The organism is Barnesiella sp. WM24 (assembly GCF_004570975.1).
Classification (GTDB): Bacteria; Bacteroidota; Bacteroidia; order Bacteroidales; family Muribaculaceae; genus Muribaculum.
Map to the genome: position 1 here is coordinate 1 of NZ_SPPC01000004.1, position 57,671 is coordinate 57,671.

Genomic DNA, 57,671 nt, shown 5'->3' on the forward strand with positions numbered 1-57,671 from the left:
CACGCCTTATTCCATGCCTGCGGAGGGTGTTCAGCCCCTCGGTGCTTATATAAAGTTACGAAAATTTCTCGGCAATTACAAACAGCGAGAAAAAATTGAAGCGAAAATCCGATGCTTTATGCCGGATTTGGAGAAGCAATGACTGGCTATGGAGAAGAAATTTCACCATAAAATGTTAAATTTTCGTCCAAAATTTTGGACATAGCCGGACATACAAGGACATAATCGAACAAACATCTAATCCATAGTAAATTGGCTGATTTTTCGATTTGACAATTTGTAAAATTATTTGTTTATTTGGGTAGAGATTGGTTCTTAAGTTCGCCTTCAAGGAAGTCAAACCATTTGCTACATTACACACTGTCCATGTGAACTGCAAGCCTACAAACCAATCTACCGAGAATATTCCCGACCATCAGGTTTCATAATTAGATAACAGTCTGCTCAGTGTCCTTCCGAACAATCTAAAATGTTGATTTAGTAGAGAGATTCGTTCCTGAATGACAATATCACGACCCAGCTATATAAATATGAAACCTTTTGGGAAAGAATATGACAAGTAAGCTACCTACCTGTGGCTCTATGGCTCTATGACCCTATGGCTGAAGCCGAAGGCCGCCATTATTTCCATCCCAATTAGGAATTGGCATGACTGACAAATACATCCGTTCCAGACTCGTGTGGTCGATGCCGAAAGCGAGTATCGGCAGAAATATATATCGAACCTCGCGTATATGCGCTCTAAACTGCGTTTTCTGATGGTCAAAAGATAATATTAATTTTAGCGACTGGAAATATAAGTATAGATAGTTGTGGACATGTATCTATCATAGGCTATACTATAATTGAAAGCATCTTACATTTTCTTTGTGTAGCTGATTTATGGAATGCCAATGATTAGATCTTTTAGTGGGACATTATGGCTGAATTTAACGCAACCACAGTAAGTTGCTTGTATCGTAAGCATCAATTTAGCAATAGTGCGATGTAAAATAATATTAGGGTAATGTACGTTCTCTATATATTACTTCATATTTGAGTGTTATAATAAGGCAAGACGGATAGACATTAGAAATCTCAATCATAAAATATGAATTTTGAACTAATAATGATTGGTACCGGAAGCGCGTTCCCCAAACATTCATACAATAGCTGCTATGTCATTAAGAGTCATGGTGGACTTATGCTTGTGGATGCCGGAGGTGGTAATGGTATATTCAATACCATTAATGAATCGGGTATCAAATTATCTGAGATACATCATATTTTCATTACTCATACACATACAGACCATATTCTTGGAGCTGTATGGCTTATCAGGGGTATTATCAATATGAGTAAAGATGGAGAAAGCTGTGGGAGCTTACATATATATGGGAATAGTTCCGTCTGCAATGCGTTGCGGCTTATATGTCAGTTGACTTTTCTTGCTTTAGATTATGAACTTTTTACAAAAAACGTCGAATTAGTGGAAATTTCTGATGAATCTTCATTGGCTATAAACGACACTCTTATAGAATGTTTCGATGTCTGTTCCAAAAATGTCGTTCAGACCGGATTTAGGATGACTTTTGGCTGCGGAGAAAAACTGGTTTGTTTGGGTGATGAATCTTTGACCGAGGATAATCTCAGAAAAATTCAAGGTTGTGACACCCTAATCTGCGGCGCTTTCTGCCGGTATGAAGATAAGGATACATACAAGCCATACGAGAAACATCATCATACGGTGCGTGATGTGGCTATTTTAGCAGAAAAGGCAAAGGTGAAAAATTTGGTTCTGGTACATTCCGAGGATGATAATTTGGAAAAACGACAAGGGCTTTACAAGACTGAGGCTTCAAAATATTATAGTGGTAATGTTTTCATCCCTGTTGATGGCGAAAGGTTAGTTTTCTGAAATTATTGTTTATTTCCTTTGGCAAGATTGGCTCTTATTCGGCTCAGGCTTACTTGTGTTATACCCAAATATGAGGCAATACACCCCAAAGGCAGTCGCTGTAATAGTTCCGACTGGGTATCCACAAAGTCTTGATAACGCTCTGTCGCAGTTGCAAGTAACAGGGTTATAACTCGAATTTCAGCATCAAGAAGTTCAGTCTCGGCAAATCTGCGTCCCCAATTGGCAATGTTTATATCCTCCAGGTAAAGTTTTGACAACACATCCCTTTTGATGACATAAAGGGTGGAGTCCTCCATCAGTTCCATAGTCTCATAGCCTGGTTCATTCCTCACATACCCCATCATTGATACAATAGTTGCACCCTCCTTGCCAACCCAAAATGTCACTTCCTTGCCGTCAACAAGTGTGAATGCCCGCACTATGCCTTTGGCTATAAAGTAAACATCCCGCTCGATCTTACCTATTTCAAGGACATGATGGCCTTTGGGATAATGAACAAGTTCCATTGACCGACAAAGAAGAGCCAATGATTCATCGGGGAGTATATGTCTGCGGTCAATAATTTCTTTTATATCCATACTGACTGCAAAGTTAACAATAATCCTATAAGCAGACATTATTTATCAAATGTAAAATTTTAGATAATCCCAAGTTAGTAACTTTGCACTCAAAATATTGAGTTATGATGACACGATTGATAAATATCTTACTTCCTGATTCAGCCGGGAACCGAAGATTTGACATTTCCTTGCTTTTGTCGAGGCTCTTATTCGGGTTGCTTTTTATTATGCACGGACTGACCAAGATTAACGATTTCGGGCAAATGGCACTGGCATTTCCTGATCCATTGGATGTCGGCAGCGAAATCTCCTTAATACTTGCAATATTTGGTGAAGTGTTTTGTTCGGTCTTGTTGATATTTGGATTACTGACACGTCTGGCGCTCATCCCTATGATATTCACGATGTGCATTGCATTTTTTGTGATTCATGCCGGAGACCCGTTTTCAGCAAAAGAGCTGTCTTTTATTTATTTGGCAACATTTATCATAATATGGGTATCCGGTGCCGGAAAATATTCGTTGGACTATATGATAAGGGTCAAACTGATAAAATCTTTAAACCAAAATAAAAAATGAATTGGATATTGCTGTTTCTTGCCGGATTGTTTGAGGTTAGCCTCGCATTCTGTCTTGGAAAAACCAAGGCAACAACCGGAACAGAGTTTTATTTATGGGGTACTGGTTTTCTTTTGTCCACAGTGCTTAGCATGTACCTACTTGCGAAGGCCATTCAAACCTTGCCGATAGGTACGGCATACGCGGTATGGACAGGAATCGGTGCAGTCGGTACGGTAATTATAGGCATCTTGGTTTTCAAAGAGCCGGCCACCCCTTTGCGGTTGTTTTTTATCTTTACTCTTATTGCATCAATTATCGGACTAAAGCTCGTGACAAACTAAGAAAAGATGCCTTGTGTTTTGAAAGAAAATGAAGGAATACCAAAACTCCTTCTTATTATTATGGCATTGGCTACTGGCTTCTCGGTAGCCAATTGTTATTACAACCAATCGCTATTGGGCAGTATTGTTTCCGACTTCCACGCTTCTGAGTATGATGGAAGCATAATCAGCGCGCTTACTCAATTCGGATACGTCGTAGGATTATGTATAGTCATTCCTCTTGGCAATACTCTATCAAAAAAGCGTATCATAACAATTGATTATTTTTGCTGTTCTATGGCTCTTCTATCAGTCGCTATAACGAAAGACTTGTTTATCATAAAATTATCATCTTTCATAATAGGGATCAGTTCTGTAATGCCTCAATTTTTTATACCGATGGCGGCTCTTTATTCCGAGCCTAAAAACAAGGCTCTGAACATAGGTATAATTCAGTCTTGTTTATTGATTGGCATTTTAGGCTCCCGATTTCTAAGCGGAATCATATCAGAAGCCATTTCCTGGCGTTACGTTTATTTCTTTGCATCCGTTGTGATGCTTTTATGCCTGATAGCAATAGCGATAACTTTACCCGGCGATAAGACGTTGCCAACGTCCAACTACAGAGGGACTCTAAAATCAATGATCAGTCTATTGCGGCATAACAAAACGCTGCATACTTCAGCAGCAAGATCTGCAACCGCCTACGCATCTTTCTTCGCCCTGTGGAGTTGTATATCATATCGGATGAAAGCCTCCCCGTTTTTTGCCTCAGATGATGTAATCGGCAGTCTTGGGCTCTGCGGTATAGCAGGTGCTTCATGTGTGATAATACTAAGCAAGCACACCCAAACTTGGGGAAGTAGGAGATGTTCGATTGCCGGTGCGTTATCAATGTTATTCGCTTGGTTTACAGCACTTGCATTTGATGGATATTTCGTAAGCATAGTTATCACAGTCCTGATTATTGATGCCGGTATGCAATGCATACATCTCTCCAATCAGACAAAAGTAGTAACAAGCAGCAATGTCAATGCAAATTTCCTAAACACATTGTATATGATACTATATTTCGTCGGGGGAACCATAGGAACACTTATAGCGGGCATATTGTGGACAAAATATCAATGGATTGGGACTATTATTATTGGAATATTATTTACACTGATTTCATTATTCATAAGCATATTAACTACCGATTGAATTATAATGACACTATAATCAACGTAACATGAACAGGATCCTCATTGTAGATGCCTCCGAATCAGACCGTCGGCTTATGGCGGGCTTGCTTGTCAAGTCCGGCTATGAGCCGATTGCCGTCGAGGCAATCGAGGCTGCAAAGGACGAGGTGGCGTTATCGCCTTGGCGCTCTCAGCGAAGCGTAGAGAGAAACTGCCACCGGGCGCAGTTATCGTTGCGGCGATGACATTCGTCCGTGGCACAGCACAGGAGTTAATCAACTGGCAGAAGACTGAGGGCTACGGATTTCCCGTAGCCGCCATAACACTCATTCAAAAAGGGATTATTTTGCAAACTCATATATAATAATTAACTTTGTGGAACAAATCGAAAATACAGCACAGTTCAACAATATGAAATGGCAGTTGTGCATATAGCTACGCTCAACGAATAGCACTCTCAACTAATGCTATTCAGCAATAGGTAGGCTTATCGAAGCCTGCCCTTTATTGCTTTGCCATATATTCCCATTTTACAATTTCATTTTACATTAAGCAGCGTTACACCGCATTATGTGGTGTGGCTTACTGTATCTTATCATATTGATTTGAACAAGTGAATTATAGCTATAAACAAATATGGCTCATCGCATATCCTGTGATGATGAGCTTTCTTATTGAACAGCTGATAAATATAACCGATGCCTTGTTCTTGGGGCATGTCGGTGAAATCGAACTTGGCGCATCCGCACTTGCCGGAATATGGTTTTTGGCAATCTATATGCTTGGCTTAGGATTCAGTGTAGGGCTGCAAGTTGTAATTGCACGACGCAACGGAGAACAAAAATACGAAGAAACTGGAAAAACGTTTTTTCAAGGCTTGTGTTTCTTACTGATACTTGCGTCATTACTTTGTCTGTTATCAAAGTTCTTTTCTCCACAACTATTAAAGTATCTGATTACCTCTGCCGAAGTTTATAATGCAGTTGTCAAGTATCTGGATTGGCGTATAATAGGATTGCTCTTCTCTTTCCCGTTTCTTGCCATCCGCTCATTTTTAGTCGGCATTACAGAAACAAGACCTCTGAATTTAGCTGCTTTAACTGCCGTATTGATGAACATTCCTCTCAATTGGCTTTTGATTTTCAGATATGATATGGGTATATCAGGAGCCGCTATCGGCTCTTCATTTGCAGAGTTGTGCTCATTGTTGATATTGGTAGCTTATATGTTTCTTTGCGTAAGAAAACACAAGTATGGTTTATCTTGGCGTATAGACATAAAAATACTAAGAGAGGTGTTTTCTGTCTCTGTCTGGAGTATGCTCCAGTTTTTTACAAGCGTAGCCATCTGGTTCTTGTTTTTTATCGCTATTGAGAGATTGGGAGAAATCGAATTGGCGGTATCTAATATTGTAAGAAGTGTTTCCGCTTTATTCTCTGTTATAGTAACTGCATTGGCGGCTGTCACAAGCTCTTTGGTAAGCAATTCAATTGGCGCAGGTGAGAGAAATACTGTTTTTCCGCTTTGTCATAAGGTAATCCGATTGGGGCTTTATATCGGTACCCCATTGATTATTATTGCGTTGTCACTTCATCCATTAATTATCGGGGCATATACTGAAAATCCGGTTGTTAAGCAAATCGCATGGCAACCATATGTGGTTATGCTTCTGAATTACTTCTTCGCACTGCCGGGTTATATTTATCTTAATGCGGTGACAGGTACCGGTGCGACAAAGACCGTATTCTTTTTTCAAGTAATCACTACTATCGCCTATTTATTCTGTTTATGGGGATTGAGTAATCTCAATGTCCGATTGGCAACTTATTGGAGCGTAGAATATCTATATGTGATAATGCTCGGTATTCAATCTTTTATTTATCTGAAATTATACAATTCAAAAAACAATAGGATATGATGAATAAAATATATCCCCGTAAGGGTGACACACAAACCGTTTATCTGAACGCAGTGGTTAAAGACCCGTCGATTGAGGTAGGTGATTACACGATTTACAATGATTTTATCTCAGACCCTCGTCAGTTCGAGCAGAATAATGTGCTGTATCATTACCCTATTAATCATGAGCGACTGATAATTGGCAAGTTTTGTTCCATTGACTGTGGTGTAAAGTTTCTGTTTAACTGTGCCAACCATACACTAAAATCTTTGTCAACCTATACATTCCCTCTGTTTTATGAAGATTGGGAATTGGAAAAGTCAAATGTAGCCTCTGCTTGGGACAACAAAGGTGACATCGTGATAGGCAATGATGTATGGATTGGTTTTGAGGCAGTTATTCTTGCTTGTGTAAAGGTCGGAGATGGTGCCATCATAGGAACAAGAGCAGTCGTAACTAATCTCGTAATCATAGAAAAACATTCTCGAATGCACGAAAGAGTATATCAAAAGCTATATCCTCTAAACTCCTTATCTCCATGATTTTGATAGCTTTCAATCAGAGTTTCGCCTGATATACCTTCGTACTCTCACCCCAGGGATGATGGCAATCGCCAATGTAAGAGAATCCAAACTTTTCGTAATAACCTACATGGTCGGTACACAGATTCAGCGTTTTAAACCCCATCTGCCGGGCATCATTTTTAGCCTTGTCAATAAAAAGATGTCCAAGATTACTGCCTCGGTAGGATTCTTCTATATACAATGCCGCCAGCCACGGATATAAATCCATACGCGAATTGAAATCATTAGTAATCAATCCCGCACAACCTACTATTTCTTCGCCATCAAGCAAAAGATACCATTGAGGCAATGGATTGTCGGCAACAATACATTTGCGCAAACAATCGTCATAAACCATCATTGACTCAGGAGTCGCCCATTTGTCCTGAAAATAGCGGATTGCCCGTTCAAGATAGTTCAGGTTGCGTCCTGATTGAAATAATTCCTAATGAATGTCTCATACCGCAAATTTAACGATTTTCCATGGGATTTCAGTGCGATTATGCAGCTGTATATTTTCACCATGCCTCCCCTACTGCTGCCTGACGGCTGACACATTAGCCAATCGAAGCTGCCGCCACGAAGTGCAGGACAACCAAACAAAAGCCAACAACTAACAAAAGGACAGCGCAATTTCCCTTTATTAATTTAGTCGCTCCAGTTGGTAATATCCTCTTCGAGGATTTTGAATAATTAGTCAATCATATCCAAACAGACAGTCAACTTATCATATTAGTTTTACGATTCTCGGGTTTTCGGGATAAAATTTACAACTTATATGTCAGCACCAGGTGAAAGCCGAGTTGTTTGCTGCATACAATAGGGCTGCTTATTGTAGTATTACCCGCGTGGATTGTCATAGCTGTATATTCTGTTCTTCTTGAATAGTAGTCAATACCACCGGTGAGGTAAAGCCGTTTCCACAATCGGTAATTGACCGATGCTTCAAGATGATTGAATGATGAATGTGATGCGTCTCCTTGAACATCCACAGGCTTTCCTTCGGGGGTCAAGGACCAGTCATAATTGGCGTCATAGCCATTCCATGTATATATTTTATAAAACTGATTTGCGAGTCTGACGGATAACCTGTCGTTTGATAAAGCCCAGTTTACCCCTGCCTTAACAGAAAATCCCGAGCCCCAATTATAATTACGATGATAATCACGATAGAAGTCGGTCAGCACTCCTGCAAGGATAATGCCATTAAGATGCACATAGCCGTCTAATGACATCAATTTTGAGGGAGTGTATTTTATCATGACCCCGCCTCCGACTGAAGCCGGCGTTCCCATTTTATATGGTACAGAACAAGGGAAATACATGGCATTTCGTTCCGGTCTTATAGTGTCCGAGTCGAAATAATCAAAATGTTGATATAGCCCTACATTAAGATTGACATTCTTTCTTTCAAGAATTTCTTTTGACAGAAGTCGTCCGGTAATCTCCACCCTGCTTAACAGTGGCTGTGACTTGATGCCTTGCAGTTCCATAAGAAACGAGAAGTAATCGTAAGGAGCTTTCGTTGTTTCCGCAAATCTGTCGCCATATTCGATATTGATTTCAGCGACCGCCCCACCCCGGCTTCCTTCATCGTTTTCAATAAGAGACAGGAATCTGCCGCCTAACGACAGTTCTACACTGATCGGCGGTATTCCAAATCTGCGACCTGGTGTCGTTCGTTTTTTCCACGCTGCCCCGGTAACTATTCGGTTTATCCCTTTCATTGGGTCAACAAGAAAAGCGGCAAGCTCACGTCCGAAACGTTCACCACCTGTACTTCGGTCGTCAAGGATGAGGTCGGAAGTACGGTAAAGCACCTCGCCGAGTGCCGCACCACCTATCGGAGTGGCAATAATGTCATTGGTAGAAGGATATTCCCTTTCCATAAACATTTCCCACATGGCACTTCCGCCGATTGCGAAAAGTTCGGATTGCCAGAAATTGAAACCATTGGAACGCCCGGCATTGAAAAATATCGATCCATTGTAAGGGTGGTCAAACATATTGGTGTGCAGATGATCATCGTCCCATTCAAAACCATGTCTGAAATTCTCCTTGATTGTATTCCATGAAATGTAGGCATAAGGTCCTTTCAACACATATCTGTCAAAAGCCCAGAGACCGATATTAAACCCCACAGTCTCCGCACCCGCCCGCCAAAATGCTTTATGCCCGTGGAGACAAACATCTGCACTGTCAGGCAAAACCGGAGTCGAAACGATATGTCGATACGGTGCATATTTATGTGTACATTCAGTTCTATTTTCTTCGGAAATGATATTGCCGTAAACAGGATTTTTACTATCCGTCACAACCGACATTTGCGAATAAGCTGATAATGCCGATAATGTAACCATAATTATTGATAGTATAATCTTGATATTTTGTATCATGGAATAATCTGTTATATGACTTTTTGTCAACCGGTTTAGCAGGCTAAATTAATGCAAAGCAAGCAACAGAAAAAGGAAAAGAGCATAACAATTGTTAAATTCAAAAAATAATATCGGGAAACGCCCGCAGAGGATGTCACGATACCTTGACCTTGTGTTTTCTGACGGACTTATTGAGATTACCGTTTTGCAGACAGCCGAGGATTTCTACAACGAGGGCGAGGCAATGCACCACTGCTTTTATACAAACGCCTATTATGCAAAAGACAACTCACTTGTGATGTCAGCGCACATCGGTGAAAAGCGTATCGAAACAGTTGAGATAGACCTTCAACACATGAGCATATCGCAGGCGCACGGCTCTCACAACAAAAACTCCGAGTATCACGACCGGATAGTGTCACTTGTACAAAGAAACCTCCCCGCGATTGCAAGGACACCAAGCCAGAAATCCAAGAACGCTGATGTAATATCGGCATAAAGTCTAACCCGACCACCGCCTGAAATATGGCGGTGGCCACAAATTCCAAACAAGATGAACGTGACATTTGAACATCCGACTATCATTTTTGATGATAGGATTGCCGAAATCATCATAGAATTTGTGAACCACATTCTATATGCCGACAGCGAGGAAACCCTGCGGCAGATAGTAGCCGATTTTGCCGACAAGTACGACCTTGACCGATACTTCGTAGTGGGCTATGGCGGCCACCATATGTGGGTTAAACAAAGAAAGATAACCAACCCCGATATAACTTTTGATATCGGATACTGATTGTAGAATACTAAAACGCAGAACTATGGCAACAAAACTCACCGCCCACGGAGTAAGCACTACCACCACTCCCGGCACAGAACAATTCGAGGTGTTTTACACAGGCCACCGTAAAGGACGTAAAAAATATTACCAATACGATTACCGCCACACAGATGGAACATTGTTCTCATGTGTATGTTCCACACTCAAGGAGTGCAGACAACGTCGTGACGGGTGGCTCGACAAAAAATAACAACATTAGCCAAGTCGTAATATAGACAGAGCGAAGCGACCTCGTGATGAAGCCGCTTCGCTTGATTTTTTGAGAATTTCGGCCGCCACAGGCGGCAAGAATCATCATCGTCATTATCGCTATGTGGCGGAGCTGTTTATCCATTTCAGTATGTAAAAGATTAAGAATCCTCCTGATGTCCCGCTTGTCAGAAATGCCATTATCACAATGTAAAAAGGATAGAAGTAATATTTTCGTCGGGGATAGCGGCGAAAATATGCCTGCTCCCGTTCCGGTGTGAAACGGTGTTTTTTTAATAACCATTTTGAATACAAGACAATCGCAAGCGCACAGGCGGCTAAAATGGCTGTTCTGAGTAGAGCTGTGTTGACTGTTTGCTCTCCGACCATTACAATCATGCAAAGCGACAGTAATACAAGTGGCGTTAAGATGAAAAAGCCCTCGATGTAAAACCACAGACCCCATTGTGGCGGACCACCTTTGCCTGTATAATACAGGTAATCCAGCCAGTTGAACTTATATTTACGCTGAAATGCCATTGCTTAGAGTGTTTAATTTTAGCCGTCGCCTTATCTCAACAAATATATCAGAAACCATAATATCGCAATGTTGCCCAGCAATATTGTGATAGGACGCCAAGGCATCACTTTCAGACTAAGCTGCCTCCTTTGTGGATAGCGGCGGAAATATGCCTGCTCCCGTTCCGGTGTGAAACGGTATTTTCCCAGTGGCCACTGATAAAACAGAATAGCGGCAATCCAAAAGGTCATACAAATGATTTTCTGCTCATCGCTTTTAGCCCAGAATATGATACAAAACATCAACGGCCACAGAAGTATCGAGAATATCACCATATAGAAGGGCGTAAGCAACGTCCATTTATATGGCAATTTATCACAGCCATGGCGGCCCGACAGTTGAAAGCCGACACAAGACTTCGCACCGTGGATGCTATCAGCTCTCCTACTGTTGAAGGGCAGCAGTCCAGTTCGATGGCAACCGGCTCGATGCCTGCCGCCTTTCTGCCGGGCTTCTTCTGTTCGAATAGTATCTTCATGGCGTATGGTGTATAAAACTTGGTTAATCTGAAGAACTATATTGCTTTGTCACTTTTCATTACTCTGTGTCGACCGAAGAAGAGTCGGCTTCTGTCAGTCGGGTCAGTCCGGCGTGTTGTCTGAAGTCCGACAGATAAAACGAGAGTTTCGGGTATTGCGCCAATAATGGTTTTACTACATGGATAAAAGTAATGAGATCATATACTATCAGGTCGATATAGCTGTTATGTGTTCCGGTAGCACCGCCTATGACTTGACCGAGATTCATCGGTTCAAGTATCTTGTCGGATATTATGTCTTCGATGTCATGGCGAAGATTCAGGATATCATTGCCATCAGTGTCATCAGGATTCGGGAAAGCGATAAACACGACCTGCGCTCCAAAGCTGTTTACATGGTCGAAAATATCTGTTGAATCATTATAGTAGTCGGCGACAATGGAATCAATACAGGTAGAGCCGATTATTACGTCGTAGCGCAGTTGGTCGCTTTCCTGCGGATTCAACTTGTAGGTGCTGTAAATATCTTTGGGATTGTCAAAGAACTTGCGGTCATGCGCCTCTAAAGTCTCCTTGATGTGTTTACGTAGTTCTGGCAACGGAATCATGCCGTCCTTCGGCTTGGCTGCCGGCTCGATACTGTCGATATACTTGAACGAAACGCCCTCGCCGAGAGTGTTCTCCAGTATAACCCACATTGCACCATCGCTTTCATTCACAGGCAGTGCATTGAGACCCTTTTCGTGGTAAGAAATCTGGAAGCTTCCGGTTTTCTCGATATAAGAAGCCCGCACCTTTATCTTGGCTGTATCTATGTCGGTGCCATACATTCTGAAACCGAAGGCTGCGTCAGTACCCCGGTTGAAGGGGTTGAATTTCCATTTCGCTTTCAGACTCTCGGGCATATGCGAGATGATATAGGGATAAAGGATGAAAAGATCCGGCCAACCCTCTACCGAAAAAGTGAACTCGTAGTCACCTCCTAAATTATAATTCATGTTCTCCGATATCAGAGCGGTACCTTCGTGAATAAATTCCATGAACTCATCGGCATCTTCCTGCGTCTTCGGATGGATCATTTCCGACAACTTTGCCTCATTGTCCACAAACCAATTCCAGAATCTTTCGACGCGTCCGGCAAGCGGTACATAGATATTACATTGGCGGATAAAGTACAGCGTATCTTCATCTTCAGGATTAAGCTCATAGGCTTTGTTGAAGTATCTGAGAGCTTCTGTGTTGTTGTCAAGATAGTATAGCGAATAGCCCATCCTGAAATTCCAGAGGGCATCCTCTTCGCCTTCCTCCCTTATGGATTCAAGCAGCTCTGCTGCTTTGGCACATCCGCCGTCAATATTGTTGTAGGCTCTTGCCAGAATGCCGATGGTATCATAGTCACGCTCTGCTACAGGAATCCGCTCCAATACATCAATGATTTCCTGATGATTGCCTGACTCGTGCCATTCCTCTATCTGTTTCTTTATATCTTCATTCATATTCTCAATCTATATTGTTGTGGTGTTATTCTTCGGGATAAGCAATTTTCAATGACTCTCCGCTAAGAGCGATACCCTTGCCGAGGGTGATAGGCAGTTTCTGGTCTTCAGAGAAACCTATTGTTTCTCCGTCATTTAATGTAACATTGTACTCAAGTATATAGGCTACTATATCCAATACAAAATCCCTGATATCTCCAAGTGGTGCAGTGGCATAAACCTCGATTTCCTCTTTGCCGAATTTTCGCAGACCGTAGGTGTAAATTCCGGGAAGATCGCCGTTACGGTAAATGCCGAACCATACCCAATCAAGAATCGGCAATTCATCATCACGGAGGCTCTGCGCAACCATGTGGTAGAATTGTGGCTCATACACCGCTCCGTCTGCGTAGACTGCAACGGCGTTTTTTTGCTTCAGGCAGGCGTCTATGATTTTTGTTGTAACCTTAGCCTTTTCAATCAAATTGTTATCAGAGCCTATTACTGCAACAAGTATCTGTGCCTTATGGGATTTCGTCACAGATTCCGCTTCTGGCCACATATAATTTGCGCCGGCATAGTCTTCGGCCTCTCCGTTAGGAATAGGGGCAGGTATGAATGACACCGCGAGAAATCCTTCGCCAAACTTTTCTACTAATGTGTCTGTTGAATCTGCATCCTCTTCTGTCGAAAAGTCGAGATTCCATTCATCCTTCAGGTCTTTTACAAACTGGTGGGAATCCCAGATTGGCTCTGACAGAAGAACGAATGATACAAAATTGCCGAGTTCTTTATTCTTTTCGCTCATATCCTGTGGTGTGAAATTTTACTTTGACTGGTTTTCCCACGCATATCTGCCCCAAGGCGATTCGGCCTTTGCAAGCAAATCCTGAGCAAGTCCGCTCATATTGCAGTCCCCGTTCCATAGAGTACGTCCCAACATATAGCTGTTGGCAAAGTCTTTCCATGAATTGAATCCTGCCGACTGAGCCATAGCATAGGCATGGTTAACACATTCAAGACATTCTTCATCTGATATATATCCTTTCTGAAGGGATGCTCTGGCCACTAAATTAAGCCTTCCGGCATCCCATGCAATGACACCAAGGTCTCTTATATCTTCATCAGATGATATGATCCCATCACTCACTAGTTCCTTAATCTGTCCTTTAAGATTGTCTGACTGGGTTCTGACTTTTTCAGCAATACTTCGGAATGCTTCCTCCGCATCCTCATATTGACTGGCGTAATCCATAATCATCTTTGACACCTCGTCCTTGTCTGACGTTTTATACGCAGCATATACAAATGGGAGTATCTGTTGTGTCGGAGCGTTGCATAGATAGTTCAAAGTCTCAATGGCGTCTTCGCGGCTATCTATTCCCCACCATTTTGTCAGCAATGTGTTCAGCCGTGATTCTTCAATATCCGGATACATCACATCTGTGTATCCACCCTGTTGGTAGGCATATAAAGCACCGACAGCTATGGCGCGAACCGAATCTGCTGACAAAGATGCATCCTCCTTTGTGCGTACGCCAAGCCTGATATGTCTAATTGCCTTAACTGATTTCCTGACAATGCGTACAACGAGGCATATAACATATACCACGATTACAATCGGGACAATAAAAGTCATGACCCTCACATATACCGGTAATTGTGTCGGGTCCATTCCAAATAGCCGGGTGAAATAATCGAAAAACTCCATGTTGAGGCTATGTTTACGTTGATTCGCAAATATAATAAAATCTCGGCAGAAATGGCACGGGATGAAGAGGTTTTCTTGCGCATAATCGCCCGATTGTCAGCGAAAATCGCTAAATTAGCTTCTGGTTTGTTTATTGACACACGATGACATCTCTCAGTTTTGAGATTGCTAATATTCTTTTTTCGCCATAGCCTTATTATACCATGTAGTCACCAAAAACTCATATCTCAGGTTAAGTCATAATACTATTGATATGAGCCATCCGCCCTATTAATGCTCTCTTTAACTCTAACTCATCTTCATTTTTAGGATTAATGTTTGCCATATACTCAATCACGGAGGAAAGCTCTATAAAACTATCATTCGGTAGCCGAGGCAGAAGATGCTTTACATCTTAGTTACACCGGAGGCTGTGTCAGAAACTATAATTCCGACACAGTCTCCGGTGTTTTACGGCGACATGGGGGCGGAGTGGATGTGATTTTGGCGGTAATTGCTCGGCATAACGGGATTATTTTGTAACTTTGCAGAATTAAACAGCAATCAACTGACATGAAATTTCATAGCAAGCTAAATATCTTACCTTTAGGCGTTGCTTTGCTGGCGGCGTCAGCCAATGCGGCAAATTTACCCACCCGCATGGTAAACGGTCAGGAGTGTTACTATTATGAAGTGCAGCCCAAGGAAACAGTCTATGGACTGTGCAAAGAGTTTGGCATAACAAAATCTCAGCTCGTTTTACACAACCCATCCGTAGCCGATGGATTACGCGCCGGAGCGATATTGTATTTTCCGGTAGCTGAATTCCCCGGACTTGGTGCTTCTGACAATACCGTTGATAAGACCTCTACCGCCGATAAGAAATCAAAAGTATATATCGCGTCGGAAAACACATCAGAACGCTCTTTCCGGAAAGCCGCCGTACATCATGTGGCTAAGGGAGAGACGGTATATGGCATATGCAAGCGTTACGGAATCTCCGAGGCTCAACTGCTTGAGCTGAATCCATCGCTAAGCGCCGGTCTTAAACACGGCACCCTCATTATGCTGCCCGATTCATGTCAGGAGCCTGAGGCTGAGACTGTAATCGCACCTGTCGTAACGGAAAAGGATGAGCCGGCAAGCCACAAACCGTCGGAGCCGGCAACACCCGTTATTGCACCCGCTGTGCCGGAGCTTGCCCCGGAATCTATGTCTACGACCGGTGGCGATGATTACATGACTGACAGCGACTCAATTGTGACAACGGCTGAAAATGGCACTACTAACATTGCTGTAATTCTGCCATTTATGCTTCAAAATGCCAATCAGGACAAGCAGACTCAGCTTTACACCGAGTTTTACAAGGGAATGTTGCTTGCAGCCGACTCTCTCCGCCACAGCGACCGGAAAATCGTGATCCGCGCCTACGACTCGGCAGGTAGCCTTGACTCTGTGGTAAATATTCTTGGTAATCCTGAGCTTGAGGATGTAAATGTCATAATCACTCCTGATGACAATGATCAGCTTGACGCTATCTCACGGTTTGCCCGCGAGCGTAATGCAGCCGTATTCAACATTTTCGCTGTCAAAAATACAGAATACCTCAAAAATCCCGACATACTTCAGGCAAACATCACCCACTCTGCCGTATATCCCAAGGCAATCAATGAGTTTATAAGGCTATATCCACAATACACGCCCGTATTCCTCAGCTCACGCGACGGTAAGACTGATAAAAAGGACTTTACATCACAGCTTCGCGAGGAACTCACACATCGTGGACGGGATTATGTAGACATATCCTATATCAGCTATCTTAAAGAAAGCGACCTCGCGTCGTTGAATCATGACGGGTCATACATGTTTATACCTGAATCAGGCACTTCGTCAGAGTTCAGCCACATAGCCGGCGCCTTGAAAACCCTCAGAGAGAACAGTAGCGACCAGAATCGAATAAGGGTATTCGGTTATCCGGAATGGATTACTTTCCGAGGTAACTCGCTTGAAAATCTGCACTTCCTTGACGCAACTGTCTATTCCCGTTTCTTCAACGACGACAACAGCTACCGCAGCAAGGATATAGCCAACAGATATAAAGACTGGTATGGCACATCCATGATACAGGCTGTGCCCGTACAGGGAATCCTCGGATTTGACGCAGGATTCTACCTTATCAAGTCAATCAACGAGACCGGAGGAAACATTCTTGACTCCAAATATTACTACGACGGAGTGCAAAGCGGATTCCATTTCACCGGCAGCGGAGAAGGGTCAGGCAAAGTCAATGACACCCTCTACTTCATAGAGTTCCGCCCGTCAGGACTTATTGACAAACACTCGGTGGAATGAAAGCAATCAAGTCGTTAATCGCGGCATTTTGCATGCTTGCCGCAGTTCCATATGCCCACTCCCAGGCTCACTATGTCTCGAAGGTGTCAATCGGCGCCAAAGGGGGCATCACCATGTCAAAGATGTCATTTACACCGAGTACAAAACAGTCGCTTGTACTTGGAAAGACGGCAGGTGTAACGTTCAAATACTGGGAGGAGCGAAATTTCGGTTTGATAGCCGAGATTAATTACGAACAACGAGGATGGAAAGAAAATTTTGAAGACGCGCCCTATGAGTACGAGCGTCATCTTGACTACATCCAGATACCATTGCTGACAAGTATATTTTTCGGCAACAACACGGTAAAAGGATTTGTCAACCTCGGTCCCGAAGTGGGATATATGATCGGCTCAAGCTACACAGCCAACTTTGACGTAACAAACATAGGGGCATATCCCGATTTCCCGCAATTGCGCATGACCGACCAGCTATGGATGGAGCCTACCAAGAAATTTGACTATGGTATATCGGGCGGTGCCGGAATCGAATTTATCATCAAGCGCCGCAACATAATCAACCTTGAGGCGCGTTATTATTTCGGTATCGGCAATATATTCCCTGATGACCGCCGCGACACATTCTCCGCATCTCGTGGCATGTCCATAATGGTTACCGTTGGCTACTCCTATCGACTTCGCTAACGACCGGACTAAATCTTGCCCGGGGCGGTCAGAATGTGAAACACAAGGTCATTAAGTATGTCATAGGGATCCATGCGTGAATCCACGCCCTTGCTTTTAGCGTCGGCAACTCTAATGGCACGTATTATCTCTATAAGCTTCCAGGCATTGTAGTTACGCATACCCTCCTTATAGTCGGCAGGTAGCCACGTCCCCTTTCTTCCCAATGCGGCACAAAGCCCCGCGTCACTCTTGTCCTTCGTATATAGCAGGACGAGCAGACTTGAGAAATAATTCCATATACTGCCGATTGTGACAACAAAAGGATTACGCTTCGGGTCACGCCTGAAATGATTGATTATCGTGAACGCGCGTTTCGAGTTTTTAGTGGCAAGAGCGCTAATAAGCTCAAAGTTATTATAATCCTTGCTGATGCCTATAAGATTTTCTATGACCTCCGGTGTCACTGTCGCCCCCGACGGCAAAGCCACTGCAAGTTTATCAATCTCTTTATGTAGCCGCGAGAGGTCAGTGCCCACGTAGTCACGCAACATGCCGAGACCCTTAGCCTCGATATTAAGTCCCTTTTTCTTTATATACGCGCTTATCGTCCTGCCGACCTCGGCATCCTTCAGCGACTGCGATTCAAAGACAACTCCCCCGTGGGCTCCTGCCTCGGCAAGAAGCTCCTTGGACTTGCACTTGTCACCACGACACGCGACCACGAGCACGGTAGACGGCGAAGGCTGTGATGCATACAGATGCAGCCGGTCAAGTTGTGTTGACTTTATCGACTGTGCCTCCTTCAGAATTACCACCTGCACGTCAGACATCATCGGATAGCGGCGACACACGTCCATCACCGTGTCCATCTCAACCTCCGGCGCATACATCGTATACAGGTTAAAATCACGGTCACTTTCCGGGACAATCGCCTCAAATCGCTTGAGTAGCTCATCGATATAATATCCTTCAGTGCCATGCAGTATATAGACCGGCGCATAGTTGCGCGCATTAATCTGCATGACTATCTCGTCAAATGTCATCGACTTGGGTGCAGCCGCCATAGTTTAAAGTCAGTTTACAGTCATCCTTTTTATAAGTAACCGTCTTTTACAGGTCACTTACAGTTTTATTTTTGTAAATTTACAGAAATTTTCCGTCTCCGACAAATTTAAGCATCGATGAAACTAAACCTGCCCCACTACGACTACAAATTACGCCGCGACAGCGACGGCGTGAAAATTTTCGACCGTCTGCGCATGAAATATGTGGCTGTCACCCCCGAAGAGTGGGTAAGACAACATTTCATCGAGTATCTTATCACAGCCAAAGGCTATCCCGCCTCCCTGATGGCAAACGAAGTAGGCATCACCCTCAACGGCACGCGCCGCCGCTGCGACAGCATTGTCGTGGACCATTCAGGCAAAGTGATTATGATAATTGAATACAAATCACCGGAGGTCACCGTTTCACAATCGACATTTGACCAGATTGTACGCTATAACATGGTGCTTCGCGCGCGTTATCTCATTGTCTCAAACGGTCTCACCCACTATTGTTGTGTCATAGACTATGACAACGGCACTTATCGGTTCATACCCGACATTCCGGCATATGATACCATATAAAAAGAGCCGCGACAAAGGCGGCTCCGGTATATGATAATGATGGATGATGTCAGAAAAGATACACTACACGCACGTTAAGTGTACGGTTTTTTGCGCTGAAATCGTCAAGAAGCTTTGTCTTTTCCGCATATACTATACCCCAGGTATAACTGCACTGAACCTGCCAGTTGCGGAACAGTTCCAGACCACCGCCGACAGTCATGCCCACATCGCCTCCGGCATATTCCAATGCCTTGACACTGCTGTGTCCCATAAGAATGCTAAACGATGGACCACCGAACACAAACGGAGCTATATAGTCTTCAAGACCATTCATTCTCGTCCACTTAAAGCGCAGATGCAGGGGAATCTCAAGATAATGTAAATAAGACCTCTCTCTGCCATAGCCTTGTGATGCCCACACTTCCCTCTGACCGAGATTCAAAGTGGCACCACGCTGCTCGTAAAAGAGTCCGGCATCGACACCGAAACCGATTCCCGGAAACATCAATTCAGTTGCCACACCGGCAGAAAAGCCGACACTTTTATCAACCGAAATAAGATCCTGTTTAAATTTGAGGTCGGTTACAGTCAACCCGACCATAGGACCATAACGGAACTGAGCCGAGGCTCTAAAACCCGAAAGAGCCGCAGCAGCAAGTGCAAGGCATATTATAAATTTTCGCATCAATTAGTAAGTAACGATTAATATTACGAAGCAAAGGTAATAAATGTTTGTCACCTATGCAAACAGCCTTTCGATGTCGCCCGTAGTAATCACACTCAGCACAAGTTTTCCATCAGGAGTATAGTTGGGCGACGTAAGCTTGAAAAGATCGCTCAGCATGTGATCCATCTCAGCCGTGGCAAGCTGCTGTCCCGGCTTTACCGCCGCCGACTTTGCCATTGACAGAGCTATACGGTCACGCATGCTGTCGCCTATCGATTCACCGGTGTCCATCACCGTCTCCAGTATCGACATCATTAGCTCACGCGGATTTACATCATCAAGCACCGAGGGCAGACCATTGACCGTCCAGCTGTTGTCACCAAGATATGACAGGTCAAATCCAAGTTGCGACAACTCGTCGACCAGTCCTTCAAGAAACACTGACTGGGAGGGAGACAGTTCGAGCACCTCGGGAAATATCACCCGCTGCGAGCTAAGCGCCTGTAACTGCGCGAGGTCTATATACCGGTCATATAGAATCTTGACATGGGCACGATGCTGGTCCACCACTATCAAGCCCGATTTTGAAGGAGAAAGTATATATCTGCCTTTCAACTGCATGACAGCCGGGGAGCCCGGGTCAAGATCAACAGGAAAATCTATATCCGGCACCTCTTCCTCCACTATATCATCAAGCGACAGAGAGTTTAACGCGCTTGCCTTGACTCCTGCCAATTCCTCGTCACGCTTGCGTTCAAAATCCCTGTACAACTGATCCCAATCCTGGTTCATGGTCACAGCCGACTGCCTGCACACAGTGGACCCCCCCCCCACATCCCTTTTCGGAGCCGATGAGGCAAAAGGATTGTAAGACGTATCAAGGTCAAGCCCGTGAGATGCCGCAGCATCAGGCTTAAACACAGGAATCTCAGGAGCATCGTCAAGGTCAAAATCAATGGACGGAACAGCATTGAAACGACCGAGACCCTCCTTTATCGCAGCCACGAGTATCTGCCATATAGGCTGCTCGTTTTCAAAGCGTATTTCACTCTTGGTAGGATGTATATTCACGTCAATCGTGTCAGGATCGACTGTAAAATTAATGAAGTAGCACGGCTGCTCATCGGCAGGTATCAGCTGCTCATAACAGTGCATCACCGCCTTATGAAAGTAAGGATGACGCATGTTTCTTCCGTTTACCATCAGGTATTGCAGTGCCCCGCGTTTACGGGCATTTTCCGGACGGCTCACAAATCCGTTGATCTTAACGAGCGAAGTCACCGTGTCGACAGGCACAAGCTGCTTGTCTATCGACTTACCGAAAAGGTCCACTATCCTCTGCTTGAACGAGCTGCCGAGAAGCTGATGAAGCACAGCGTCATTATGTACAAGCTGAAACTCGATATTAGGATTGACAAGAGCCATGCGTTCAAACTCACGCATGATATGATTCATCTCTACATGGTCGCTCTTTAGAAATTTCCTGCGGACAGGCACGTTATAAAACAGATTCTTCACCATGAAATTGCACCCCGGAGCGCATACCTCAGGCTCCTGGCTGACAACATTAGACCCCTCGATGATAACACACGTGCCAACAGAGTCCTCCTTGCGCGTTGTACGCAGCTCCACTTGGGCTATGGCGCATATTGTGGCAAGAGCCTCGCCACGGAATCCCATTGTATGAAGGTCATACAAGTCAGCGGCATTGCTGATTTTAGAGGTAGCATGACGCTCGAAGGCAAGACGCGCGTCAGTGGGCGACATGCCACAACCGTTGTCGACCACCTGAATCAGTGTACGTCCGGCATCCTTTATAATTATCTTTATGATTGTGGCGCCGGCATCGACAGCATTCTCAACAAGTTCCTTGACCACTGCGGCGGGGCGCTCTATCACCTCTCCTGCAGCAATCTGGTTGGCAACCGAGTCCGGCAACAATCTAATTACATCACTCATAGTATCATTGCAATTATAATCAACACAAAGTTACTATAACCTCACGTTTTATCCTAATCAGCTATCAACAACTTATCGATAATGATATGTTGATAACTTTTACCACAGTTACACATACCCCGCCACAACCTCTTCACGACGGGCATAACAACCACAACAGCGACATGTTAAACAATGCAAAAAGCGGTGACAGCTATAAAAAACCGTCACCGCATCATCTTTAAACTATTTATAGCGTATCAGAAAAGACTCCATGACACAGTCAAGCCTGCCATCACGATGGCAACCATCGACATCAGCTTGATAAGAATATTAAGGCTGGGGCCGGAAGTGTCCTTGAATGGGTCACCCACAGTGTCACCTACCACAGTCGCCTTATGGACCGCGCCACCCTTGCCTCCGAAGTTGCCTTCCTCAACATATTTTTTCGCATTGTCCCACGCTCCGCCTGAATTTGCCATGAATATCGCAAGCACAAAACCTGCCGAAAGACCACCAACAAGCAGACCTATCACACCCGGGACTCCAAAAACAAGACCTGTGACAATAGGAGTCACAATAGCCAGCAATGAAGGAAACACCATCTCTTTCTGGGCTCCCTTTGTGGAAATCTGCACACAACGCGCATAATCAGGCTCTGCATCACCTGTAAGGATACCTTTTATCTCACGGAACTGCCTGCGCACTTCCTCGACCATATGAGCCGCCGCACGACCTACCGCGTTCATCGTCAGCCCACAGAAAAGAAATGCCATCATGCTACCGATAAACATGCCCGACAGCACCTTGGGATTCATCAATGTCACATCATAATAAGTCATGAAATCGGTAAACGAAGCCTCATGCACCGGCTTGGTCATGTCTCCGAGATTTATAGCCGTAGTGCCGAGACGCGACAGACCTATACGTATCTCCTCTATATAAGATGCAAGCAAGGCGAGCCCGGTAAGCGCGGCTGAGCCGATAGCAAAACCCTTTCCGGTCGCCGCAGTCGTGTTGCCGAGTGAGTCAAGGGCGTCAGTGCGTTTGCGCACCTCTTCGCCAAGACCGCTCATCTCCGCATTTCCACCGGCGTTATCTGCTATAGGTCCGTAAGCGTCAGTGGCAAGCGTGATGCCAAGAGTCGACAGCATACCGACTGCGGCAATACCGATACCATATAGTCCCATTCCGACATTAGCAAAGTCAAAACCGGAGGCAAGCCAGTAAGAGAGGATTATGCCGACTACAACAGCGATTACAGGAACAGCGGTAGACACCATTCCGAGACCTATTCCCGAGATAATCACAGTGGCGGGACCGGTCGTGCCGCTTTCGGCAAGCTTGCGTGTAGGTCGGTAAGACTGTGAGGTATAATACTCTGTCGAACGCCCGATAACCACGCCCACAAGCAATCCAATCACGACAGCAAACGATATATTGACCCAATTATTAAGGTTAAGCAACCACAGGATAAGGAATGTGGCTCCGATAATCAGCACAGAGCTTAGGTTAGTGCCGAATGAAAGAGAGTTCAACAGGTCCTTCATTCCGGCGTCCTCCTTTGTGCGCACCGAGAAAATACCAATAATCGACAGCACGATGCCTACTGCGGCTATGAGCATAGGCGCGATTACCGCCTTAAACTGCATTGTGACATCACCGCTTGTCATATAGGCAGCCGCACCAAGAGCTGCTGTCGCAAGTATAGAGCCGCAGTAAGACTCATAAAGGTCAGCGCCCATTCCTGCGACGTCGCCTACATTATCACCTACATTATCAGCTATTGTGGCAGGATTGCGAGGGTCATCCTCCGGGATACCCGCCTCCACTTTTCCGACAAGGTCAGCGCCGACATCGGCGGCCTTGGTGTAGATACCTCCGCCTACACGGGCAAAAAGCGCCTGTGTACTTGCTCCCATTCCGAAAGTCAGCATCGTAGTGGTAATCATACACAGTTTAGCCGTAGGAGTAACCGGGTCATCGGGGACAAACCAGTCAAGTATAAGATACCAGAATGAAATGTCAAGCAATCCGAGTCCGACAACGACAAGCCCCATCACCGCGCCACTACGGAAAGCCACGCGCAGGCCTCCATTCAACGACTTGCGTGCCGCATTGGCAGTGCGCGCCGAAGCATGTGTGGCTGTCTTCATGCCGAGATAGCCTGACAATCCGGAGAAAAAGCCGCCTGTGAGGAATGCCACAGGAACCCACGGATTCTGCAAATCAAAACCATATGCCATTATAGAAAACAACACGACAAGAGCCAAAAATACAATGCTTACTATTTTGTATTGCTGCTTCAGGTAAGACATCGCGCCCTTGCGCACATACAAGGCGATTTTCTGCATCACAGGAGTGCCCTCGCTCTCCTTCATCATCTGGCGGTAGAAATACCATGCAAGCAGCAGTGCGAGCAAAGCCGCCACAGGCACTCCCCAAAAAAGTAATTTTTCCATTTAGTAAAATTTGAGGTTAAGAATTATGATTATGGTAAATAGTGTCCAATTTATCATCAAAGCGTTATCTTGTCATTCAGTCTTATATCGGTTGACGACGCCCCTACCCTTATCAGCGCCTCCGAGCCCTTACCTACTGAATAATCGCGTGTTGTCTCATTCCAGTCGCCAATTTCGGAAAGCGGCATGGAAAATGTAATCTTCCTACATTCACCGGCAGCGACAGCCACACGACAAAACGACTTCAACTTAAACGTGGCGCCATTGTCAAGCGACAGGTAAAGCTGCGGCACCTCCTCTCCGTCTCTGCCGCCGGTGTTGGTTATCTGAAATTCCACTACAAGATTTCCATCTGACTTCCTTGTCAAAATGCCGGCATAAGAAAAATCAGTATAGCTGAGTCCGTGACCAAAACTATACAACGGCTCCTTTTTATTATAAATATATGTGTGACCGTTGCGTATGTCATAATCCATCATAGGCGGAAGGTCAAGAATATCCTTTACCCATGTCTGGGTGGTGCGTCCCGCAGGATTCACGTCACCGAAAATCACATCAGCCACACCGTTGCCTTGCTCCTGTGAACAGTGAGTGACATGCAATATAGCCGGAATATTGTCGTTGCTCCAGTTTATAGCATAAGGGAAACTGCTGACTAACAGAAGGGCCGTGTTGGGATTTACAGCATATATCTGACGCAGCATATCCTCGTCGGGAAGCATAAGCGAGCGGCGGTCAACCGCCTCTCTGCCATCGGAAGGGACAGGGCAGAAAAACCAGTCACGCTTTGTTCCGTAAGGATGATTTCCCACACAGACAATCACTATGTCAGCTTCCGCCGCAAGTTTTTGGGCAATATCCATACGATTGTCGGGGGCATATGACACCTCGACGCCCAGCCCCTCGACAGCCCGGCTTATTCCATCCAATACAGTGACCTCATAGGGAGGTATGCCACTGTACCAATCCTGCACGATATTGTCGGCATAGGGTCCGACAACCGCTATTTTCTTTACCGCCGTCCTGTCAACGGGCAGCAACGGAGCACCGCCAACGGAATCAGAATTTTTCAGCAACACGACCGACTTAGCAACAGCCTCTCGTGCGAGAGCCTTAGCATAATCAGTCAAAAACGGAGGCACAGTGTCGACTACTCTGCCTATTGAAAGATACGGATTGGCTGAGCCGTCACCATCAAGAAGTCCAAGCTTCAGAGCCACTTTAAGATTACCACGTATAGCCTTGTCTATATCTTGTTCGGTAATGATTCCGGAAGCAATGGCTTCACGTATATCGTCTTCATACCGGTCAAGAAACTGACCGGTGGTAGCCTTGACAATAGCAGCCGCACCTTCGGCACGCGTAGGAAATGTCTTATGAGCCGACACGAGCAAGCCGAGCGCACCACCGTCGGTGCATATTATGCCATCATTGCCCCATTCACGGCGGGTGATGCTGTCAAGACAGGGATGCATAGCCATTGGAATACCGTTCCAGCTATTGTAGGCAGCCATAAATGCTCGCGACCCGCCATCGGTCACTCCTTTATAAAACGGATAGGCATAGTAATCACGAAACAGAGAGCTGTCAAAGTCAGACGACGTGCTGTCACGGCCAAACTCATTACTGTTGGCAAGAAAATGCTTCATAAGAGCCGCCGTCATCCAATAACGCGGGTGGTCGCCCTGAAGCCCCTTGATTTTTGCGACAGTCATAGCCGCAGTCAGGCAGGGATCCTCCCCAAAGCTCTCTTCAGTTCGCCCCCAGCGAGGGTCACGGGCGAGATCGGCATTGGGAGCCCGAATTACAAGTATGTTTCTTGAATCGGAATCACGCTGCGAGTAATACCGCGTCTCATATGCCACTTGCGAGGCGATGCGGCGGATAAGATCCGTGTCCCATGTTTCGCCAAGCCCGTATGCCTGAGGAAAAATCGTTGTCGGAAGCGTGTCACGGTTCTCCTTTCCGGGACCGCTCAGCGACAGCCCGTGGAGACCCTCGACCTGCCAGCAATGCGGGATTCCAAGTCTCGGCACCCCAAGATCGGTTGACAACAACGACACTTTTTCATCGAGAGTCAACTCTTTCATAAGCATTGACACCCTCTCGTCGTCGGAGAGCGTCGTGTCTTGAAAAGCAAAATCGGCGGCTGCAATCCCGGAAGCGGCAAATGCAGCCGACAGCAATGTGAAGAATTTCTTAATGTGCATAATCATGGATATTATCTACAAATATACGGTTTATTTGAGAAAAGTGATTATCTTTGCACTGAAATTTGGAAAAGTAATTTTACATTTCATTCAACAAGTAATTAAAAATTCGATATAATCATTTATGGCAACAACTGCAGATTTTAAAAACGGAATGTGCCTCGATATTGACGGCAACTACTTTTTTATCGTAGAGTTTCTTCATGTAAAACCGGGTAAGGGTCCGGCTTTCGTAAGAACAAAACTTAAAAACGTAAAGACAGGTCGTATACTCGACAAGACCTGGAACTCAGGTGTAAAGGTGGAAGAAGTGCGTATCGAGCGTCGTCCCTACCAGTATCTTTACAAGGATGACATGGGCTACAACTTCATGCATACCGAAACATTTGAGCAGGTTGCAATTCCCGGTGAAAGCATCGACGGCGTGCAGTTCCTCAAGGAAGGCGACATCTGCGAAGCGATGGTACACGCAGCGTCTGACACAATCCTTACCTGCGAGATGCCTACAAGCGTTGTGCTTGAAATCACCTATACCGAGCCCGGCATCAAAGGTGACACCGCTACCAACACCCTCAAGCCCGCAACCGTTGAAACAGGTGCTGAAGTACGTGTTCCCCTTTTCTGCGAGACCGGCGACAAGGTACGTATCGACACCCGCGACGGTTCTTATGTAGAACGTGTTGAACGCGCCAAATCCTGATTTTCCTAAAGGAATCAAAACTTATAGCCGTTTCCTCCCATTTCGGAAACGGCTTTTTTTAGTTATCACTCCACTGAACATTCATATATTAAAAGTGATTATATAATTATTATTGTCAGAATTATGAATATAAAAGAAATAGTCGAGGGCATATACTATGTAGGAGTAAACGACCGCAAGACCCACCGTTTTGAAGCCTTATGGCCTATACCTCACGGAGTCAGCTACAATTCTTATATAGTAAAAGGAGAAAACAAGACAGCCCTCATTGATGGCGTAGAGATTGGTGAATGTGACAAACTGCGCGAAAACATAGAATCAATACTCGGACAAGGCACCGCCCCAGACTATCTTGTCATAAACCACATGGAGCCCGATCACTCAGGCTCTATCAAAGTGTTAAGAAGCTTCTTCCCCGACATGATTATTGTCGGCAATGCCAAGACCCTTGAAATGGTAAAAGGCTTTTACGGCGTTGACGACAACATCATGAAAATCGCCGACGGAGACACACTCGACCTCGGTGGAATGAGCCTTTCATTCAAGCTTACCCCTATGGTCCACTGGCCTGAGACAATGATGACCTATGTGGAAGAGAAGGCGGTACTGTTTTCAGGTGACGCATTTGGATGTTTTGGCGCGCTCAACGGAGGCATCATTGACACAGAGACCGATATAGAGCCCTTTATTCCGGAAATGTACCGATACTATTCCAACATAGTGGGCAAATATGGAATCTTCGTGCAAAAAGCCATTGCCAAACTGTCGCCATTGAACATAAAATACATATGCAGCACCCATGGTCCCGTATGGCATGAGCACAGGGGCAAAGTAGGCGCTATATACGACAGCCTGAGCAAGTATGAAGGAGAGCGCGGAGTCACAATTGTCTACGGCTCGATGTATGGCAACACGGAAGAGATGGCAGAGGCAATAGCGTCACGACTTGCCGAGCGTGGCATCAAAACGATAAAGATGCACAATGTCACCAAGTCACATCTCTCCTATATAATAAGTGACATATTCCGCTACAAAGGGCTTATAATTGGTGCGCCTACCTACTCAAACACCCTTTTCCCTCCTGTCGAAACTGTGTTGAACGCCATCAAGACCCGTGAGCTGAAGAACCGTGTCACAGCCACGTTCGGCTCCTACACATGGGCACCACAGGCGGTAAAGCGCATAAACCAGCTTCTTGAAGACGCAAAATTATACAATGCCGATATTGCCTCGGTCGAGACAAAGCAGGCTCCCACAGCGACTACACTCTCCGACTGCCGCGCACTTGCCGACGCTGTAGCCGACCAACTATAAGACTATGATTCCCCTCGAGTATCATCCATTTGAGCCGTATGTTCCGGCTAATGCAAAAATCCTGATTATGGGCACATTCCCGCCGAAACGGGAAAGGTGGTCAATGGACTTCTACTACCCTAACCGCATAAATGACTTCTGGCGGATTATGGGCGTAATATTTTATGGAGACAAGGATTACCTGTATGATGCCGGCAAACGCACATTCAAGCTCCCCCTTATAAAAGCGTTGCTTGATGAAAAAGGTATAGCGCTGAACGATACGGGACACGCGGTAAGGCGCCTTAAAGACAATGCGTCTGACAAATTTCTCGAAATCGTAGAGCCTATACCGCTCATGGATGTGTTGTCAAAGGCGCCGTCATGTCACGCCCTTGCGACAACCGGAGAAAAAGCGGGCGAGACTCTTGCCGCAATCACCGGCACGACCGTCCCCAAAATAGGAGAATCCGTTTCAGCGACACTCAGTGACAGAAGGCATGTCGACATATTCAGGATGCCGTCGACATCGCGCGCCTACCCTCTCCCGCTGGAAAAGAAAGTGAGATATTATGCTGAAATGTTGCAACAAATAGGGATATTTTAGGGTTTTCTTGATAAAAAAATTGTTTTTTAAGAGTTTAATTATTAATTTTGACTAATAAAAATTTTGCCGTAAAAAGCATATGTTTGACTTGATTACACTCGCGATATTTGATCCCGCCGGTATAATGGAACAATTCCTGAATGCCAACGGAACAACCGTGTATCTTCTCGTATTCGCATTTATGATAATCGAGAGTTCGTTTATACCCTTCCCTTCCGAAGTAATTGTTCCCCCCGCTGCCTACCTTGCTTACACAAAGGGCGATGTAAATATCGTGGCTGTCGTGCTTATTGCCACAGCCGGAGCCATTGTTGGCGCCCTCATAAACTATTATCTTTCAGTATGGATAGGTCGTCCTGTAGTATATAAGTTCGCCAACAGCCGTTTCGGGCACGCCTGCCTTATTGACGAGGCAAAGGTAAGGAACGCCGAAGAGTATTTTGACCGTCACGGTGCAATCTCCACGTTTATCGGGCGGTTGATTCCTGCGGTAAGACAGCTTATATCCATACCTGCCGGCCTTGCAAAGATGAACGTTGGCAAATTCATAGTCTTCACCGGGCTTGGCGCAATGGTGTGGAACTGTGTGCTTGCCGGTCTCGGCTACTGGCTCGGAAAGGCAGTACCGCAAGAACAGCTTTTTGCAAAGGTAGAAGAATACAACGATTATCTCACATACATAGGGCTTGGCATAGGACTATTGTGCCTGTTGTACATACTATACAACTTTTTCAAGCCTAAAAAGAACGAGAATCCATTAATTTAATAACCAATCCACACATTATACCATCATGCTCGTAGCACCATCACTTCTTTCGTCCGACTTCGGAAACCTTCAGAATGAGATTGAAATGCTCAATTCAAGTGACGCAGATTATCTGCATCTTGATGTAATGGACGGTGTTTTCGTCCCCAACATCACTTTTGGTTTTCCTGTCATAAAGGCTATCAACGCAGTGTCGACAATTCCAATCGATGCCCACCTTATGATTGTGGAGCCTCAGAAATACATTTCTCAGCTGAGAGACTGCGGAGTTGTGTTCACCACTGTACACGCTGAGGCATGCACCCACATCTACCGTGTCGTTCAGCTTATACGCCAGGCAGGTATGAAGGTCGGTATAGCAATAAACCCCGGCACTCCTGTCACAACGCTTGAAGATGTAATAACCGACATAGACCTTGTGCTTATGATGTCGGTAAATCCCGGATTCGGCGGACAGTCATTCATCAAGAACACGCTTTCCAAAGTGGCTCGTCTGAAACGCTTGATTACCGAGTCGGATTCTCACGCAATGATTTCGGTCGACGGCGGTATCAATGCCCACACTGGCGCACTGCTGGCGCAATATGGCATCGACATGCTTGTTGCGGGAAGCTATGTGTTCAATGCCCCCGACCCGCACCACGCCATCCGCACACTGAAGGCTCTTTAACGATTATTCACCAAGCTATATAATCCTGGGTCTTGAAAAAGACCTTGGGTTGTCGTATCTTTGTAGTTACATTTCAACAATGTAACTACAATCATTTTGATACATATTCATTAGCAAGCATATAAAACATGTCAGATAACTTTGATCCCGATGCCCTTGACCGGGAATATGCCCGACGACAGGCAGAGAGAATGAAGACCGAAACCCGAAACGAGGCTCCCAAACCACGTAGCGAGGCTCCTAAAAACAAGCCTAAAAAGGAAAGACGTCCAATAGCACCGGTCAGATTTTTCAAAGACAGGCGCACAAAAATGTTTGCCGGAATCGCACTCGTGTTGTGGTCGGCATATCTTCTTGTATCAGCTGTATCTTATTTTGCAATCGGGAGCGACGACCAGAGCATAGTCATCAGCAATACGGTAAGCAAAATGGCTGAAAATCCGGAAGATGTACAGAATTTCGGCGGTGCGTTCGGTGCCTACCTGTCGCAAAATTTCATATCAAACGGACTTGGCATAGGTGCGTTTGCACTCATTTACTACTTCTTTGCGGTGGGCATGTCTCTTCTCAACCGAAATAAAAAGCAGTCATTCTGGTTTCTCACCATGAGATGCCTCATACTTGCCATCACCCTCTCGGTCGTAACCGGGCTTATCACCTTCAAGGCCGATTCTTGGTTTTTCTGGGGAGGCATCCACGGATATGAGATAAACCGATTCTTGATTTCCCACACAGGCGTGTTTGGCGCAATGTTGGTGAGCATCCTGCTCATAGGGCTTGTCATGTCCATCTACCTCAATGAGCTACGCAAAGTCTATGTAGCCTATCGCCGGCGCGTAAACAAGCACCGAGCAAAAGTTGCGGCCGAACGCGCCGCCAAAGAGGAAGAGCGCAGACGCATTGAGCAGACATTGAGAGAGTCGGCGGAAATGGTTGACGGAAAGAATGATGAGGACAATCAGGAGCAGGACAATGTGCGTGAGACACCTCCTGCCCGAATATTTGTCGACGACTCGCTTGATGCCCTGATGGACGGTGAAGAACCGGAAAGAAGAAGCCCTGACGATTATCGCAGACATGACTCGGTCATTACTCCGGAAGCGCAACCCGAGGTCAAGCATGACGACAGGACGGGCTATGGATTAATGGAAGCGACAACCATGCCGCAGTCGACAGAAAGCGTAGCGACTGTGGCAGAGACAGTCAAAGAAGAAATTGCGGAGCCGGCAGAGACAGAGCAGGAAGCCGTAGGGCTCACTGTAAATGTAAATACGGTCGAAAAAGCCGAGTCAATCGAAACCAATGTATATGACCCGACTGCAGAGCTGCCTCGTTTCCACTTCCCTCCCATAGAGCTGCTGTCGGAAATGAAAAACGACAATGTAAGTGTCGACGAGCAGGAGATGGAGGAAAACAAGCAGCGCATCACCGCGACTCTCGCCAACTATGGCATCTCGATTAATTCGATAGAAGCCACAGTAGGACCGACTGTGACCCTGTACAAGATAATCCCGACAGAAGGAACGAGAATTTCAAAGATCAAAGGTCTTGAAGATGACATAGCGCTCAACCTTGCAGCACTCGGCATACGAATCATCGCGCCCATACCGGGCGAAGGGGCAATCGGTATAGAAGTGCCCAACAAAGACCCACAGATGGTGCCGATGCGCTCTATAATCACGTCAAAGAAATTTCAGGAGTGTCGCCACGAACTGCCTATGGCTATGGGTCTGACGATTTCAAAAGATGTGCTTATCGCCGACCTTGCAAAAATGCCCCACGTGCTTGTCGCCGGTGCAACCGGTCAAGGTAAATCTGTAGGACTTAACGCCATAATCACCTCACTGCTCTACAAAAAGCATCCTTCAGAACTGAAATTTGTGCTTGTCGACCCCAAAAAGGTAGAGTTCAGCCTATATGCACGTCTTGAACGTCACTATCTTGCAAAGTTGCCTGAAGAGGAGGAGCCTATCATCACCGACACGTCAAAGGTCGTGGCTACTCTCAACTCTCTCTGTGTCGAGATGGACAACCGCTACGCCCTACTTAAAGAAGCAAACGTTAGAAACATAAAAGAATACAACGCCAAATTTATACAGCGCAGGCTTAACCCGGAGAAAGGTCACCGCTTTCTCCCCTATATCGTAATAATAATCGACGAGTTCGGTGACCTGATGATAACCGCCGGAAAGGAAGTCGAGACACCGATTACCCGTATCGCCCAGCTCGCGCGTGCTGTGGGTATGCACATGATTCTCGCCACACAGCGTCCGTCGACCAATGTCATCACTGGTATTATCAAAGCCAACTTCCCGGGGCGTATAGCCTTCAGGGTGTCACAGATGGTCGACAGCCGCACAATCCTTGACCGTCCGGGCGCCAACCAGCTTATCGGAAAAGGCGACATGCTTTTCTCCCATAATGGCGAGATGGACCGAGTGCAGTGTGCATTTATCAGCACAGAAGAAGCGGAAGCAATATGCGACTCGATTGACGAACAGGTAGGATACCCCTCGGCTTACTATCTCCCCGACTATATACCGGAAAATGACGGCGGAGGGGCTATAGGCTCGATAAATGACCTTGACCCGCTGTTCAAGGAGGCGGCACAATTTGTGGTAAGCAGCAACACCGCATCCACCTCGTCGCTTCAGCGCCGTTACTCGATCGGCTATAACCGCGCGGGAAAAATCATGGACCAGCTTGAGGCAAAAGGTATAGTAGGACCGGCGTCGGGCGCCAAACCCCGCAATGTGCTTGTGGATCCGCTTATGCTTGAACGCATGCTTGAGAATGAACAATAACCGTTGACGCGACATTTTAAAATAGATATGAAGCGAATATTATTTTTCATCGTGCTTGCCGCCATATCGGCGAGCATCTACGGACAACAGGCAAAGAGCGCATCACAGGTCATGGACTCGGCTGCAAAGAAGATTCAGTCGATAAAGTCGCTGTCGGCGACCTACGACATGGTCGCTGACGGAGAACACATGTCAGGGACACTGGTCATGAGCGGTGACAAATTTCATCTTAGCTCCGACCAGATTATGGCATGGTATGACGGCAAGACCCAATGGAGCTATTCAGCCGACACCAACGAGGTAAACGTGATAGAGCCCACGCCCGAAGAGCTGGTGGCTATAAATCCGTTTGTCATAATAAGCAGTTTCAAAAAGGCTTATACTCCTTCCCTCCTCCACTCGGCAGCCGGGACTTATAAAATTCACCTTGTGCCCAAGACAAAGAAAGGCTCTCCGATTACCGATGCGGTGCTTACTTTGAGCACAAAGAGCTATCTACCGTCAAATATATCTCTCACTCTTGACACCGGGAGCAAGCTTGACATAAGAATCAAATCGATAAAAAGCGGAACCAACTATCCCCACTCTACTTTTGTCTTTAACAAGAAGCAGCTGCCCGGTGCAGTAATAGTAGACCTGAGATAGGAAATCGCATATCAATTATTAATAACCAAAATCAAAAAGACTATATGGCGACAGAAAACACCAAATGCGTAATAATCGGCTCCGGACCCGCCGGATATACCGCAGCGATTTATGCTTCAAGAGCAAATATATCACCTATTCTATACGAAGGCATCCAGCCCGGAGGTCAGCTCACTACGACATCGGAAGTAGAGAATTTTCCCGGCTATCCGGAAGGGGTCATGGGCTCGCAGCTCATGGAGGACCTGCGCCGACAGGCATTGAGATTTGGCGCTGACATACGCAACGGCATAATCAAGGATGTGGATTTCTCAGAGCGTCCGTTCAAGGTAACAGCCGATGACAACACAGTAATCCTTGCCGATACGGTAATCGTGGCTACAGGCGCGTCGGCGCGTTATCTCGGATTGCCCGACGAGCAGCGTTTTGCAGGATTGGGAGTGTCGGCATGTGCCACATGTGACGGATTTTTCTATCGCGGTAAAACTGTCGCTGTCGTAGGCGGCGGCGACACTGCATGTGAAGAGTCGCTCTACCTGAGCGGTCTTGCAAAACAGGTATATCTGATTGTCCGCAAAGACTTCCTTCGCGCGTCAAAGGTCATGCAGAAGCGCGTGATGGACAAAGAGAACATAACCGTACTCTTCAACACAAACACTCTCGGTCTATTCGGAGAGGAATTTCTTGAGGGGGCACATCTTGTAGAATTTGCCGGAACTGACAAGGAGCACAAGTTTGACATTAACATTGACGGATTCTTCCTTGCAATAGGACACAAGCCAAACACCGACATATTCCGTGGCAAGCTTGAACTTGACGACCAGGGCTACATCGTTCTGCCCGGAAAAAGCCAGGCGACGAGCGTTGAAGGCGTGTTTGCAGCAGGTGACGTAGCCGATTCCCACTATCAGCAGGCTATAACAGCAGCCGGCACAGGATGTCGTGCAGCACTTGATGCCGAGCATTTCCTCATGGAACATCAGCAGTAAGAGTCACAATATCTATAAAATAACAAGGCGCCCAAGTCATAGTAGACCGGGGCGCCTTATTTGTTGTTCACGCGTTACTTATTTCTCTTTGGCAAGAATGAGTGCAGAGCGTGGCTCCACTGTGATTTTACCACCCTTTATGCGGTCGAAACCATCGGCAACAAGTTTGCCGTCGCGGGCAATCACAAGCCATTCGCCTCCGGCTATTTTAACGGTTTTGGACTCATTGCCTCCATTAAACACGACCTTGATTTCTTTCCATTCATCGCCATTGGCATGATTCTTTAGCGAGTAAGAAATAAGATTAGACTCATTAACGTTGTCAAAAACCAGATTACGAGCCACATCTTCTGCAGTCGTCATGCGGAATGCCGGATGGCTCTTGCGCAGCTTTATAAGTTCTCGATAATAGTTGAACAGTTCCGCGTTGTCATGCTTCAACGTCCAGTCAATCGCATTGATAGAATCGGGCGACTTGTATGAGTTATGCACGCCCTTCTTATCGCGGAATATCTCTTCTCCGGCAAACATGAACGGAGTGCCTTGGGAAGTAAACACTATTGTCTCGGCAAGTTTATGGGCACGCTGACGGTCGGCGACACTCTCGTCAGGAAGTGATTTGGCAAGCTTGTCGGTAAGCATCAAGTCATCATGACACGACACATAGTTAATCACCTGTGCAGGAGAAAGAGCATAAGGCTTCTTTGAATTATTGCCTTTGGAATAATCAACCTGAGGATGAGCGGTCGCACCGACGATTCCTATTTTCACCGTCTCTTCAAGTCCGGGCTTTCCGGTAGCGAAACCACGGTCTTTTTCATCAGTATAATGACCTTTTACAGCATCGCGCAGATCATCGCTGAATACAGCCACCTGAGGCATCGCAGATACATTTTCTTTTAAAGCTCTTCGCTCGACAGGAAGAGGCGAGTCACCTGCCGTCCATCCTTCGCCATACACAAATATGTCAGGATTAATCTTTTTCAGTTCGGCGACGACTTGATTCATGGTCTCTGTGTCGTGGATAGCCATGAGGTCAAAGCGAAATCCGTCAATATGATATTCCTTTGCCCAATACTTAACCGAATTTACGATGAAGTCGCGCATCTGCCTGCGCTCGGAGGCTGTCTCGTTGCCACACCCCGACGCATCGCTGTAAGTGCCGTCAGGACGGTGGCGGTAGAAGTAGCCGGGAGCAGTCAATGAGAAATTGGAGTCATCGTTTTGTGCCGTGTGATTGTAGACCACATCCATAACTACACCGATTCCTGCATCGTGCAACGCCTTGACCATCTCCTTCATCTCTCGGATTCTGACAAGCGGGTCAACCGGATTGGTCGAATAGCTTCCCTCGGGTGCATTATAATTAAGCGGGTCATATCCCCAGTTATAGCCGTTTTCCGACAGGCGGGTCTCGTCAACGCTGTTATAGTCATAAGAAGGCAGGATATGGACGTGGGTCACACCAAGCTCTTTAAGATGCTCGATACCGGTCTTGTCGCCAAGCGACGAAACGGCATCATGCTCTGTAAGGGCTAAAAACTTGCCCTTGTTAACAATGCCCGACGACGGATGCATGGAAAAATCCCTGTGATGCATCTCGTAAATCACAGCATCATTTATATTAGTGATTGCCGGGCCATGATCCGAATCCCAGCCTTCAGGATTGGTTTCGGCAAAATTGATTACAGCCCCGCGCTCTCCGTTTACACCGACAGCCTTCGCCCAGATACCCGGGGTCTCCTGCAGCCATTTCCCTCTATGTTTTATAGAAAATGTATAGAACTTACCGTAAAGAGGCTTTTCAACTTCGGCTCGCCACACTCCGTGGCTGCCACGTTTCATCACGAGCGAATCTTCAGCAGCCGAATTGCGTCCGGTAGGATAGATATAGACTTTCACAGCCTCTGCTTCAGGCGACCAAAGAGCAAATTTTGTAGTTTCGGGAGTAACCGTCAATTCAAGATCATCTCCGTCGTAAGTGTCAAATGTAGAATACACGGTATCAATATCGGCTGCAAAGGCACAAGTGCCATAAACAAATGACGCCGCGGCAACAGCCGTTTTTGCACACAGCTTCATAGCATAAAACTTCATTAAAATGATTAATAGAGAAATTTAAAATATAAGACAACATAAACACAAAAGCACACCAATCACCGACATAAGCAGGAGACTATAGCCCCTCCTTACGCCAGAATCAGCGCACTACTATCTTCTTAGACCAGTCCTTACACTTGACAATGTAGTAGCCTTGCGGCAAGTCAACCGTAACTGACTCGGCGACATCTATCGACTTAACCATCTGCCCGGTTATAGAGTAGATGTTGAAATGATGGACTTCTCCGTCAGTAACAGTAAGTTCAATACCCTGCGGCACTGCTTTCATCAAGGGAGCGGAAGTGGTCACGGAAGATGCAAAGTCATCATCGACGGGCTGCGCGAAAGGAATCGCCGGCATTACCAATGCCATGCAAGCCACAATAGCCAATGTCATGATTTTTTTCTTCATATCCACAATTCCGGTATTAACTATCTACAAAGATAAAACTTTTTTATTAAATCAGCAAATCTTACACAATAATTCTTCAATTTATCAGTTGCAGATAATTGTGTAAAAGGGAGGAAACAATCCGAAGCTTTCATCAATATCCCTGCCGGTCGGTTGCGACATCAGCCTTATGATTTCCTCGCGTGTATGGTAGACATTGTTTATCTCCATTGTTATCCGCAAGGCTTCCTGGCTGAGAGAGTGCATTTTCTCATGAACAGGACTCCCGGCAGGGATAAGCCTGCCGGAGTCCATAGTCCTGATAAATTCTTATGTTGTCATAGCTCAATCGTTTTTCGGCATCTGTGTATTGAAAAATGCTGCAATCTGATTCATCGGGATTTTTTCAAGATTATCATAGAGGTCACAATGGGTTGCATCGGCGACAATCAGAAGCTCCTTATTGTCACCATGCAACAGCTTGAATGTATCCTCCCCGAAATATCGCGAGTGAGCATTCTCTCCATGCACAATCATCACCGCATTGTCAAGTTCGCCGGCATATTCAAAAAACCGGAAATTCATAAACGGCAATGCTGATGTCACATTCCATCCATCGGTGGAATTGCCGGAACGCTCATGATAACCACGCGGTGTCTTATAATAGGCATGGTAATCCTTTACAAACCGGGGTGCATCGTCGGGAAGCGGGTCAACGACACCTCCGGCACGCTGATACCTGCCATTCCGGTAATCCTCGGTGCGCTGTGCAGCCAGAGCGGCACGAGAGGCATTGCGCTTCTCCTTTGAATTATCGGCATCAAAATAACCGTTTGCAGTAACACGGGTCATATCATACATAGTGGAGGCGACAGTAGCCTTTATCCTCGGGTCATTGATTGCAGCCTGGATAGCGATACCACCCCACCCGCATATACCCAAGATGCCGATGCGGTCGGCATCAACCTGCGGATGAACCGACAGGAAATCCACTGCGGCTGAAAAATCCTCGACATTAATGTCGGGCGATGCTACACGGCGCGGCTCACCCCCGCTCTCCCCCGTGAAAGACGGGTCGAAGGCTATCGTAAGAAAACCGCGTTCTGCAAGCTGCTGGGCATACAGACCCGAGCTTTGCTCCTTGACAGCGCCAAAAGGTCCGCTGACAGCAATCGCGGGCAGCTTGCCTTCCGCCCCTGCAGGCACATACATGTCAGCAACAAGAGTTATGCCATAGCGGTTGACAAAAGTCACCTTGCCATGATTCACTTTGTCACTTTTAGGAAAAGTCTTGTCCCACTCCTGCCCGAGGGCAAGTTTTTCAATCGGGGCAACAGTTGTGTTTGTGTTCAAATTATTCATATCCTGAGATTTTGTTATTAGTATTCCTAAGACTAATAGTGTAATTAAACCGGCATATCTTTTCATATTGTCAATTTTTCTTCGGATGCAAAGTTAACCGGTTCACCGTCCAATCTCATACCTCAATTAAGGTAATACAAACCATAATTGCGGAGATGTATATATATGCCTCAAATTTTTCTTATTTTTGCAACATGAAACATGACACCATAACAGTAAAGCTCGACTCCATAGATGCTTACAACAAGCTTTATGGACTGAAAACCCTTCACCCTTTGGTGACAGTGATAAACCTTACCGAGGCAACCCGTATAGTAAATCATATTCAGGTGGATTACGGTGTGTATGCCCTGTTTCTTAAAAATGGAGTAAGCTGCTCCTTGAAATATGGCAGACAGACCTATGATTATCAGGAAGGAACTGTGGTAAGTTTTTCTCCGGGACAAATCATAGGTGTGGAAAACGAAACCGACGAACTGGCACCTGATGTCATCGGTCTGATGTTTCATCCCGACCTCATCTATAAGACGGCACTTGCCGCAAAAATCAAAAATTACGGCTTCTTTGACTATTCTCAACGCGAGGCGTTACACCTGTCAGCCGATGAAAGGGCGCTGTTTATAGAGTGTCTTGACCATATAAAGGCAGAGATTGAGCATCCGGTGGACAAGCACACAGCGGAGATTGTGGCAAGCCATATCCAGGTACTCCTCGATTACATGACTCGCTTCTATGAACGACAGTTCATAACACGCCGCAAAGTCAATTCCGACATGCTGACCAAATTTGAGAAAGCGCTAAAGGAATATTATGTTGCGGGACATGGCAAAAATGGCATACCGACAGTAAACCACTTTGCAGAAACAGTCAATCTCACCCCGGGATATTTCGGCGACCTTGTAAAGAAAGAGACCGGCAAAACCGCCCAGGAGATTATCTCGCTCCGGATAATAGAGTTTGCCAAAGAGCGACTGTCCAACAGCAATGACGACATTAACCTCATCGCCTATGACCTCGGATTTCAATATCCGCAACATTTCTCCCGCATGTTCAAGCGCATCACCGGTGTAAGCCCTTCCCAATACAGGGCGGGACAAAACCCGCCTGCCATGTAATACCCCGTTACACAACAATCGTAAACGCGGTTTATTGAATGAATCGGGCGTTTGGCTGAATATTTTATTTACGGAAAGTGTTTTTTTGCTATTTTTGTCATTATTCATAAAAACCTAAAGTCTGATGGCAAAAAATCGCAGCCGCACAACCGAAACGACAGTCTATCTTGTATTATGGCTCATAGCCATAGGCATGTATCTGCTTGATGCCATGCGCAATAGGGCTCAACTGTCAGAGCCTCTCGTAGACATTAATGTAATCAGGGCAATACTGCACACATTCGTGCCCTTTCTTTTGTTGTTCCTTATCAACAACAATATACTGATACCACGACTGTTGCTTAGAAACAAGATACTACCCTACTTTCTCTGCACGGCAGTCACAATAATATGTATATGGGTCTACCAGTTTTTCGACTTCACCCATGCAGTAGAGACCATGCCCAAAGGGATGCATCCACAGCCTCATCCCCACATGCGCCCGCTTCTGCCGCTTCCTTTGCTGATGGACTTCACCTACGCATTGCTTGTCGTAGGGTGCAATCTGTCTATCGCACTGATGTTCCAGCGATTTGACGACAAGCTGGAGAAAGAGAGCCTCATGAAAGCAAATGCCGAAAACCAGCTCGCATATCTGAAAGCACAGATCAATCCTCATTTCTACATGAACATGCTCAACAACATCCACGGGATGATTGAGATAAACCCGGAAAAAGCGCAGTCGATGGTAATAGACCTCTCCCATCTTATGCGCTACATGCTCTACGAGAGTTCCAAGCCCGAGATTCCCCTCTCGGAAGAAATCGCATTTCTCAGCAATTACATGAACCTCATGAGACTGCGTTTCCCGGAAAATCTTGTGACAGTGACCGCTGAATTTCCTGACAGTCAAGAAATATCGGGCATAAACTTGCCGCCACTTCTTTTCCTTGTATTCATCGAAAACGCTTTCAAGCATGGCATAAGCTATCAGGAAGCATCATTCATAGCCGTCAACATCAGTGTTACCGCCGACTCGATTCACTTCAGCTGCATGAACAGCAACCATGCCAAAACGACAGAGAATATCGAACATATCGGAATCGGGCTTAAAAATGTAAGACAGCGTCTTTCCATAATATATGGCGACAGCTCGTCGCTTGAACTAAACGAGACAGCATCCACATATACAATCAATCTCACAATCCCCACACAATGTCACTCAAAACACTCATAATCGACGACGAACCGATAGCTCTTGAAAAGCTGAAAAGCTACGTGGAGAAGACCCCGTCGCTGCTGCTTGCCGGAGCATGTGGCAACGGTATCGAAGCTGCCGCCTTTCTCTCTGCCGATAAGCCCGATCTCATAATCACCGACATCAACATGCCCGACCTTAACGGAATGGACTTTGTTAAAACTCTGTCAGACGCTCCGATGATAATATTTACCACCGCCTATCCGCAATACGCGGTGGAAAGCTACAAAGTGTCGGCTGTCGACTATATCCTGAAGCCATACGGATATGTCGAGTTCACGAAAGCTGTCAACAAGGCACTGGAGCTACATGCCGCCAAAAATGCATGCCGTCCACAGGCGTCACATCCCGAATTGTCCGACTCCCTGTTTGTAAAGACCGACTACCGCTATGTACGTGTGTCGCTATCCGACATCCGATTCATAAAAGGCTATGGCGAGTATCTGCAAATTTACACCACCGACAAGAGCACCCCTATAGTGACACTGAGTTCATTTGCGGCAATAAAGGAGCGTCTTCCCGAAAACTTCCTCCAAGTCCACCGCTCTTACATCATTAACATGAACCAAGTGGAGCAGATTGAGCGTAACCGAGTGGTGATGGATGCGGAAAACTATATACCTGTAGGCGACAGTTATAAGCTGACATTCCTTGACTACCTTAATTCCCATGCAGTAGGCAAAGCCGCCAAATAGACGGGAGCGTGCAGATTCGTTGAACGATAAGGGTGATTGGTTGAAGTTATTTCATCAATCACCTTTTATTATTTAATATTGCACCATGATTAACAACCCGAAATTATTTGCAATGAAGAATTACGTAATTCCCTTGATGCTTTGTCTTGTCCCGACAGTGGGTGTCTCACAGACATGGACCTACTCCGACTGCGTGGAATATGCACGGGAACATAACATCTCACTTCAGAAATCACGATTGAACGAGGAGACTGCGGAGTACAATCTCGAGGAGGCAAAAGCTCAGTGGCAGCCATCACTTGACTTTGCCACATCCCATTCATTTTCCAATTATCCCTGGAACGAGGGAACCAACAATTCCTACAACAGTTCCTACGGTCTTAACGCGGGATGGACAGTATGGAACGGCGGTCAACGTGAAAACAGCATAAAGCAAAACAAGCTCATCACTGAAATAAACCGCCTGACTACAGGCGAACTCATGCGCAGCCTTGAAACCGACCTCCTGCAAGTGTACATGAACATCCTTTATGCCAAGGAGGCAATAGCCATTTATGAGGAGGCAGTAAAGGTAAGTCAGGCACAGAGTGACCGCGCAAGACAGCTTATGGATGCCGGTAAACTGTCGAGAGTAGACTATGCCCAGCTAAACGCACAATATGAACAAGACCGTTACTCGCTGGTAAATGCACAAAGCACATACGACACCAGGCGCATGGAGCTAAAACAGTTGCTTGAACTCGGAATTGACTCCGACATCACCCTCGCCGATGTCGAATGGACCACCGAGCAAGTGCTCGCATCACTTCCGCCGCTTGCCGAAAGCTATCAGCTCGCACTTGACACCGACCTGCGCCTGCAGGCACTCGAAATCGGCAAGGAATCATCGGAACTCGATGTAGCCATCGCCAAAGCGGGACGCTTGCCCAAAATATCGCTCAACGCAGGCGTCGGCACCGGCTATATCGCACCCGGGAAGGCATTTGGCACTTCAATGAAACAAAGCTGGAACGAATCAATCGGACTCACTCTGTCAATACCTATCGCCGACAATAAAAAGACAAAGACGGCTGTGGCAAGAGCACGTGTCGCACAACTCGACGCCCAGCTTGACATCAACCAGCGCCACTCCGACATAGCCACGCTCATTGAAAACTGGTATATCGACACCCGCTCGGCACAATCCAGATTTTCAGCCGCACAGACACAGCTCGAATCAGCACAGTTAAGCGACGAACTTACCAACGAACGCTTCAATCTCGGCTACGTGAACACAGTCGAGCTGATGACTTCCCACAAGGCATACATCGAGGCACGCCACTCCTTGCTTCAATCCAAATACATGGCGATGCTCGGACTGAAAATGATTGAATTTTACCGTAATTCAACCGTGGCTCTTCCGTAGACAAATTAAATAATAACCACATCTCACACAGATATGACAAAAAGTATAATTCACGTTTTTGCCGCGTCATCCTTATTGATATTGGCGGCATGTGACAAAAAGCCTGTGACAACTCTTGACACCGCCAAGGCTGAACCCGGAGAACTTACTGAAACAGTGACAGCTACCGGCACAATCGAATCAGTAACGCAGGTCGATGTCGGCACCCAGGTCACCGGCATAATCGACAAGCTCTATGCCGACTATAATTCAGTCGTCACTAAAGGTCAGCTGATTGCGGAAATAGAGAAGACGCTCCTGGAGAGTGACCTTAAAAGCGCGGAAGCCAATGTAGAATCGGCACGTCTCACCTACGAGTACAACCTTACCAACTACAACAGAGACAAGGCTCTTCATGACAAGAAACTGATAAGTGACTACGAGTTCCAGACCACGACCAAAGATCTTGAAGTGTCGAAAACCGCCTACGACAAGGCAAAAGCCGACAAGGTGCGCGCGGCAAAAAATCTCAATTATGCCGAAATTTATTCGCCTATCGACGGCATCGTGATCTCACGTGAAGTAGAGGTAGGACAGACAGTCGTGTCCAACATGAATGTAGCCAACCTTTATACTATCGCCGACCTTGACAACATGCAGGTGATAGGCAACGTAGATGAAGCTGATATAGGTCAGGTAAAAGTAGGTCAGTCTGTCACATTCTCAGTAGACGCCTATTCCGACGAGCTGTTTGAAGGACACGTGACCCAGGTGCGTCTAAACCCGACGACTGAAAGCAACGTGGTCACATATGAAGTAGTCGTTGCCGCACCCAATCCTGAACACAAGCTCATTCCCGGACTCACGGCAAATCTCACAATATATGTATTGAGAGAAGAAAATGTATTGTTGCTCCCTACCAAGGCATTCACTTTCGAGCCTATGCCGACCGACGACGACAAACTGCCTCAACCGCAGGGTTCGGCTGACAATCTAACCCTTGGGAAAGACCAGAAATGCGTCTGGGTTGTCAACAATGGCAAACTCATCCCTACCGTAGTAACCACAGGAGCATCCAACGGCATCAAGACCCGGATAACAGGAGGGCTTGCCGCAGGTGCGACCGTCGCTCTTGATTACACCACAACCATGCCTGCCGACAACAACAGTCAGCAAGGCGAACAAAGCCCGTTTGCCCCACAGCCTCCCGGTCGAAACAAAAAGAAGTAACAGTGATGTCAGAGAAGAAAGAAATTATACGCATAGAGAATCTCCGCCGCGAATTTATAGTGGGCGGAGAAAAGGTAAAGGCATTGCGCGGAGTCTCGTTTACTATCCGTGAAGGTGAATTTGTGACCATAATGGGTACATCAGGCTCCGGCAAGTCAACCCTGCTCAATCTTCTTGGATGTCTCGACACTCCTACGTCAGGGGAATATCTGCTTGACGGAATGTCGGTGCAGTCAATGTCAAAAAACCGCAGAGCCATGACCCGAAACCGCAAAATCGGTTTTGTCTTCCAGAATTATAACCTGCTGCCCAAAACCACGGCAATAGAAAATGTCGAACTGCCATTGCTCTATAACCCCGAAGTCAATGCCGCCGAGCGCCGCAAGCGCGCCATTGACGCGCTAAACGCGGTAGGTCTCGGCGAGCGGCTTAACCACAAGAGCAATCAGATGTCGGGCGGTCAGCAACAGCGTGTGGCTATAGCCAGAGCGCTTGTCAACGACCCGGTGATAATACTCGCCGATGAAGCGACAGGCAACCTTGACACACGCACATCGTTCAGCATATTGATGCTCTTTCAGGAGCTCCATGCCAAAGGCCGCACAATTATATTCGTGACCCATAATCCGGAACTTGCCGAATATTCATCGCGCAACATTGTGCTCCGCGACGGCAAGATTATATCTGACACGATTAATGAATCGCCCGCGTCGGCACGTGAGGCTTTTGAAAATCTACCCAAAGACAACGATTGACGATGAATGTAACCAACCTCCTTAAAATAGCGCTGAAGGCACTAAACAACAATAAGCTGCGCTGCTTCTTGACTATGCTCGGCATCATAATCGGAGTAGCATCAGTCATAACGATGCTTGCCATAGGACAGGGGTCCAAAAACAGTATCAAGGAGCAGATTTCAGAGATGGGCTCCAACATGATAATGATCCATCCCGGCAACATGCAGCGCGGCGGTGTGCGCCAAAGTGCCGATGACATGCAGACTCTTGAAGTAGCCGATTACGAGGCTCTGAAGGAATTGCCCGGAGTAGCTGCAGTATCGCCATCGGTCAATTCGGGCGGACAGCTTGTGAACGGCAACAACAACTATCCCTCGTCGATTTATGGCGTTACGCCCGAGTATCTTGACATCCGCAAATTCAAGGTCAAGGACGGCACAATGTTTACCGACCATGACATCAAATCGGCGGCAAAAGTGTGTATACTCGGAAAGACGGTTGTTGAAAATCTTTTTCCAAATGGCGAAGACCCGGTAGGCAGGGTAATCCGGTTCGGAAAAATTCCACTTACTGTCATTGGGGTCCTTGAATCAAAGGGCACCAACTCTATGGGACAGGACCAGGACGATGTGGTAATAGCCCCCTACACCACCGTCATGAAGCGTATTCTTGCCATAGATTACATACAGGGGATTTTCGCAAGTGCGACTGACGAGGCCCATACCGAAGAAACAATCGAGGCGATAACCGACGTGCTGCGCACACGCCACAAGATAAAGGATGATGCCGACAATGACTTCGAGATACGCTCCCAGCAGGAACTGAGCGAGATGATGAACTCTACAAGCGACATGATGACAGTCCTGCTTGCCTGCATAGCCGGAATCTCACTCCTCGTAGGCGGAATCGGCATCATGAACATCATGTATGTTTCGGTCACTGAACGCACTCGGGAAATCGGTCTGCGCATGTCAATCGGAGCCAGAGGCATAGATATACTGTCACAGTTTCTAATCGAGGCCGTAATCATCAGCGTCAGCGGTGGTGTAATCGGTATACTGCTTGGAGTAATTGCCTCATGGCTTGTCAATATAATAGCCCACTGGCCTGTGTACATACAATTGTATTCAGTGATTCTGTCATTTGCCGTGTGTACGATAACCGGAGTATTCTTCGGCTGGTATCCGGCAAAGAAAGCGGCGGGGCTTGACCCTATCGAGGCAATACGCTACGAATAACCGGCTCTCATGTGATTTGATAATAACGCGCCGGCGACTGGAGATTTTACAGTCGCCGGCGTCATTTTTGTCATAATGATTCCTTACAACAGTGATTCACGCTCGGTAATCTCCGCATCGGTCATTGTATAGCTCCCGAGACTGCCCTCCTTAGCCTGGATGCACAGATAGGTCATCGGCTTTTCCGAAGTGCATTTCAGATTGCGGTCACAATTAGTGGAAACTCTTATCACCGACCCTTCCGCTACTTCAAACACGTCGTTGTCGACCTGAAAAAGTCCGCTTCCGGAAAGTATGACATAGTTTTCTTCATTCTCCTTGTGACTGTGAAAAAACGGCACGGCAGCACCCTTTGGAAGCGAGCCAAATGATATTTCACACGATGTGGCGCCGGATGCATCCTTTACAAACTGTTTCCCTTCAAAACCGCAAAGACCACCTACTGAAACATGGGCGAATTTTTCACCCTTCTCAAGAATTTTAATGTCATTCATATCTGCTTGTTTTTTATTTTATATTAACTTTGCAATTGAAAGCCGCTTTCATTTTGATAGCGCAAAATTAAGTCATTTATTTCTCTCTGACAATACGTTACAAAAACGTAAGACACTTACCTTCAAGTAACTATTTTTGATTATGAACAGTTTACCGCTAAAAGAAAATCTAAAAAAATATACAGGCATAGACGCGTGCCCTATCAGAAACATCATTTCACGTTTCTCAGGCAAGTGGTCAATGCTGATACTGTGTGTGCTGGCGGAGAATGAGGCTACCCGATTTAACGAAATCGGTAAAGCCATTCCCGATATATCGCCCAAAGTCCTTACTGAGACTTTGAAAAATCTTGAAGCTGCAGGACTGCTGTCAAGAAGGCTCTATGCCGAAGTGCCGCCACGCGTCGAATACTCATTGACCGACCTTGGTAAAAGCCTTATGCCTCTACTCGGCGCTCTCATTGAATGGGCTATCGAAAACCGCCACTCCATGTCGCCGGAAGAAAAGGAAATATAAACAGATAAGCCGCCTTTTACGCGAAGTCAGTGAGACAGGATAAAGCGTGATGACCGCTCGACCGATTCACGAAATGCCGATGGCTGCCCCGGAACCGTTATAAACAGGTGTACTGTAGACGGGATGACACGATACTCGACTTCGACAGCAAGCTCCTTTAACCGCATGACAAACTCATTGCCCTGGCATTTTAATATGTCATGGTCGGCGGAAATCATCAACACCGGCGGCAACATTGAAAGCAGGTGATCGGCAGCACAAGCCGGCGACACAAGAGGATTATGGACATCGGTCGTATAGGCATCATTAAAGGCAAGCATCAACCCGCTGTCAAGACCGTAACCGCTGCCATATTTCTCCCAACCCGGAGAATTGTCGGCAAACGCCTTGGTCACAGGATAAAACAGCACAATACTGCTGAATGTATCTGCCGGAAAACTCATTGCCGTGGCTATGGCAAGGTTGCCGCCCGAACTGTCACCACCCAATGCCACACTGCTGCAATTCCACTTGCCAAGGCTGTCGATAGCCACTTTGGCGGCATAGATGCAATCGTCAAGACCGGCAGGGAAACCATGCTCTGGAGCAAGACGGTAATTCACGGCAAGCACGGTGACTCCTGAAGAGGCAACTGCGGCACAATAGCGCGAGCAACTGTTTATACTTCCAAAAGTCCATCCTCCTCCATGAAAATAGACAAGCAGAGGCGTGACGACATCCTTATAGCGTGAATCGCGAAACAGCGCAAGAGTGTCATTGATATCAATACGCGACACTCCATCGGGCAGCTCCGGTGGGACGTTTCGTGAATTTCTCACTGCATCAAGCGCCTTGCAGTCACCGGCGATAGCCCTCCTCACCGCCTCTGTCTGAATATTTTGCAGATTCTCAGGCATTGAAGACAAAAAACGTTTCGCCTCATCCCTATATATACTATCATCAACAGCATGTAGTCTTATAAAAAAGCTGAATAGCAAGGATATAATTATAATAGATCGGTTCATGTTACGAATATTCAGTTAAAAGGCAATACCATCACCGGAGATGTCACTGCGACGCGCAACAAAATTAATGAAAATCACCCGATTTTATCTATCTTTGTAACAGGATTAGGACAATAACGACCAAAACAATAAAAATGATACAGATAGGTAAATATAAAATGGGATTTGCGGCTTTTTCAACGCTTATTATTTTTATAGTGCTAAGCCTGTGTGCAATCGTGGCTGCTTTTCACAAAGCGGCACCGGATTACGCGTTACCGCTGCGCGACATCATCTTGATCAACGAGGGTATGGCACTGCTTGCCACTCTGATATATGGCATATTTGCCCACTTCGCCATAGTAATCATCGACAAGATCAGACGCAATAGAATTAATGACAAACAGTCTTAAACGATGAAAGCCCTCACTTATACAGCCCCAGGAAAATTTGAGCTTATAGAAAAACCGATACCCGAGATTGTTGATCCCCGTGACGCGATAGTCAGGGTCTCGCTTTCAAGCATATGCTCGTCAGACCTACATATACTGCACGGTTCCGTTCCGCGTGCCAAGCCTGGGATAACAGTGGGTCACGAAATGACCGGCATCGTAATAAACACCGGCTCAATGGTAAAAGGTGTTGTGCCGGGCGAACGTGTCGCAATAAACGTGGAGACATATTGTGGCAAATGCTTCTTCTGCCGCAACGGATGGGTCAACAACTGTACCGACCCTGACGGTGGCTGGGCGCTCGGATGCCGCATCGACGGCGGTCAAGCTGAGTATGTGCGTGTGCCATATGCCGACAACGGACTTACGCCGATACCTGACAACGTGACCGACGAGCAGTCTCTCTTTGCAGGCGACATTCTCGCTACAGGTTATTGGGCGGCAAAAATATCGGAAATATCGACCGACGACACGGTATTGATTATCGGTGCCGGACCTACAGGGCTATGCACCCTGCAATGTGTCATGCTGTACTCCCCCAAGCATATTGTCGTGTGTGAAACTGACACTGACCGGCGCAGCCTGGTAAAGAATCTTTATCCCGACGTGACAGTAGTCACACCTGACGAATGTAAAGACAAGCTTTACAGCCTCACCGACCGTGGAGGAGCCGACCGCGTTATAGAAGTGGCAGGAAGCGACATCACCTTTGAAATGGCATGGCGACTGGCACGTCCCAACGCAATTGTAACCGTGGTGGCACTCTACGACAGACCTCAGATACTGCCGCTACCGGAAATGTATGGCAAAAACCTCACTTTCAAGACAGGCGGCGTAGACGGGTGTGACTGCCGCGAGATACTCGACCTGATTGCCAAAGGCAAGATAGACACAACGCCGCTGATAACTCATCGCTTCCCTCTTAGCGAAGTCCTGAAAGCCTATGACATGTTCAGCCAAAGACAGGACCACATAATCAAAGCGGCAATATATCCTGACTAAGCACCGGTTTTACTGAGCCGATTAAACTTTCTCTCCATATTTTATGTCTATTATATAATCGGAGCCCTAACAGGAAGCCGACAATAACAAAAAAAGACAACATTATGCGTAAGTTTTTTCTGACAACCGCCTTTGTGGCGATAATCACCGCGACTACGGCAACAACAGCACCAGCAGCAAATGCCTCATTCACTACAGCTGTAGCCATAGCTTCGCCTCACCACCATTGCGAGCCGCCACACCGACATCACGGTTCAAAGGAGTATCGACACCTTATGCGCAAAGCCGAAGAGTGCCGACGGAAAGCGGCATCCTATCGCAGGGAGGCTGAAGAAAAGCTATATAAAGCGGAACACTACAGACACAAGGCAAAAGAATATGTCCACTGGCGTGACTACAAGCGCGCCCACTCAGCCAATGAAAAGGCAGGAAAAGCTATGCACAAATATCATAAGCTTATGCAAAAGGCGGCAGAACAAGACTGCAAAGCAGCGCATTATGAACGAAAAGCCAATTACCGACATTAACCACCGACATCACCCGCAACCAAAACATCACCAAATCGAAGTCCCCGCTCACCGCCTGGGATAATGGCAACGATTGGAAGAAGTTGCGCGCCGATAAGGAGACGAAATGATGCCCCGGTTGTCGCATGTCATCAGTCAATTGTCTGGAGATAAGCCAAGTTTTTTATGCCATTTTCATACGAGGGTGTTGCAGGGTGTTGCAGGGTGTTGCAGGGCTCCACGTTAGGCTATCCTTTCCTTACAAAATATTTTGAAATATCAAAATTTAGTGATAAATTTAAACTAAACGAAACATTATTGATATGACTCCGATGTTAATCATACATTCCGACCCGGATGTGGTGCTGTTTCTGATAGAGACAGTGTTGCTTGTTGTTGCATTTAAGATTCTAATATATGTAGGTTGTGGAATATATTTGATGATTAAATCGTTCCTTAAATCAACATGCAGCTGCATGACAGATCTGTATCAGTGGAGAGAAGAAAGGAGCAGGCTAAAAACACGACTTCGTATAGAATAAGGCAGTCCATCCGGCTGTCTTTTCCCTTACAAAATATTTGGATTTTTCACATAAAAGTGTTAAATTTGAACTGAACATAAATATTATCGACATGACACCCTTGATGACAACATTGCATTACGTGTTCCAATCCGACGGCACTCTGTTGTGGATTATAATACTTATGGGGGCAGCTATATTTGCATTTGCCGCAGTCATAATATGTGTGCGTGCAGTCAAATATATGATTATTGAACTATATGAAGGTATAAAATTCACTATAGAATATTGGCGCGATAAGGATGGTAGGGAAAATGGCATGTATAATTAATAAGCCTATGAACGAAACATATTAATCCTGTTTTAATGAGATTGAAATTAGTATGATTAGTTGTACTAATTAATGTAGCCAGTAGACAATTGAGGCAGACAGACATCTGTGTTTCCCATTGCCATAATAAGATGCAGTGGCAAGACCAAGATCATATTCTGCTTTTAGTCCAAAATGATGCCATTTTGCGTTGATTGCGAATGATAGACCGCCGTCAACCCTATTGCATGGACGATACGAATCACCATTTGCACCGCTGAATGTACGGACTCTTTTCTCATATGGCTGATTAAAAGGGTCCAATCCTGTAACATATGTTACCGGCACACCTTAAATTTGGTCTTCTTTCCGTTAATCCGAAGTGTAACTTTCGGATTAGAGAATTGGGTGACGTGGGGAAAGACGAGTGTTACAGTGGCAACACCATTCTTTACGGTAGCCTTAACCGAAGTCGCCTGATACTCTTGTCCTCCCCATCTTGGAATGAGCTTTACATCGGAAACAGTATATTGCTCTCCGGCTTTGTCGTCTGTAAAGACAATAGTCACCTTGTCATCGTAGTTGTTGAACCCCTGACAGTGTGGCTTGGCATTAGTTGCCAAAGCCATGACAGTCAGAAAGAATACGGTTATCAGAATTCTCATAAGATTAAAATGCCTCGTAGTATTTTGTGGCTTTTGTCTCATTCGTAATACGAAGATTGCCGGGTATGGCATTCTTGACCCAAATCTGATTGTCCCAACTTCCCTGTGTAAATTTGAATTCCGCAGGTAATTTGAGGCAGATATCGATACTGTATGTCGAATCATTCATTTGTGTCATTTTTATTCCCTTTGGATTCCAGTTTGCAAGAGTCTCCTGATTGCCGGTTATATACACATCTCCATTTAGGGCTGTCCCCGAAAGTTCAATATGTGCCTGATAGGATGCACTATCGGTTGGCTGACTGTCATAAGTAAGTCGATAGGCTGCATAACTCTTTAGTGCGTCGATAAGCACAGGTTGGTAACTCCCATTGTGGGAATATTCCGGATACTCTTTTATCACCATCTTGACATATTCCGGAAGGTTGGCGGATTCAAAATGAGTCTTCACTTTGTCCCACGCTGACCGCCATTCGTCAGGCCACCCGGTATCCACACATTCATTAGCCATCGTCATAAAAATGAAACATGGCTTCTTATTGTTGAAATCATAATTTACGAGTTCTTTTCCCCATAGCTGGTCATCCCATGCCAGATTGGGAGATAGGGCGATATAGTCATCAAACATATACTCGGAAGTCAATGATTCAAGAATGAAAGACGCGCTTAGGGAATGTCCTACTGCAAGCGCACGTCCGGTTGTGCGATACTCTGAATTGATATATGGTATCAGTTCTTCTTTTATGAATTTTTTGAATAGTGGTGCACATCCATAATCATCCGGCATATTTTCCGGTTTCTGTATATTAACGGGCATTGAATAGAAATCCCTGTTTCTATCATAATTGTAATCAGGCAGATAGGGAGAAGTAATACCCACGACAATGAATGGACGAGTATCTTCATTTTCAGGTTGACAACCATAATGCATAAGGCTATGTACCAAATCAAATCTTGAACGCCATTGAGAATCGAATACATATATCACATCGTATTCCGATTGGGTAGCCTCCTCATACTCATTAGGTGTGAATATAAGTACCTGGCGTTTGAAAGGGAAAAATTTTGAGTCAAGATTCTTGACCTCAACTCTTGCAGTCTCCTGTGCCAATGCTCCTGATATAGAGACCAACACCATAAAAAAGATTGTGAGTATTCTTATCATTTTTTGTAATTTTGATTTCTGATGCAAAATTACAGCCATTAAGAATCCCTTGCCATACCCAAAAGTAGACAAATGAAGCTCGGAGTGAAAAACATACACTTTTGTGTATGCGCCATGTAGATGGCTGTGAATGGTTGCGAGATTCATTATCCGACATCAGAAATGTCTACAATCTGTCTACGTCAAAAACATCAAATCCCCGCAACTCATTGAATTGCAGGGATTTCAATTGCCTTTGGCGGAGAGGACGAGAGCGAGAGATGAGTTCCTGCCAAAAATATATATCTGATTATATGGACCGTACTCCTTTGTTTTCGATTGATAATGTCTATTTTTCGTCTCTATTTGCTTGATTTTTCTCCAGACCCTTTTAGCATTGCCACAAGATCCTCGAGCACTGCGATTCTTTTATCTTTTTCCTCAAGTAGAGATCTAAGATTCTTTTCTCGTTCATGGATGACCATCAGTGCATTTCCGTCATCAACTCCACTATATGCGGGTGTCTGATTAGGCTCTGTTTGCACTGTTCTATCAAAAAAAGCATCTATGGGGACGCCGAGGAAATCTGCCATCTTCTCTAATTTTGAAGCGCGGACGTCCCCACTGATAGCTTGAGTGAGCCCTACCTTTTCATTGTACTTCATAAAAGAAATCAATTGCTTTTTCTTTAAGCCTCTTTCATTGAGTAAATCAATGACTCTTTGTGGATTATACATATTGCTTTATTGTTTATATTGATTAACTTATAGCTTTCAATAGAATTTATTTTAAAAATAAATCAAATTTCATTTGAAAATATCAATTGTATTTAATAGATTTGCAGTACTAATTTAGCACCATTTATCAAATTTACCTAATTTTTATGGATGAAAATACAAATTTGGCTATTTCTGACCATTACAAATCTTTGACTCTTGCAAAGAAGAAACTGGTGATTCGCACTGTCGTTTCAGCTAAGATTATGTCGCGAACCTCCTTATTCAAGAAACTAAGGGAACACAGTTTCACAATCCTTGAATCTAAATACATGACTGAACTCCTAAAGTCCATTGACCATGCTAAGCCGGATTGAATTTTACACATGCCCCGACGGTTCTGTGAACATGAAACCGGGAAGTAGCCCTGTATGCAGTTATGACATTTCATGCAAGGAGGTGACTCAGGAGATGCTTGTGTACATAAAGGACATATATCCGGGGGCTTTCAATGCCTTGTCTGACTTGTATTCAAGGTCGGAGAAGAATAAGGACTTCTTTGAGTTCAAGATGGTACACCGCTTTATAAGGTGTAATTTCGGGGAATACGATGCTCTGTCAATGGACATCTCCGCTGACGGAAATTTCAATTTTGAGCATGTCTCCTGCCCGCTCAGGGGCGAATGTATACACGAGGGGGTAATCTGCATGCCAAAGAAATCAACCAAGCTTTCTGCAAGGGAGGAAGAAGTGGCTCGCCTGCTGGGTCAGGGTCTCGACCGTGTTCAGATTGCCGATGAGTTATGTATTTCTCCGTTCACCGTCTCTCGACATATAGCCAACATAAAATCACGTCTCGGAATAAGCAAGACATCTGTAATAGCCCTGAAATTCCGGGAATAAATGGGGGGTAATTCTAATGATTTCAAACAAAGACAAAGAGTTGATTTTAGACCGTTCACGGATCGAGGATGTGGTCGGCGAGTTCTTGACCTTGGAACGTTCAGGCTCACGGTTCCGCTGCTGCTGCCCTGTCCATAGCGAACGGTCACCCTCCTTCATCGTAGACCCTTCACGCAACACCTATCACTGTTTCGGATGTGGCGCACATGGTAACGCAATCTCATTCCTTACCGACATACAGGGCATGTCATTCCCCGAGGCTTGCCGTCATCTTGCAAAAAAATACCATGTCGACATTGACGAGGAGTGGGCGCCCAAGACTGACGAGGAGAAGAGAATCCAGTCAATCAAAGACTCCATGTATGCAGCCAATAAGGAGGCTACACTGTTTTTTGCAGCATGCCTACGGGCTGACAACGATAAAGCCAGGTTTGCGCTTAACTATGCAACCAAGCGCTGGGGCAAGGATTTCATCTCATCTGAAGACATAGGGTTCGCCCCCGGGAACGGCGCACTTCTGGCTCACATGCAAAGCAAATGCTTCAGCCTTGAGCTGCTGGTCGACATGGGGCTTGTCGGACGTTCGGAGAAAGGCAGGATATATGACGCGTTCTGGGACAGGATTGTCATTCCGATCCGTGACCGCTACCGTAAGGTAATCGGATTCACGGCTCGACGCCTCGATGATGAGAAACCGAAGTATCTCAATTCCCCCGAAAGCGCCATCTACTCAAAAGGCAAGAGCCTTTTTGGAATACATAACATCCACCGCCAGGCTTCTAAGGAAGAGGTAATCTATCTTGTGGAAGGCGGTCCCGATGTCATGAAGCTGCAGTCGCTCGGTGTCAACAACACCGTGGCGGCACTCGGGACGGCCTGGACTTCAAGCCAGTTTGAACTGCTCCGACGATACGGCGCCCGGCTATGCTTCATCCCTGATTCAGACCCCGCACCTGAAGACCAGACTTTCGGCGCCGGTATCCAGGCTGTAATCAAAAACGGTATCTCCGCAATCAAAGAGGGGTTCAATGTGACCGTCAAGGAGATTCCGCCCGGCGACAAGGGGAAGAAAGCTGACCCCGACTCGTTCATCTCTTCCAAGGCGGTGCTTGCTTCGCTTCCGGAAGAGGATTTCATCCCCTGGTACGCCGCAAAGCTGTCACGCGAGGACGACACGGCGACCCAGAAAGCGGTGGCGGTGAAAAAGGTGGCAGAGATTCTCGCCCTTGTCGATGACAGGCTGCGTATGAAAATGTATGTAAGCCAAGTGGCAAAGATATTCTCCGTGCCGGCGAGCATCCTGCAGGGTTCAGTCAATGAGGTCACAAAAGGCAACACCGAGAAAAAGAAAAAGACCGGTGAAAAGATGATTGACAAGGAGCTGTATCAGAAATACGGCTTCTACGAACGCGGCAACAGGTATATGTCTATCGGAAAGAACGCCGAGGATGACGAGTGGAGCAACTTTGTCATGATTCCGCTGTTGCATGTGAAAGACCCCATTTCATCGAAACGACTGTACAAGCTCATCAACGACTGCGGTCACACGGCGGTGGTCGAGATGAAGCAGGAAGACCTCGTGTCGCTGCAGCGCTTCAAGCTGCGCACCGAAAACGAGGGCAACTTCAGGTGGATTGCAAAGGAGGAGCAGCTGAATAAACTGAAGGGGCTGCTGTATGAGGCGGTGGAGCCTGCACAGGAAATAACTCAGCTCGGTTGGCAAAGGGAGGAGTTCTTTGCATTCGGCAATGGTGTGTTTGACCGGGGAAGGTGGATTGAGGCCGACCAGTACGGCATCATCCGTCTTGAAGAAAAGGGCTGCTTCTATCTGCCCTCCGCATCTATTCTGTATGCCAAGGAAAAGGGATTGTTCCAGTTTGAACGCAAATTCGTACACAATGACACGTCTGAAATCACCCTGCGGCAATATTCAGACCTGCTTGTAAAGGTGTTTGGAGACAACGCTAAAGTGGGCATATGCTTTTATCTCGCCACCCTGTTTAAGGATATTGTAGTGGGTGTCACCGAAAAGTTCCCGATACTGAACCTGTTCGGTGAGAAAGGCTCCGGTAAATCTTCGTTCGGTGAGTTCATGATGTCGTTTTTTGTACCACGTAACAAAGGCACGAACCTGACCCAGGCAACCATCGCCGGACTTGCGGCGGTTCTCGCCCAGGTGTCAAACGCCCTGGTACATATAGACGAGTATAAAAACGACATCGACAAGGAACGCCGGGAGATTCTGAAGATGCTGTATGACGGCGTGGGTCGTTCCCGCATGAACATGGACCGCGACAAGAAAAAGGAGGTTACAGCCGTCGACTGCGGCGTGATGCTATCCGGACAGGAGATGCCTACCATCGACATCGCCATATTCGCCAGGACCATTTTCCTGACATTCAACAAGACCGTGTTCACTTCCGAGGAGCAACGCGGGTTCAACGAGCTGTCCGGGCTGCGTGACGCGGGATGCACCCACATCACACTGCAGTTGCTTCGCCACCGGAAGAAATTTGAAGAGGAGTTCAAGGGTTGCTATGCGAGCGCATGGAGCGACGTGCTCAATGCCATTGCCGGCAATCAGGTCGAGGACAGGATCGCCCGCAACTGGACTATCCTGCTCGCCGCATTCCGTACTCTTGAGGGCGTCATCGATGTGGGCTTTGATTACAGGGAGATGCTGTCGCTCTGTTCAAAGGGCATCCTGAGACAAAACGGCGAATGTCGGGCATCCAATGAGATGGCGGGATTCTGGAACACCGTCGACTTCATGCACCAGAACGGGGACATATTCAATGAGGCGGATTACCGTATCCGTCATGAAGTGGAGTTCAAGGGCAAGGGCATGAGGGAGGCGATTGTGTTCAACGGCTCCCGGAGGGTGCTCTACCTGTGTACTAAAAGGGTGTTCATGCTATACAAGATCAAGGGGAAGATGATTGGCGACAACACCCTGCCGGTTAGTTCCCTCCG

55 protein-coding genes and 2 pseudogenes (1 of these 57 running past the window's edge) are annotated in these 57,671 nt (G+C 46.2%); 35 read left to right on the forward strand and 22 right to left on the reverse strand.

Going from position 1 to position 57,671, the window contains the following annotated elements; translation table 11 throughout:
* The first annotated feature begins 1,090 nt into the window (after positions 1-1,090).
* A complete protein-coding gene (locus E4T81_RS04665) occupies positions 1,091-1,897 on the forward strand; it encodes an MBL fold metallo-hydrolase (RefSeq protein ID WP_135041910.1) in 807 nt (268 codons plus the stop codon).
* A 2-nt stretch (positions 1,898-1,899) separates the two neighbouring features.
* Here E4T81_RS04665 and E4T81_RS04670 read toward each other — a convergent pair whose 3' ends face one another.
* Positions 1,900-2,478 (reverse strand): Crp/Fnr family transcriptional regulator, encoded by a 579-nt coding sequence (locus E4T81_RS04670; protein ID WP_107037015.1) that lies wholly within the window; start codon positions 2,476-2,478, stop codon positions 1,900-1,902.
* A 107-nt stretch (positions 2,479-2,585) separates the two neighbouring features.
* Here E4T81_RS04670 and E4T81_RS04675 point away from each other — a divergent pair, with 107 nt between their 5' ends.
* From E4T81_RS04675 to E4T81_RS04700, 6 genes and pseudogenes are all read left to right on the forward strand, one after another.
* A complete protein-coding gene (locus E4T81_RS04675) occupies positions 2,586-3,038 on the forward strand; it encodes a DoxX family protein (protein ID WP_135042435.1) in 453 nt (150 codons plus the stop codon).
* A complete protein-coding gene (locus tag E4T81_RS04680; protein ID WP_107037010.1) occupies positions 3,035-3,361 on the forward strand; it encodes a multidrug efflux SMR transporter in 327 nt (108 codons plus the stop codon). The genes E4T81_RS04675 and E4T81_RS04680 overlap by 4 nt, the downstream gene beginning before the upstream one ends.
* A gap of 18 nt (positions 3,362-3,379) precedes the next feature.
* A complete protein-coding gene (locus E4T81_RS04685; RefSeq protein WP_228449236.1) occupies positions 3,380-4,543 on the forward strand; it encodes an MFS transporter in 1,164 nt (387 codons plus the stop codon).
* A gap of 28 nt (positions 4,544-4,571) precedes the next feature.
* Positions 4,572-4,769 carry a hypothetical protein gene (locus E4T81_RS04690; RefSeq protein WP_135041914.1) on the forward strand — a complete coding sequence of 66 codons (198 nt, stop codon included), beginning with the start codon at positions 4,572-4,574 and terminating at the stop codon, positions 4,767-4,769.
* 368 nt (positions 4,770-5,137) lie between these two features.
* The gene (locus tag E4T81_RS04695; RefSeq protein WP_209308158.1) at positions 5,138-6,442 is read left to right on the forward strand and encodes an MATE family efflux transporter; all 1,305 of its coding nucleotides are present in this window, start codon (positions 5,138-5,140) and stop codon (positions 6,440-6,442) included.
* A pseudogene (locus E4T81_RS04700) lies at positions 6,439-6,882 on the forward strand (CatB-related O-acetyltransferase); the annotation flags it as partial. The gene E4T81_RS04695 and the pseudogene E4T81_RS04700, both read left to right, overlap by 4 nt.
* 100 nt (positions 6,883-6,982) lie before the next feature.
* Here E4T81_RS04700 and E4T81_RS04705 read toward each other — a convergent pair.
* Together E4T81_RS04705 and E4T81_RS04710 are read right to left on the reverse strand one after the other, a co-directional pair.
* Positions 6,983-7,448: pseudogene (locus E4T81_RS04705) on the reverse strand (GNAT family N-acetyltransferase).
* A 306-nt stretch (positions 7,449-7,754) separates the two neighbouring features.
* Positions 7,755-9,128 carry a DUF3943 domain-containing protein gene (locus E4T81_RS04710; RefSeq protein ID WP_167761702.1) on the reverse strand — a complete coding sequence of 458 codons (1,374 nt, stop codon included), beginning with the start codon at positions 9,126-9,128 and terminating at the stop codon, positions 7,755-7,757.
* A 346-nt stretch (positions 9,129-9,474) separates the two neighbouring features.
* Here E4T81_RS04710 and E4T81_RS04715 point away from each other — a divergent pair, with 346 nt between their 5' ends.
* The 3 genes from E4T81_RS04715 to E4T81_RS04725 are packed head-to-tail and all read left to right on the forward strand — an operon-like array spanning position 9,475 to position 10,396.
* Positions 9,475-9,864, forward strand: a complete 390-nt coding sequence (locus tag E4T81_RS04715) for a PcfJ domain-containing protein (RefSeq protein ID WP_256371508.1) — start codon at positions 9,475-9,477, stop codon at positions 9,862-9,864.
* A gap of 54 nt (positions 9,865-9,918) precedes the next feature.
* The gene (locus E4T81_RS04720) at positions 9,919-10,161 is read left to right on the forward strand and encodes a hypothetical protein (RefSeq protein ID WP_135041924.1); all 243 of its coding nucleotides are present in this window, start codon (positions 9,919-9,921) and stop codon (positions 10,159-10,161) included.
* A 25-nt stretch (positions 10,162-10,186) separates the two neighbouring features.
* Positions 10,187-10,396 carry a DUF3873 domain-containing protein gene (locus tag E4T81_RS04725; protein WP_135041926.1) on the forward strand — a complete coding sequence of 70 codons (210 nt, stop codon included), beginning with the start codon at positions 10,187-10,189 and terminating at the stop codon, positions 10,394-10,396.
* Between the two features lie 119 nt (positions 10,397-10,515).
* Here E4T81_RS04725 and E4T81_RS04730 read toward each other — a convergent pair whose 3' ends face one another.
* The 5 genes from E4T81_RS04730 to E4T81_RS04750 all read right to left on the reverse strand — a co-directional run bounded on the left by E4T81_RS04730 (position 10,516) and on the right by E4T81_RS04750 (position 14,639).
* Positions 10,516-10,935 carry a hypothetical protein gene (locus E4T81_RS04730; protein ID WP_135041928.1) on the reverse strand — a complete coding sequence of 140 codons (420 nt, stop codon included), beginning with the start codon at positions 10,933-10,935 and terminating at the stop codon, positions 10,516-10,518.
* Positions 10,936-11,243: 308 nt separating this feature from the next.
* Positions 11,244-11,453, reverse strand: coding sequence for a hypothetical protein (locus E4T81_RS04735; protein ID WP_135041930.1), 210 nt, complete (start codon positions 11,451-11,453; stop codon positions 11,244-11,246).
* A gap of 59 nt (positions 11,454-11,512) precedes the next feature.
* The gene (locus E4T81_RS04740; RefSeq protein WP_135041932.1) at positions 11,513-12,949 is read right to left on the reverse strand and encodes a tetratricopeptide repeat protein; all 1,437 of its coding nucleotides are present in this window, start codon (positions 12,947-12,949) and stop codon (positions 11,513-11,515) included.
* A gap of 25 nt (positions 12,950-12,974) precedes the next feature.
* A complete protein-coding gene (locus tag E4T81_RS04745) occupies positions 12,975-13,736 on the reverse strand; it encodes a DUF4261 domain-containing protein (RefSeq protein ID WP_135041934.1) in 762 nt (253 codons plus the stop codon).
* A gap of 18 nt (positions 13,737-13,754) precedes the next feature.
* Positions 13,755-14,639, reverse strand: a complete 885-nt coding sequence (locus tag E4T81_RS04750) for a DUF1266 domain-containing protein (RefSeq protein WP_135041936.1) — start codon at positions 14,637-14,639, stop codon at positions 13,755-13,757.
* 552 nt (positions 14,640-15,191) lie between these two features.
* Here E4T81_RS04750 and E4T81_RS04755 point away from each other — a divergent pair.
* Both E4T81_RS04755 and E4T81_RS04760 read left to right on the forward strand, forming a co-directional pair.
* Entirely contained in the window at positions 15,192-16,970 is a 1,779-nt protein-coding gene (locus E4T81_RS04755; RefSeq protein WP_135041938.1) for a LysM peptidoglycan-binding domain-containing protein, read from the forward strand.
* Positions 16,967-17,653: a porin family protein gene (locus E4T81_RS04760; RefSeq protein WP_135041939.1), complete on the forward strand. Its 687-nt coding sequence runs from the start codon at positions 16,967-16,969 to the stop codon at positions 17,651-17,653. Before E4T81_RS04755 ends, E4T81_RS04760 begins: the two co-directional genes overlap by 4 nt.
* 8 nt (positions 17,654-17,661) lie before the next feature.
* On the opposite strand, the gene holA is transcribed toward E4T81_RS04760, so the two are convergent.
* A complete protein-coding gene (gene holA / locus E4T81_RS04765; RefSeq protein WP_135041940.1) occupies positions 17,662-18,699 on the reverse strand; it encodes a DNA polymerase III subunit delta in 1,038 nt (345 codons plus the stop codon).
* A 117-nt stretch (positions 18,700-18,816) separates the two neighbouring features.
* Between holA and E4T81_RS04770 the strand changes: the two genes are divergently transcribed.
* A complete protein-coding gene (locus tag E4T81_RS04770) occupies positions 18,817-19,263 on the forward strand; it encodes a type I restriction enzyme HsdR N-terminal domain-containing protein (protein ID WP_135041942.1) in 447 nt (148 codons plus the stop codon).
* 49 nt (positions 19,264-19,312) lie between these two features.
* On the opposite strand, the gene E4T81_RS04775 is transcribed toward E4T81_RS04770, so the two are convergent.
* The 4 genes from E4T81_RS04775 to E4T81_RS04790 all read right to left on the reverse strand — a co-directional run bounded on the left by E4T81_RS04775 (position 19,313) and on the right by E4T81_RS04790 (position 26,522).
* A complete protein-coding gene (locus tag E4T81_RS04775) occupies positions 19,313-19,930 on the reverse strand; it encodes a porin family protein (protein WP_135041944.1) in 618 nt (205 codons plus the stop codon).
* A gap of 54 nt (positions 19,931-19,984) precedes the next feature.
* The gene (gene mutL, locus E4T81_RS04780; protein WP_135041946.1) at positions 19,985-21,871 is read right to left on the reverse strand and encodes a DNA mismatch repair endonuclease MutL; all 1,887 of its coding nucleotides are present in this window, start codon (positions 21,869-21,871) and stop codon (positions 19,985-19,987) included.
* Between the two features lie 239 nt (positions 21,872-22,110).
* On the reverse strand, positions 22,111-24,312 hold the full coding sequence (locus tag E4T81_RS04785; protein WP_135041948.1) for a sodium-translocating pyrophosphatase: 2,202 nt from the start codon (positions 24,310-24,312) through the stop codon (positions 22,111-22,113).
* A 56-nt stretch (positions 24,313-24,368) separates the two neighbouring features.
* A complete protein-coding gene (locus E4T81_RS04790; protein WP_371683033.1) occupies positions 24,369-26,522 on the reverse strand; it encodes a glycoside hydrolase family 3 C-terminal domain-containing protein in 2,154 nt (717 codons plus the stop codon).
* 124 nt (positions 26,523-26,646) lie between these two features.
* On the opposite strand from E4T81_RS04790, the gene efp reads away from it, so the two are divergent.
* The 8 genes from efp (at position 26,647) to trxB (ending at position 34,996) form a co-directional block, all read left to right on the forward strand.
* Positions 26,647-27,222 (forward strand): elongation factor P, encoded by a 576-nt coding sequence (efp, locus tag E4T81_RS04795; protein WP_135041952.1) that lies wholly within the window; start codon positions 26,647-26,649, stop codon positions 27,220-27,222.
* Between the two features lie 123 nt (positions 27,223-27,345).
* Entirely contained in the window at positions 27,346-28,536 is a 1,191-nt protein-coding gene (locus E4T81_RS04800; protein WP_135041954.1) for an FprA family A-type flavoprotein, read from the forward strand.
* A 4-nt stretch (positions 28,537-28,540) separates the two neighbouring features.
* A complete protein-coding gene (locus tag E4T81_RS04805) occupies positions 28,541-29,122 on the forward strand; it encodes a uracil-DNA glycosylase family protein (RefSeq protein WP_135041956.1) in 582 nt (193 codons plus the stop codon).
* Between the two features lie 124 nt (positions 29,123-29,246).
* Positions 29,247-29,888 (forward strand): DedA family protein, encoded by a 642-nt coding sequence (locus E4T81_RS04810; protein ID WP_245207019.1) that lies wholly within the window; start codon positions 29,247-29,249, stop codon positions 29,886-29,888.
* 25 nt (positions 29,889-29,913) lie between these two features.
* Entirely contained in the window at positions 29,914-30,558 is a 645-nt protein-coding gene (rpe, locus tag E4T81_RS04815; RefSeq protein ID WP_135041958.1) for a ribulose-phosphate 3-epimerase, read from the forward strand.
* Between the two features lie 191 nt (positions 30,559-30,749).
* The gene (locus tag E4T81_RS04820) at positions 30,750-33,362 is read left to right on the forward strand and encodes a DNA translocase FtsK (RefSeq protein ID WP_135042439.1); all 2,613 of its coding nucleotides are present in this window, start codon (positions 30,750-30,752) and stop codon (positions 33,360-33,362) included.
* 27 nt (positions 33,363-33,389) lie between these two features.
* Positions 33,390-34,007: a LolA-like putative outer membrane lipoprotein chaperone gene (locus tag E4T81_RS04825; protein ID WP_135041960.1), complete on the forward strand. Its 618-nt coding sequence runs from the start codon at positions 33,390-33,392 to the stop codon at positions 34,005-34,007.
* A 44-nt stretch (positions 34,008-34,051) separates the two neighbouring features.
* Positions 34,052-34,996 carry a thioredoxin-disulfide reductase gene (gene trxB / locus E4T81_RS04830; RefSeq protein WP_135041962.1) on the forward strand — a complete coding sequence of 315 codons (945 nt, stop codon included), beginning with the start codon at positions 34,052-34,054 and terminating at the stop codon, positions 34,994-34,996.
* Positions 34,997-35,074: 78 nt separating this feature from the next.
* Here trxB and pulA read toward each other — a convergent pair whose 3' ends face one another.
* From pulA to E4T81_RS04850, 4 genes are all read right to left on the reverse strand, one after another.
* Positions 35,075-37,078: a type I pullulanase gene (pulA, locus tag E4T81_RS04835; RefSeq protein ID WP_135042441.1), complete on the reverse strand. Its 2,004-nt coding sequence runs from the start codon at positions 37,076-37,078 to the stop codon at positions 35,075-35,077.
* A gap of 118 nt (positions 37,079-37,196) precedes the next feature.
* Positions 37,197-37,508 carry a T9SS type A sorting domain-containing protein gene (locus E4T81_RS04840; protein WP_135041964.1) on the reverse strand — a complete coding sequence of 104 codons (312 nt, stop codon included), beginning with the start codon at positions 37,506-37,508 and terminating at the stop codon, positions 37,197-37,199.
* A gap of 84 nt (positions 37,509-37,592) precedes the next feature.
* The gene (locus E4T81_RS04845; RefSeq protein ID WP_135041966.1) at positions 37,593-37,802 is read right to left on the reverse strand and encodes a hypothetical protein; all 210 of its coding nucleotides are present in this window, start codon (positions 37,800-37,802) and stop codon (positions 37,593-37,595) included.
* 30 nt (positions 37,803-37,832) lie between these two features.
* Positions 37,833-38,849 (reverse strand): alpha/beta hydrolase, encoded by a 1,017-nt coding sequence (locus E4T81_RS04850; RefSeq protein WP_245207012.1) that lies wholly within the window; start codon positions 38,847-38,849, stop codon positions 37,833-37,835.
* A gap of 194 nt (positions 38,850-39,043) precedes the next feature.
* Here E4T81_RS04850 and E4T81_RS04855 point away from each other — a divergent pair, with 194 nt between their 5' ends.
* The 7 genes from E4T81_RS04855 to E4T81_RS04885 all read left to right on the forward strand — a co-directional run bounded on the left by E4T81_RS04855 (position 39,044) and on the right by E4T81_RS04885 (position 46,485).
* Positions 39,044-39,964, forward strand: a complete 921-nt coding sequence (locus E4T81_RS04855; protein ID WP_135041970.1) for an AraC family transcriptional regulator — start codon at positions 39,044-39,046, stop codon at positions 39,962-39,964.
* A 124-nt stretch (positions 39,965-40,088) separates the two neighbouring features.
* On the forward strand, positions 40,089-41,180 hold the full coding sequence (locus E4T81_RS04860) for a sensor histidine kinase (protein ID WP_135041972.1): 1,092 nt from the start codon (positions 40,089-40,091) through the stop codon (positions 41,178-41,180).
* Positions 41,159-41,896, forward strand: coding sequence for a LytTR family DNA-binding domain-containing protein (locus E4T81_RS04865; RefSeq protein WP_135041974.1), 738 nt, complete (start codon positions 41,159-41,161; stop codon positions 41,894-41,896). The genes E4T81_RS04860 and E4T81_RS04865 overlap by 22 nt, the downstream gene beginning before the upstream one ends.
* A 112-nt stretch (positions 41,897-42,008) precedes the next feature.
* Positions 42,009-43,301: a TolC family protein gene (locus tag E4T81_RS04870; protein WP_167761704.1), complete on the forward strand. Its 1,293-nt coding sequence runs from the start codon at positions 42,009-42,011 to the stop codon at positions 43,299-43,301.
* A gap of 33 nt (positions 43,302-43,334) precedes the next feature.
* Positions 43,335-44,510 (forward strand): efflux RND transporter periplasmic adaptor subunit, encoded by a 1,176-nt coding sequence (locus tag E4T81_RS04875; RefSeq protein WP_135041978.1) that lies wholly within the window; start codon positions 43,335-43,337, stop codon positions 44,508-44,510.
* Between the two features lie 5 nt (positions 44,511-44,515).
* The gene (locus E4T81_RS04880; RefSeq protein WP_135041980.1) at positions 44,516-45,265 is read left to right on the forward strand and encodes an ABC transporter ATP-binding protein; all 750 of its coding nucleotides are present in this window, start codon (positions 44,516-44,518) and stop codon (positions 45,263-45,265) included.
* A 2-nt stretch (positions 45,266-45,267) separates the two neighbouring features.
* A complete protein-coding gene (locus E4T81_RS04885; RefSeq protein WP_135041982.1) occupies positions 45,268-46,485 on the forward strand; it encodes an ABC transporter permease in 1,218 nt (405 codons plus the stop codon).
* Between the two features lie 83 nt (positions 46,486-46,568).
* Here the strand turns inward: E4T81_RS04885 and E4T81_RS04890 are convergent, their stop codons facing one another.
* On the reverse strand, positions 46,569-46,979 hold the full coding sequence (locus E4T81_RS04890; RefSeq protein ID WP_135041984.1) for a cupin domain-containing protein: 411 nt from the start codon (positions 46,977-46,979) through the stop codon (positions 46,569-46,571).
* Between the two features lie 142 nt (positions 46,980-47,121).
* Here E4T81_RS04890 and E4T81_RS04895 point away from each other — a divergent pair, with 142 nt between their 5' ends.
* Positions 47,122-47,496 (forward strand): helix-turn-helix domain-containing protein, encoded by a 375-nt coding sequence (locus E4T81_RS04895; protein ID WP_135041986.1) that lies wholly within the window; start codon positions 47,122-47,124, stop codon positions 47,494-47,496.
* A 26-nt stretch (positions 47,497-47,522) separates the two neighbouring features.
* Here the strand turns inward: E4T81_RS04895 and E4T81_RS04900 are convergent, their stop codons facing one another.
* A complete protein-coding gene (locus E4T81_RS04900; RefSeq protein ID WP_167761707.1) occupies positions 47,523-48,392 on the reverse strand; it encodes an alpha/beta hydrolase in 870 nt (289 codons plus the stop codon).
* A gap of 242 nt (positions 48,393-48,634) precedes the next feature.
* On the opposite strand from E4T81_RS04900, the gene E4T81_RS04905 reads away from it, so the two are divergent.
* The 4 genes from E4T81_RS04905 (at position 48,635) to E4T81_RS04920 (ending at position 51,291) form a co-directional block, all read left to right on the forward strand.
* Positions 48,635-48,892 (forward strand): hypothetical protein, encoded by a 258-nt coding sequence (locus tag E4T81_RS04905; RefSeq protein ID WP_135041990.1) that lies wholly within the window; start codon positions 48,635-48,637, stop codon positions 48,890-48,892.
* Between the two features lie 3 nt (positions 48,893-48,895).
* The gene (locus E4T81_RS04910; RefSeq protein WP_135041992.1) at positions 48,896-49,933 is read left to right on the forward strand and encodes an alcohol dehydrogenase; all 1,038 of its coding nucleotides are present in this window, start codon (positions 48,896-48,898) and stop codon (positions 49,931-49,933) included.
* A gap of 104 nt (positions 49,934-50,037) precedes the next feature.
* Entirely contained in the window at positions 50,038-50,460 is a 423-nt protein-coding gene (locus E4T81_RS04915) for a hypothetical protein (RefSeq protein WP_135041994.1), read from the forward strand.
* 612 nt (positions 50,461-51,072) lie between these two features.
* Positions 51,073-51,291, forward strand: a complete 219-nt coding sequence (locus E4T81_RS04920) for a hypothetical protein (protein ID WP_135041996.1) — start codon at positions 51,073-51,075, stop codon at positions 51,289-51,291.
* Positions 51,292-51,608: 317 nt separating this feature from the next.
* On the opposite strand, the gene E4T81_RS04925 is transcribed toward E4T81_RS04920, so the two are convergent.
* From E4T81_RS04925 to E4T81_RS04935, 3 genes are all read right to left on the reverse strand, one after another.
* Complete coding sequence (locus tag E4T81_RS04925) at positions 51,609-51,935, reverse strand: hypothetical protein (RefSeq protein ID WP_135041998.1); 327 nt, start codon at positions 51,933-51,935, stop codon at positions 51,609-51,611.
* A 4-nt stretch (positions 51,936-51,939) separates the two neighbouring features.
* A complete protein-coding gene (locus tag E4T81_RS04930) occupies positions 51,940-53,100 on the reverse strand; it encodes an alpha/beta hydrolase-fold protein (RefSeq protein WP_167761709.1) in 1,161 nt (386 codons plus the stop codon).
* Positions 53,101-53,441: 341 nt separating this feature from the next.
* Positions 53,442-53,816, reverse strand: coding sequence for a hypothetical protein (locus tag E4T81_RS04935; protein WP_135042002.1), 375 nt, complete (start codon positions 53,814-53,816; stop codon positions 53,442-53,444).
* A 339-nt stretch (positions 53,817-54,155) separates the two neighbouring features.
* Between E4T81_RS04935 and E4T81_RS04940 the strand changes: the two genes are divergently transcribed.
* Together E4T81_RS04940 and dnaG are read left to right on the forward strand one after the other, a co-directional pair.
* Positions 54,156-54,698, forward strand: a complete 543-nt coding sequence (locus E4T81_RS04940; protein ID WP_135042004.1) for a response regulator transcription factor — start codon at positions 54,156-54,158, stop codon at positions 54,696-54,698.
* Between the two features lie 16 nt (positions 54,699-54,714).
* Positions 54,715-57,671, forward strand: partial view of a DNA primase gene (gene dnaG / locus E4T81_RS04945; protein WP_135042006.1) — the 5' portion only. 271 nt of this gene lie beyond the right edge of the window; only the first 2,957 of its 3,228 coding nucleotides appear in the window; it begins with the start codon at positions 54,715-54,717; the stop codon falls past the right edge of the window.

Coding starts and splice junctions, on each gene's coding strand:
- E4T81_RS04665 (WP_135041910.1), top strand. CDS start 1,091: ATGAATTTTGAACTAATAATGATTGGTACCGGAAGCGCGTTCCCCAAA.
- E4T81_RS04670 (WP_107037015.1), bottom strand. CDS start 2,478: ATGGATATAAAAGAAATTATTGACCGCAGACATATACTCCCCGATGAA.
- E4T81_RS04675 (WP_135042435.1), top strand. CDS start 2,586: ATGACACGATTGATAAATATCTTACTTCCTGATTCAGCCGGGAACCGA.
- E4T81_RS04680 (WP_107037010.1), top strand. CDS start 3,035: ATGAATTGGATATTGCTGTTTCTTGCCGGATTGTTTGAGGTTAGCCTC.
- E4T81_RS04690 (WP_135041914.1), top strand. CDS start 4,572: ATGAACAGGATCCTCATTGTAGATGCCTCCGAATCAGACCGTCGGCTT.
- E4T81_RS04720 (WP_135041924.1), top strand. CDS start 9,919: ATGAACGTGACATTTGAACATCCGACTATCATTTTTGATGATAGGATT.
- E4T81_RS04725 (WP_135041926.1), top strand. CDS start 10,187: ATGGCAACAAAACTCACCGCCCACGGAGTAAGCACTACCACCACTCCC.
- E4T81_RS04730 (WP_135041928.1), bottom strand. CDS start 10,935: ATGGCATTTCAGCGTAAATATAAGTTCAACTGGCTGGATTACCTGTAT.
- E4T81_RS04735 (WP_135041930.1), bottom strand. CDS start 11,453: ATGAAGATACTATTCGAACAGAAGAAGCCCGGCAGAAAGGCGGCAGGC.
- E4T81_RS04740 (WP_135041932.1), bottom strand. CDS start 12,949: ATGAATGAAGATATAAAGAAACAGATAGAGGAATGGCACGAGTCAGGC.
- E4T81_RS04745 (WP_135041934.1), bottom strand. CDS start 13,736: ATGAGCGAAAAGAATAAAGAACTCGGCAATTTTGTATCATTCGTTCTT.
- E4T81_RS04750 (WP_135041936.1), bottom strand. CDS start 14,639: ATGGAGTTTTTCGATTATTTCACCCGGCTATTTGGAATGGACCCGACA.
- E4T81_RS04755 (WP_135041938.1), top strand. CDS start 15,192: ATGAAATTTCATAGCAAGCTAAATATCTTACCTTTAGGCGTTGCTTTG.
- E4T81_RS04760 (WP_135041939.1), top strand. CDS start 16,967: ATGAAAGCAATCAAGTCGTTAATCGCGGCATTTTGCATGCTTGCCGCA.
- holA (WP_135041940.1), bottom strand. CDS start 18,699: ATGGCGGCTGCACCCAAGTCGATGACATTTGACGAGATAGTCATGCAG.
- E4T81_RS04770 (WP_135041942.1), top strand. CDS start 18,817: ATGAAACTAAACCTGCCCCACTACGACTACAAATTACGCCGCGACAGC.
- E4T81_RS04775 (WP_135041944.1), bottom strand. CDS start 19,930: ATGCGAAAATTTATAATATGCCTTGCACTTGCTGCTGCGGCTCTTTCG.
- mutL (WP_135041946.1), bottom strand. CDS start 21,871: ATGAGTGATGTAATTAGATTGTTGCCGGACTCGGTTGCCAACCAGATT.
- E4T81_RS04785 (WP_135041948.1), bottom strand. CDS start 24,312: ATGGAAAAATTACTTTTTTGGGGAGTGCCTGTGGCGGCTTTGCTCGCA.
- E4T81_RS04790 (WP_371683033.1), bottom strand. CDS start 26,522: ATGCACATTAAGAAATTCTTCACATTGCTGTCGGCTGCATTTGCCGCT.
- efp (WP_135041952.1), top strand. CDS start 26,647: ATGGCAACAACTGCAGATTTTAAAAACGGAATGTGCCTCGATATTGAC.
- E4T81_RS04800 (WP_135041954.1), top strand. CDS start 27,346: ATGAATATAAAAGAAATAGTCGAGGGCATATACTATGTAGGAGTAAAC.
- E4T81_RS04805 (WP_135041956.1), top strand. CDS start 28,541: ATGATTCCCCTCGAGTATCATCCATTTGAGCCGTATGTTCCGGCTAAT.
- E4T81_RS04810 (WP_245207019.1), top strand. CDS start 29,247: ATGGAACAATTCCTGAATGCCAACGGAACAACCGTGTATCTTCTCGTA.
- rpe (WP_135041958.1), top strand. CDS start 29,914: ATGCTCGTAGCACCATCACTTCTTTCGTCCGACTTCGGAAACCTTCAG.
- E4T81_RS04820 (WP_135042439.1), top strand. CDS start 30,750: ATGAAGACCGAAACCCGAAACGAGGCTCCCAAACCACGTAGCGAGGCT.
- E4T81_RS04825 (WP_135041960.1), top strand. CDS start 33,390: ATGAAGCGAATATTATTTTTCATCGTGCTTGCCGCCATATCGGCGAGC.
- trxB (WP_135041962.1), top strand. CDS start 34,052: ATGGCGACAGAAAACACCAAATGCGTAATAATCGGCTCCGGACCCGCC.
- pulA (WP_135042441.1), bottom strand. CDS start 37,078: ATGAAGCTGTGTGCAAAAACGGCTGTTGCCGCGGCGTCATTTGTTTAT.
- E4T81_RS04840 (WP_135041964.1), bottom strand. CDS start 37,508: ATGAAGAAAAAAATCATGACATTGGCTATTGTGGCTTGCATGGCATTG.
- E4T81_RS04845 (WP_135041966.1), bottom strand. CDS start 37,802: ATGGACTCCGGCAGGCTTATCCCTGCCGGGAGTCCTGTTCATGAGAAA.
- E4T81_RS04850 (WP_245207012.1), bottom strand. CDS start 38,849: ATGAATAATTTGAACACAAACACAACTGTTGCCCCGATTGAAAAACTT.
- E4T81_RS04855 (WP_135041970.1), top strand. CDS start 39,044: ATGAAACATGACACCATAACAGTAAAGCTCGACTCCATAGATGCTTAC.
- E4T81_RS04860 (WP_135041972.1), top strand. CDS start 40,089: ATGGCAAAAAATCGCAGCCGCACAACCGAAACGACAGTCTATCTTGTA.
- E4T81_RS04865 (WP_135041974.1), top strand. CDS start 41,159: ATGTCACTCAAAACACTCATAATCGACGACGAACCGATAGCTCTTGAA.
- E4T81_RS04870 (WP_167761704.1), top strand. CDS start 42,009: ATGAAGAATTACGTAATTCCCTTGATGCTTTGTCTTGTCCCGACAGTG.
- E4T81_RS04875 (WP_135041978.1), top strand. CDS start 43,335: ATGACAAAAAGTATAATTCACGTTTTTGCCGCGTCATCCTTATTGATA.
- E4T81_RS04880 (WP_135041980.1), top strand. CDS start 44,516: ATGTCAGAGAAGAAAGAAATTATACGCATAGAGAATCTCCGCCGCGAA.
- E4T81_RS04885 (WP_135041982.1), top strand. CDS start 45,268: ATGAATGTAACCAACCTCCTTAAAATAGCGCTGAAGGCACTAAACAAC.
- E4T81_RS04890 (WP_135041984.1), bottom strand. CDS start 46,979: ATGAATGACATTAAAATTCTTGAGAAGGGTGAAAAATTCGCCCATGTT.
- E4T81_RS04895 (WP_135041986.1), top strand. CDS start 47,122: ATGAACAGTTTACCGCTAAAAGAAAATCTAAAAAAATATACAGGCATA.
- E4T81_RS04900 (WP_167761707.1), bottom strand. CDS start 48,392: ATGCCTGAGAATCTGCAAAATATTCAGACAGAGGCGGTGAGGAGGGCT.
- E4T81_RS04905 (WP_135041990.1), top strand. CDS start 48,635: ATGATACAGATAGGTAAATATAAAATGGGATTTGCGGCTTTTTCAACG.
- E4T81_RS04910 (WP_135041992.1), top strand. CDS start 48,896: ATGAAAGCCCTCACTTATACAGCCCCAGGAAAATTTGAGCTTATAGAA.
- E4T81_RS04915 (WP_135041994.1), top strand. CDS start 50,038: ATGCGTAAGTTTTTTCTGACAACCGCCTTTGTGGCGATAATCACCGCG.
- E4T81_RS04920 (WP_135041996.1), top strand. CDS start 51,073: ATGACACCCTTGATGACAACATTGCATTACGTGTTCCAATCCGACGGC.
- E4T81_RS04925 (WP_135041998.1), bottom strand. CDS start 51,935: ATGAGAATTCTGATAACCGTATTCTTTCTGACTGTCATGGCTTTGGCA.
- E4T81_RS04930 (WP_167761709.1), bottom strand. CDS start 53,100: ATGATAAGAATACTCACAATCTTTTTTATGGTGTTGGTCTCTATATCA.
- E4T81_RS04935 (WP_135042002.1), bottom strand. CDS start 53,816: ATGTATAATCCACAAAGAGTCATTGATTTACTCAATGAAAGAGGCTTA.
- E4T81_RS04940 (WP_135042004.1), top strand. CDS start 54,156: ATGCTAAGCCGGATTGAATTTTACACATGCCCCGACGGTTCTGTGAAC.